Source organism: Paenibacillus sp. N3/727 (genome assembly GCF_022637315.1).
Taxonomy (GTDB): domain Bacteria; phylum Bacillota; class Bacilli; order Paenibacillales; family Paenibacillaceae; genus Paenibacillus_AQ; species Paenibacillus_AQ uliginis.
On sequence record NZ_CP093336.1, the window covers coordinates 4,782,401 to 4,840,071 of the forward strand.

Sequence of the window (57,671 nt, forward strand, 5' to 3'; positions counted from 1 at the left end):
ATCCTTTGTACTCATTACTCAAATAAAACCGGGGTGCCGAATACGGGCAGGTGGATTCCACCTTGCAATCCATACAGCGGTCAGTCGATCCTTCGGGCGCCTGCTCCTCACGGAAATGCATCAATGAGCCAAAGGAGGCGACCTGTGTGCATGGGCGTTCCATCAGCCAAGACAGCACATCCATGTCATGACAGGATTTGGCCAGAATCATCGGACTGGCCTTGTCGGAATTATTCCAGTTCCCCCTTACAAAGCTGTGTGCAATATGCCAATACCCCACATTCTCGTTCAGCTGGATCGAAGCGATCTCTCCAATAGTTCCCTGCTGAATCACCCGTTTGATGGTACTCCAAAAAGGGGTGTACCTCAGAACATGGCATATGGTCAGCAGCCGGTCGTTATCAACAGCTGCCTGCTCCATCTCCAGACATTCCTTCGGATCCGGAGACATTGGTTTCTCCAGAAGCACGTGGTACTTTTTCTCTAAAGCCTGCATCGTGGGACCATAATGCATACGGTCCTGCGTGCAAATTACCGCGATATCGGCCATCCGAGACTCTGCCAACAGCGGCTCCCAAGATTCATAGCACCGTTCAGGGGGGATCCCGTGCTTCTCGGCAAACCGGATTCTCCGCGCCGGATCGGCCTCGGCAACAGCTACAAAGGTCAGTTCATGCGGGTAATCCAGGGCATAGGGGGCATAGCCCCCGGCGCCGCGTGCTCCTGCCCCGATCAATACGGCATTGATTTGAGTCATGTCGTGTCGCTCCTTTATGTTCAAATACACATCATTATTTGGTGTATCGGTCTGCCGCGGACTGGTAAATGGCCAGGTAGCGGTCCAGCCCCATTTTTTGCAGAGTAGCTACATATTGGTCCCAGTTATCAAAGGACTCATTGCCAGATATAAATTTATCACTCATCTCCTCCACGTACGTGTTAATGTCTGCCTGGATGCCTGTAAGCTCAGACTGTTCATCAGCTGTAAAGTTAAACGGCGGCCAGATCTTGTCTTGAGGTATGACGTATGGCTCGGCTTTTTTCGCATTTTCTACGGACGTCGGCAACCCTTCCGCTCCTTTAAAATACTTCTGCGATACAAAACCAGGATAGTATCCGCCAGGCCAAATTAGGTACTGCCCTACCGCCTGGTCCAGATTAAGTCCGCCCGGATTATTCTTGATATCGTCCACGTAATCCACATTACCGTCTGCATCTTCCGTATACGTCTCGTCTTTCCAGCCCATAAAGAACATTCGGATACCTTCATCACTGTAGAAGTAATCCATCCAGCGGATCAACGCCTCCGGATTCTTCGCTTTATCTGTCAAGACAAACATCCCGATATTCCCAAGTGGTGAGCCTGTGGCACTGAACATCTGATCTCCGTGCGGCCCCTTCAGTACCGGCAGTCCGACATAGCCCTCCTGGTTGTAAATGGCGACCGGGTCCACGTTATCTACAACCCCGAGGAGCCCTTCCATCCCTTTTGCGTCCACTTCAGTGCTTTTAACGGACATGATATCCTGCTCCAACAGGCCGTCCTTGTACAGCTTGTTCACGAACTGAAGCAGTTCTTTGTATCGTGGGTCAGACGGTATGAAACGGACCTTTCCGCTCTCCGGATCGGTATCAACGTTAATATTCGAGGTTCCATGATAATTGAGGCCAAACGAACCGCGCAAATAGTTCACGATGCCGGTAGTTTTGACACCACCCCAGGCATATTCATCCTTCTGGCCGTTTCCGTTCGGATCGTTCTCCTTAAATGCCTTCAGCATGTTATAAAAGTCATCCAGCGTCTGCGGCTCCGCAATACCGAGCTTCGTGAGCCACTCCGACTTCACCCAAGGCGTTCCGTACAGCACCGATCTGAACTCCGGATCGAATAGTGTCGGCAGCCCGTAAATATTACCGTCCGGCATCGTAATCCCCTTCTCGATGACAGGGTACTTCTCCATCAACGCTTTAAAATTCGGCGCGTATTTATCTATCAGATCATTCATCGGTATAAATGCTCCCTGTTTGCCGTACTTCAGCAGGTCAGCTCTTGGGAATGCGGAAGCGTAGAATATTTCCGGATAATCACCGCCGGCGAGCAGTAGATTACGCTTTTCTGCCAAATTGTCTTTCTGCACCGTTTCCCACTGCACATGAACGTTCGTCATTTTTTCATATTCCTGCCACAACTTAATGTTGTTCCAGTCGGCATTGGCAAAGAACTTTCCGGCAAAACCTGTCACCGTAATCTTGTCATTTACAATCGGAAATCCCGTCTCGTTAATCTTGGCCGCGGCTTCCCCCGTTGAATCCGGTTCTTTCGTTCCTCCTGAACCATTGGAACTGCAGCCCACCACCAATGATACTGACAACATGCAGCTCAACAGAAGATTTACCCATTGCTTAAGCTTCATTCGATTTCCTCCCCTTTTTTATGTTCCAACACTATATCCATACAAGGAATTATCCTTTGATGGCCCCGATCATAACGCCTTTGACAAAATACCGCTGAAGGAACGGATAGAGCGCCAGCATCGGGATATTCGCAACGACCAGCACGGCGTATTTAATACCCTCCACTTCCCTTTGCTGCTTAATCGCCGATTCCGTCGACATTTTGACCATATCATTCGTTTGTCCCTGTATCAGGATTTCACGAAGGATCAGCTGCAGCGGGAATTTATCTTTATCTGACAAATACAACAGTGCATTGAAAAAAGCATTCCAATGACCGACCGCATAGAACAAAATAGTCACCGCGATAATCGGCATGGAGAGCGGCAGGATAATCCGGGTCAAAATTTTGATGTTCGAGCATCCATCGATAGTCGCTGCCTCCTGCAGTTCGCCTGGTATGGACTGCTGGAAGAAGGTCCTCATAATGATGATGTTCCAGATGGATACCGCATTCGGAATAATCATAACCCAGAGCGAATTCAGCATGCCGAGGTTCTTGATAAGCAAATATGTCGGAATCAGACCACCGCTGAAAAACATCGTAAAGACAAGTAGAGCCATGATGGCATTTCGCCCGACAAAGTCTTTCCGGGACAGCGGATAGGCCGCTAGGATAGTCATCGTGAGGTTAATCAGCGTGCCAAGCGATGTATAAACAAGCGTGTTGGTAAATCCGCTAATAATATCCTTGTTCTGAAATATTTTCTCGTATGAGTTCAGATTGATCCCCTTTGGCCACAGCATCATTTCGCCCCGGAGAACCGCCTGCGGATCGCTAAACGATGCACTGAGCACAAAGACCAGCGGGTACATGACGATGATGGTGACCAAGATCAGAATCGAATAGTTGATAACATTAAAAATGCGGTCCCCTCTGGATTCAATTTGCATGGTTCAACTCTCCCCTCTTTACCAAAGACTTGTCTCGCTCACGCGCTTCGAAATAAAGTTCACAACAACCAGCAGGACAAAATTGATGATGGAATTGAACAATCCGATCGCTGCCGAGAAGCTGTATTCGGCATTCTGAATCCCCATTCGGTAGACATAGGTGGCAATAATATCGGAGCTCTCCATGTTCAGATTGTTTTGCATCAGGAGCACCTTCTCGAAACCGATACCCATGATACTCCCCATGTTCAAAATCAGAAGAATGATAATCGTTGGCATAATACCGGGTATGTTAATATGCCATATGCGCTGAAGCCGTGTCGCACCATCTACACGCGCAGCTTCATGCAGTTGGTTATCAATTCCGGCAAGGGCTGCCAAATAAATAATGGAGCTCCAGCCCATGGTCTGCCACACATCTGACAGAACGTATAATGACTTGAACCAGGATGGCTCGGTCATGAAATTGATCGGCTGGCCTCCAAACATTTCAATAAAATGATTGATGATGCCGTAACGGGGTGACAGAAAGATCATCATCATCCCGACAACTACCACAGTGGACAGAAAATGCGGAGCATAAGTTATCGTCTGCACGAATTTTTTGAATCTTTCAGCTCGGATCTCATTCATGAGCAAAGCCAAAATAATAGGAATCGGAAATCCAACAGCAAGGCTGTATAAGCCAATACCGAGCGTATTTTTGATCAGACGCCAGAAATAATAACTGTTGAAAAACCGATCAAAGTGCTCAAATCCGACCCACGGACTGCCCCAAATTCCTTGAGTTGCTATGAAATCCTTAAAGGCGATCTGGATCCCATACATCGGAACATACTGGAACAGGATGTAGTAGGCAATGACGGGAGAAATAAGCACATAAAGCTGCCAATTACGTAAAATACGATTCCTCTTAAAGCGCTTACATTTTGTTTCGGGTACCGCATTTACTGCGGGCTGTACGGTCGTATTAGCCAATGAGCATCACCTCGGGTATGTATTTGTGGACATCGATTCAGCCAGGAGATGTCAACATTGCATACATTCCCAGCCTCTTGTAGCGGAAGACCTTCTCTTCCCTGCAGCGTTTAAGCATGTTATGTCTCGTTAATGCCCCCCTTATTTTTTTGGCATCTGTCATGCTCTTCGGCTACCGCTAAGTCACAGGTTGGTGGATTGCGGTATTTCCGACGCATTGTATGTAAGATATAATAACGCGAAATCAATCTATAAATAAAACCCGAAGGATTCGGATGTTATTATACAATTTTGGATTTATTTCAGACAAATCACGAGATAAAATTGGATTGTATTTGGAGTATAGTTGGTATACGGAACACAAATCCCCTGCAATACAAGGACTTATATCTTCAATATGAGGAATGGCATCTATTCTGAAATACCCTTTTATAAAAGGAATGAAAGCGAAATTATAATAAGAGTTAATTTGAACGAAGGGTAGTATATATCGATTCCAAATCTAAAAAGACTTACCAAATGTCTCTTTGATTTTCACTCATAATAATATAGCCAAAATGTATTGTCAAACACTTTTTTGGATTGTTTTGGCGCAACACACTCCTGATTTTTGGTTGAGAATGCAAAAAGCAGCCGCCGGTTTTCACACCGACAGCTGCTTTTTGATCATATAATTATCATTATATGTAATATAAATGTACATGTAATGTAAATTTTAAATTCTGGAGAAGCTGGAGGATTCCCGGATAATAAGGGAGCACGGCAGCAATATTTTGGTCGCCATCGGGTAATGTCCATCCAAATAATCCACGATGGATTTTGCAGCTACCCTGCCGATTTCGTACTTGGGAACGGAAACGGAGGTTAGCGGCGGAGTCGTATACTGGGCTACATCAATATTGTCCATACCTACAATCGCGATATCCTCCGGTATGCTGCCATGATTCTCAATAACGGCACGCATGGCCGGAATGGCCAGCATATCACTGGCACAAAAAACAGCGGTCGGCCATTCCGCTTTTGGAAGCCGTCCAAGAAGCTCGGACATCTTACTAAAGCTTCGATCCACATTCCAGCCGCTATTCATCAGCCACTCCTCCCGCAGTTGCAGGTTGGCTTCCAGCATCGCAAATTTATAACCGACAAACCGTTCTTCGCTCTCCATCTGCTTGGAATATGCGGGGCCCCCGATATAAGCGATCCGCGTATGTCCTTGGTCAATCAAGTGGCGTACCGCTGCCCTCGCCGAAAGGATGCGGTCACAGTCTACGACAGGTACCGTCAGCCGCTCATCATTCAGGCTCACCCCCATGATCGCAACACCGTCCTGCTGTATCTGTTCAAACAGCTCCTCGTCGTACCAACTGATAGCAACAATCCCCTGAGCCCCTGTCTCCCTCAGCATCAGCCGTATTTTTTCCGCATCACCAACTTCCTCGCATGTACGAACAATGGCTGGAGGCTGCCCGAGCTCCTCCATTTTTTTATGAAAACCTGCTAAAACCTTGGAGAAATAAGGATGGTCGTCCATCAGGAGTTGGGGAACGATACAAGCGATCCGCTTGATCGCTACTGCGTTGTTATCATTTCCGTTTCTGGATGGTTCATGTAGTTTATATCCAATTTCAAGTGCCGCTTCCCGGATTTTTTGCTTAGTTTCTTCGCTGACCGGACGGCTTGCATCGTTACTGATTGCCCGCGAAACCGTAGATATGGATACCCCGACCCGCTCGGCGATATCTTTAAGTTTAGCCAATCGCATCTCCTCCTTCGCAAAATTTGGAACCAAATTTTCCGCCCATCCATTGATCATAGCATAAACTTTGTCATTTTGGAGCGTCAAATTGATGTCCAAACCGTTGCACAACGAGTCTCCACACCCACCGGTGTTTCCGCTCCATTATGGAGCCTTTGACAAGAGGGGGCGGTTCCATCCATTTCCCATCAATTAACATGTACTTTCTTCAGATCGCATGTGTTTCCTAAGCTAAGCGTTACTTCTATCTGATCCAAAATACAAAAAAAACGGCACCGCGGCCGTCTATAGTTCACTTCAAAGAATGGATTAGAGGGGATACCCGATCCAGCCTAATCCGAATGCTGATGAACAAAAGCAAGTATCCTTGCATTCACCTCTTCAGGGAACTCGCCATTGATGGCATGGGAGGCGTCCGGCCAGTTCTCGATTTGGATATTCGGCACATGGGTTTTGCCTTGCAACACCGCTCTTCGCGAATTATGCATCGTGCTTTTTTCCGCCATTAGAGCCAATACGGGGATATTGATTTTCTTCAAATCCTCCGCGCTCATCAAATCCGGCGGCGGCAGGCTGATTTTGAAATTCGCCATGCCCAACTCTATCAGCCTTGCAATCGGATCGCTCTCGTCTGCCTTAACCCCGCCGGAAATGTAGCTTAGCATTTTCTCTCTGATAAACCTGGGAACCATCGGGACGGATGCAGGTATTGAAGCTGCAATCATTTTGAGTGACAGAGGCGCAAAGACAAAGACCGGATCCAATAAACTGATCGTCGCCACTTTCGAAGGGGCATGTCTTCCGAGATTCATGGCCGTCCAGCCTCCGATGGATACACCTATTAGATGCACCGTTTCTACATCCAATTCGGCCAATACTTCACTCAACCAACTGGCTTGATCCTCGGCATTACGGATCAGCTTTGTTTGACAACTCATTCCCGGTTCTCCCAACAGATCGAGGGTATAGACCGGCCGTTCCTTCATGAGCCCACGCAGGTTCGGCTCCCACATCGGGGTGGAAGACGAGCGTCCCGGCAAGAGCAGGAGCGGTTCTTTCCCCTTGTGTTCTTCTCTGGTAAAGAGATAGATCCGTACACGGCCAAAGGCGGTCTCGATATCCTTCGTTTCAAGCGGTAAGGGAAGAAACTTCATGGCATCTCCATAGGCCGCCTCAAACTCCGCCTTTCCCGTCTCAGTAAGGTAGCACCCGGTCTTATAGTTGTTATTTTTCACGATCGGTCCCTCCTTTCTTCAAATAAAACTGATGAGCTGCTTCGATAAAAGAATCGCAATATTCCATGAGATAACGGTCTTCCTGCGGCCAGGTTTTCTTTAACGCATAACCTTCACTATAGGCGTCTATCATCTTCTGGCTATCCTGCGTGGCATTTTGAACAAAAGAGTGCCACTTCTCACCGAAGGCATAACCGGCTTCGCTGCCGGGGTCAATCCCATTATCAATCAGCAGGAAAACTTCAAAAACCAGTTTTTTCCATCTCCAATACACTTGGACTGCGGTACCGTAATCCGGAATATGTTGTTCAAAAGTTTGAGTTGCCTCAGGGGAAAGTTTCATATCCAGGTACTCCAATATAATGTGTTTCCTCCTATTCACAGTCAATTTCAGCATCGTCTCCAGGTTTATATGATGATTCGTTTCCAGACTCGCAACCATCGCATCTATAAAGGCCCGATCACTTCTGAATTCCATCTCTTTCTTGAACAGAACGTCGCTCTGTCGCTGTAATATCCGCTTTAGATCCCTCTCATCCCCGTAGGACAAGCATAGCTCTTGTATTTCTTTTAAGGTGAATCCCAGATTTTTGTAAAATAGAATTTGCTGGAGTTTTACCATGTCTTGTTCGCTATAATATCTGCTGTTCTTATCTCCGCTGCGAGTCGCCACAAACAATCCGATTTTATCGTAATGCTGCAGGGTTCTTACCGTCGTGCCGCAAATCTCTGCCACCTGGCCTACCGTATACACTGCTTCTTCCAACTGCCTCACCTCCTGAATCCTATTCTTGCAAATGACGCAACGTCATGTGCAAGCAGGAGCCACAATTTCTTCAAATAAAAAAAACGGCATTCCTGCCGTTTGGTTGTGGAGCCTTTTTCAAATGATTTTTAATCCATTCGTGCGATTACAAACAGCAATTAATCTCGCCGCTGCCCATACCGTTCCATATCGAAAGAGATCTTCGTCGACGAAGGTCACAATTTGCTCCAAATGCCCGACCGGAGCTACGCCTCCAATGACAAAGCCCGTCTTCGCCCGCACAAAATCCGCGTCCGCTTTCTTTAATTTTTCGCCCAGCGGCTTCCTCCGCAGTGCGGGTGCTATCCGGCAGCTCCATAACTCGATTGCGATATCTCATGCTCTCGAGAATATTCTGCACACGTTGCGCGCTTTCTTTTAAAGCTGCCATATTCATCCGCTCCCATTCCTTATCCAATGTTGCTCATAGTCATCATGACCCTATAGCAGCGAGACTACAGGGTGGTGTGCTTCTTTGGCATCAAGCCTGTGTGTCTTGGCCGGCATCAAGCAATACGGCGTTAATTCCGTTTAGGAACGCCAACGCGCTTGCCTTAATAATATCCGTATCCATCGCACGCCCGGAATAGATTTTGCCCTGGTATTCGATGCGAATGTTCACCCGACCGATGGCCTCTTTTCCCCTGGACAGACTGTTGATTTTGTAATCCTTTAACTGAACATCCAAACCGACCAACGTTTTAATGGCACTGTACAGCGCATCAATCGGACCATCACCCACCATGCTGTCCCTGTACGTCTTGCTGCCTTTTTTCAGCTTCACAGTTGCGGTAGGATACAGATCATTGGTCACGACCTGGAAAGAATCCAGCTCATACAGATGACTGCTGACTTCTTCATGGGTACGGTGCTGGGTCACCAGATAAAAGACGTCATGGTCATACACTTCCTTCTTGGCATCGGCAAGCAGCAGGAATTTCTCGAACAGCGCTTCGAAGTCTTCGCCTTCGCCTGTTTCAAAACCTAATTTCTCCACCGCATTCTTGAACGCGTGCCTTCCGGAACGGGCGGTCAAGATCAGCTCCATACTATCAGCACCGACTTCCTCCGGCGACATAATCTCATAGACCTGCTTATCCTTGAGAAGTCCATCCTGATGAATACCGGAGGAGTGCGCAAATGCGTTTTCACCCGTAATCGCCTTATTCACCTGTACATCAAGGCCCGTCAAATGAGTCAGCAACCGGGAGGTTCTGATCAGCTCTTTCAACTGAATATTGGTGTGAGCGTTAAAGTGATTTGCCCTGACTTTTAGTCCCATTACCACTTCTTCAAGCGAAGTGTTACCAGCACGCTCTCCTAAACCGTTGATGGTGCATTCCACTTTCTCGGCACCGTTCCTCACAGCGCTGAGTGTATTGGCCGTGGCCAGCCCGAGATCGTTATGGCAATGCACGCTGAGGATTACTTTATCGTCCAGGTTTTTCAGGCGCTCGTTAATTTTACGGATCAGCTCACCGAATTCATCCGGAACAGCGTAACCGACCGTATCCGGGACATTAATCATCGTTGCTCCAGCTTTAACAACGGCTTCGATCGTTGTCCACAGATATTCAAAATCGGATCTGGATGCATCCTCCGTCGAATACTGCACATGAGGCAGCAGCGTTTTGGCGTACTTCACCGCATCAACACCCATCTGGAGCACCGCATCCTTGGAGCGGTTGAATTTCTTCTCGACATGGATGTTCGAGGTGCCGAGCACAATATGAATTAGCGGATTTTGCGCAAGCTTAATACTTTCATACACGGCGTCGATATCGCCCTTCACGGCCCGTGCGAGTGCGGTAATCGAGACACTGTCGCCTACGGTTCTTGCAATTTCCTGAACCGATTGAAAATCCCCTGCAGAAGACGCAGGAAAACCTGCTTCAATAATATCGACGTTCAACCGTTTCAACTGCTGTGCGAATTCAACCTTCTGTTGTACATTCAGTTTGGCGCCCGGAACTTGTTCTCCGTCGCGCAAAGTAGTGTCCAATACAATAATGTTGCGGTCCATTTGCAATTCCTCCTTGAAGATCTTAGTTAATCTATATCAAGCGGGGTTGATTAAACCCGGAATTTAATCAACAAAAAAAACCCCGCCTCTACGTATAGAGGCGAGGTTGAACCCGCGGTACCACTCTAATTCATTTTATACAAAATGATCTTCTTCGATGGCCATCACCATCTATCCCTATAACGGTGGAACTCCGGCTGACCCTACATGATCAGGCAGCTGTTCATAGACGAGTTCAAAGGGAACGACATTACCGTTTCGCACCTGCCAACGGCTCTCTGGAAAGTCATTTCACTTCTACTATTTCTAATCAAAACATTTGAATATGAAATTGATTACTATCTTAGGGAATTGACAGCGTTTTGTCAACCCTTAATCTTCCAGAATTGACACACCTGCACGATTTTATAACAATCCCGATTTCTTCACATTCGCAAGGAAGTCTTGGAACTCAGGAATGTTCAATTGTTGTGCCGCATCAGATAACGCCGTGGCTGGGTCAGGATGGACTTCAACCATAACACCGTCTGCACCAGCGGCCAGAGCCGCCTTCGCACAAGGTGCCAGAATATCCTTGCGTCCCGTTGAATGTGTCACATCGACCAGTACCGGAAGGTGAGTTTCTTGTTTCAGAATAGGTACAGCAGAGATGTCCAATGTATTTCTTGTCGCCTTCTCATACGTACGAATACCACGTTCAATCAGCATGACTTGTGTATTTCCTCGAGATACGATGTACTCCGCAGCATGAACAAATTCATCAATCGTGGCTGCCAGACCACGTTTGAGAAGAATCGGAGTTTTCACATCCCCCGCAGCTTTCAGGAGTTCGAAGTTTTGCATGTTTCTGGCGCCGATTTGAATAACATCGATGTATTCACAAGCGATCTCAACATGAGCAGGATCTACAATCTCACTGATTGTCTTAAGTCCGAACTCGGACGCAACCTCTTTTAGAATTTTTAGTCCCTCAATCCCGAGTCCTTGGAAATCATAAGGAGAAGTTCTCGGTTTGAACGCGCCTCCCCGCATTACGGTAATGCCGGCTTCCTTAAGAGCTGCTGCAACGGTACGTACCTGCTCATAACTCTCGACAGAACACGGTCCTGCAATCATTACTGGTTTACCACCGCCCACGGTTGTATTACCCAGATGAATAATCGTATCCTCTTTCTTCTTTTTACGGCTGACCAGCAAATGTTTTTTTAGATCGATCTGTTGGAGTTTTAACGACGCTTGAAAAATTTGCTTAAATAAATGCCGAACCGTTTCATTATCAAAAGGGCCATTGTTATTTTCAATAATTACGTCCAACATTTTCTTCTCTCTTACCGGATCGAAATCAGGAACTCCCTGCTTTTGTTTCTCCTGCCCGATCTCCTGGGAAATACGTGCCCGCTCCGACAACAGTTCCAACATCTGAAGATTTACTGAATCCAATTGTAATCTTAACTGCTCTAAACTTCCTTGACTCATACCGACTCTCTCCTTTTTTTATCTATTGAAAACAAAAAAACTCCCGTCCGTAAAGGGACGTGGAGTTCGTGGTACCACCCTTATTAGATATGCTAAGAAGAAACAACTTTGTCGTCTTTTTCAAAAAGCGACAGCGTTTCTTCGAGAAATATAAGCCAAGTATAAAACTTATACTTTCTTATATTTCAAAATAGCCGCATATCTCACTTGAACCTTTTAACGCAAGGGGACGGGTACTCCTACCGCCTGCCATAACGCAAGCTATCAGAATACCGGCTCAGGAATGAACTTCGGCGGGAACGTTCGCTCGGATGCTTTCAGTCGGGTGGCATACCGTCCCTGTCAGGAATTTTCTCCGCTTACTCTTTCCTTCATCGCTTGTATTGGATTTACGTGGGAATATAAATTATATGCATTGTATTACAATAGTTATTGTCGTTGCAAGGCATTGTTTTAACGCGTTAATGCATTTTAGTTTTGCGGAAATGACTATCTTACTGCTATCAGGCCACAATATTCCAACAGACCCTTGACATATTTTATGTCACCAGTACAATTGACGTATATTATGTCTGACGTATTTTATGTCAACAGGAGATGAGGATGAACATGGAACCCGCACAATCCATTACAGTATTACAATACCTGGCATTGATTCATCAGGTTTCGTACACAAAAGTATGTAAAGAGGTCGGATTAACGCCGCAGCAATTTTCCGACTGGGTCAAGAAGAGACGCCCTGTTCCCAAGGAGCGACTTCAATCCCTGGCAGATTATTTCAATATGGATGCCAGTTTATTGATTGATGAACACCATTATTTACAAGACTTAACGGGAGAAAAGAAGATAGATATTCAAATTCTTTTTCTTAAACAAAGTTTAGAGCATTCAGACGAAAAAGCGGCAGATAAGGATGAGTATCGAGAGAAATTAGTACGTCTTCAAAACGAGAAAGAGCTTCAAATCCTGATCGACAGATTTTCTGCAATGGTTAAGGAAGCCGATACGCAAACCCTTCGCCTATGCAATGCTTTTTTAGATCAAGTTAAAAGCCGTGATTTAGACACTCTCCTAACCATTTTGAATATTAAGGAGGCTGAGTGATGAGTACCGCATTTCAAATGAAACAGGATGAAAAAATTGTTATCTGTAAAAATCAAGATGTGATTTACGATGGTGTCTACCTGTTTACAAACCAAAGAGGTGTTCACAAAACATCACTCATGATGCCACCGGCGGTTCCTGCATCGTGGGTATCTCGCTATGGCAGCATAACGATTTCCCAGAACGGTAAAGAGAACCCCAACGGCGGAATGAATGAGCTGGGTCTCGTCGTAGAGCAGACGACGTTATGGTCAACGGAACACCTACCTGCGGATGATAAGCCGACGGTTAATGAATTGCAGTGGATTCAATACATGCTGGATACTTGCGGTACTGTGCAGGAAGTACTGCAAGCAGTAACAACAATTCGAATCGACCAGAGCACATCCAAATTGCATTATCTGATTACTGATCGAAGTGGAGAATGTGCGATTATAGAGTTATTAGACGGACAAATGCACATTTATACCGATCATCTGTCGACTCCAGTTATAGCAAATACGGCTTATCTACAAGCTGTTGAGGAAATGATATCTGGAGATCGGAATTGGACGGACCGTGACGAATATGAGAAAAACTCAATGGAACGCTTTTTGACGGTATGGGAACGAACAAAGAAATCTACACTCGACATGAACATGATCGATTTTGGATTTGAGTACGATCCTGGCGAAATGGAGATTCACGCGAAAACCAGTCAAAACGATGAAACAAGAATAATCCGTCTGGCCGATTTCGATTACTCTAATGAATCGCTCGCTGTGGCAGCCGACCTTCAATTGCTCCGAGCTTCACATGTTCAGGAAGATTTCGTCACCTATACTACTGAATTCAATCATAACGTCGTATATTCTTTTTTTAGAGACCCTACGTTGACGTCAATCTTCCATTGGGAAATTTCAGATGAAGTGATCCAGTATTTGGCCCAATATCCTGAATCATTTCGTTAATTACACATTCAGACGATAAATGGACTTATTTTCTAGTCCTCTAATCATGGGTGTCCATGGTTCGGTTTCAGCTGTCGTGTCTAAGGCGTCTTCCACCATCTGCAACTTGGCATCGAGCATATCAATATAATGCAGTGCAACGGCTTCGGCTGTTTGAGGCTGAACCGGACTCCCCCACTCTCCCAAGTTATGATGAGATAACACCAGATGTTGTAAACCGAGTACCATCTCGGAATCGAGAGGTATGTTGAATGTAACGGCAGCCTCCACAATCCAATTGGATGCCATGACGATATGCCCAAGAAGTCTTCCTTGGTTGCTGTATTCGGTAACGATGCCCATCTGAGCAATCATCTCTTCCGGTTTCGCGATATCATGCAGAATAATTCCCGCCTTTAATAAATCCGGATTCAGAAATGGCCGTTGTTTACATACAAAATCCCCTATTTCAAGCATGCGTACAATGTGATAGGCTAGCCCGGCAAAATAGGCATGATGATAGGTTTTGGCAGCGGGATAGTGCATTAGCTTCTCTTCAACCCTGTCCACACAAAACTGAACAATATTTCGGATCTTATGATCGGTAATCTCATGGATGGTAAGCTTTATGGTATGTAATAAATCCACTGGGCGTATGGGGGCAGACCTTACAAAGTCGGTTAATGAAACCCCGTCGTCCTCTCTGGCTTTGCGGATTTTACTTATTTTCACTTGAGGCTGATCTCGATAGCTTTGAACGGTACCCTGAATCTTCACTAATTGCATTGGAAAAAATGTTTCTTTATCTTGTATGGTGACATCCCAATACTTAGCTGAGACTTGACCACTCGAATCCGAGAGCACAATGTCGAAATAATCTTTCGGAGGAGTGCCGCTCGTCTGTCTAACATTAAGTTCTTTTAGCAAGTAAAAGCCGATGAATTCATCCTGAATGATCAACTTATTAATAGGCTTCATATGTTCCTCCCTGAAGTCAATATGATGCTCCCTCTCACGATCAACTATTGATCATTATTTGACTGCTGTAATATAACAATAGATACGTTAAATTCATTAATCGATGGATGATTAAGTCTTTACCTGTAACTTATATACTATTTACGACATTTTATTCACATTTCCTGCTTCTGGGAGAACCTAGTTACGAGAGAAGACTAGAGGGTAAACCAATACATTCATCACCGGACCACATTCAGTACAAGCTCGATTGAGCTTCATGTATTGCTTAATACTAAAATCACCTTTAACATATGTGTCACTTGTAATCTCAACTTGACGAAAACGACTCAATCGAAACGTGCGAATGTCCTCAGCAAGATGACAATATCCAATTTGATAGAATCGCTGGTCGCGCGGAATCAAATAATATGGATCAATTTTTTGCTCTGTTAATTCATTTCGCCACTAAGGACCGGATGCACCAACACGGCTTCAATGCCTAATATCTGGCCATAGAATGACAAAAAGCTCTCCATGCGATGGAGAGCTTTTTCATTTTATCGACTAATTATAATTGAAATTAATGATTTAATCATTAATACAGTTTCTCAGAGATTGATTTTGCCGTTATCTCGCGGTATTTCAGAGCTTCATCCTTTATTTTTAAAGAAACCCCGACATTCAAAATATCAATAACAGCTAGCTGGGATATCTTTGCAGCAAGTGAGCTACCTTGTAATGGATTTTCTCTAGCAACCATTAACAGTTCGATATCTGCCAGTTTGGTTATAGGGGAACGCGCATTACTGGTAATAACGACTATTTTGGCGCCCGCTTTCTTGGCTAGGCTTAAGTTCTCCAGCGTATCTTTGGTGCTTCCCGAAATGGATATCCCAACTGCTACATCTCCTGGATGCATTAATGCAGCTGTCATGGCCTGAAAGTGCGTATCTGTCTTAGCGAAGCTTTGCTTGCCAATCCTGGAGAAGCTATGCGCGGCCTGTAACGCCGTCAATCCTGAAGATCCTACTCCAAAAAAGTGAATATGATTAGCTGCAGTCAATAGATCAATGGTCTTCTCCAACTGATCTGAACTAATAAGTTCCGAAGTTTGTTCCAGCGTCTCAATATGCATAGATATAACCTTACGGTTTAAAGTCGCTGCATCATCCTCTTCAGTAACTTCATTATACAAGCGATCGGAAGGCTTAACCAAATCTTGTGCCAGAGATAATTTAAAATCCTGAAAACCATGGAATTTCAGTTTCCGGCAGAAGCGAATCACCGTCGTCTCACCGACGTCCGCTCTCTCTGCAAGTTCGGTCACCGAATGATAAATGATATCCTGAGCGTTTTCCAGAATAAAATTTGCAACTTTTTGTTCTGTTTTGGTTAATCCATTAATATGACTTCTTATGGATAACAACGTCTTTCCCATTCCCTGCTCGTTAGACAAATCCATTCTCCTTTCAGGTTGCCTAACAAATAATGATACTGTAGACTAACCTATATTTATGTTATACACAAATTCCTTTAAAAGGCAAACTAGTATGCTATAACAAGTTACATTATAATAAATTTAATTTCAAATAAAATAACCTGCTACAGCCCCTACTACACCTCCATTATCTCCTAAAGAAGCCGAAACTACCTCAATTTCCCGAACCCTCTCTCTAAAAACAGGAAGCAGCTGGCGCGACAGACTTTCACGAACCGGATTAAGTAAAAAATCGCCTTGCCGAGTAATGGCCCCTCCAATGACAATCCCCTCTGGATTAAATGTATGGACCATATTAGCCAGACCAGCAGCAATATACTGAGTATATCTTCTCAGCACGTGAATAGATGCTTCGTTTCCTTCCTGCGCAGATGCGAATATACTTTCCGCGGTACTAATCCCTTTTAGCTCTGCCCCAGCTTCTTCTACCATTCTCATCAATCCTGTAACAGAAGCATACTGTTCCCAACAGCCTGTTCTTCCGCAATTGCATGGATAACCACTGTACTCAATAACATGATGGCCTATTTCTCCCGCAAACCCATCCCGTCCTTGATACGGCCTATGATTAATGATCAGGCAACCGCCTACTCCCGTTCCCAAGGTAACACAGATGAAATCGTTCCATTGTCTTCCAGACCCTACCCACGCTTCGCCGAATGCCATGGCATTCGCATCGTTATCGATCAACACAGACAAACCTGTCATGGAATGGAGCCGATTTCCAAGCTCCATTCCGGCCCATCCCGGCAAATTAGCTGTGGCCCCCATTACAACGCCTGTCCGACTATTAACTTGACCAGCAGTCCCTATGCCGACACCTTTTACCTTCCATCCTTGACTGCTTGAATACCTTTCTAATTCCTTCGTAATTTCGGCAATTCGATTTAACAGTGCTTCCCCACCTTCATTTGCCTTCGTCGGACAATTCAAATGGTGAATGACCACTCCCTCCGCATTTACAATCCCCGACTTAATGTTTGTTCCACCGATATCCAGACCTATAGCTACTTCCCCAGTATGTCCCATCCATAGAACCTCCTCGTTTAAAGGCTACTGCAAATAAATTAATAAAGACTAAATTTCAGGAACGTTATGATATTGAAGTATAGCATCAGTATATTTCTTAGTAATCAATTGCGGCCTGGTAATGGCTCCGCCAATTACAACTGCGTAAGCTCCGGCCCGAAGACACTCAACAGTCTGTTCAGGACTATGAATTCTCCCCTCAGCTAATACGGGAATGCTAACCATTTGACTTAAATCAGCAACTAATTGAATATCTGGTTCCTCACTCTGCGGGCTGTAGGCTGTATAACCAGATAGCGTAGTAGAAATAAGATCAAAACCCAATCTCTCCGCCTCTACTCCTTCTGCTACAGAAGATACATCTGCCATTAATAGTACTTGGTGCTTCTCCCTTATTTCTTTAACCAAATCCGCAAGACAAACATTCCCCGGCCTATTGCGTAATGTAGCATCCGTAGCGACAATATCGGCTCCAGCAGCGATTATACCTTCAACCTCTGTTAAGGTAGGAGTTATGTAAACGTCAGAACCGGTATACTCCTTCTTCCATAAGCCGATAACCGGCAAATTCGTCACCTTTTTTATCGCTCTAATATCTTGAGGCGTATTCGCCCTGATCCCTACCGCCTTGCCCATTTCAGCCGCTAGAGCAAAGCGGGCCATATAATCACTTCCGTAGAATGGTTCTACCTCAAGAGCTTGACAGGAAACAATAAGTCCGCCTTTTAAAGTTTGAATAATTGAATGTAACATAGTGCAAACCTCCATATAACAAGAAATGGTATTCATTGTGTAATATGTAGTACATTTTGCGTGGATATTATCTCCACATTTCATTTTAATGATGGTTATTTTCTTCGATTATAGCAGATACATGTTCTTTGTAAACACCCTTTGAGCAGATAATCTAGATCGAATCAAAAAAAGGATCAAAAGGCCTGTCCCCTGACTCGTCAGAGATAATAAGGCATGGGTACGTACTCTTCCATTTCCTTAGAATCAGCAAACAGCCACCCCTTATTATCAATAGAGTGGCTGTCTGCTGATTTATTCTACTCTATCGGTGTTAAAGAACCAGATCGTCCGGCCAGTGGATTTGGACCCCTTGCCTTTGAATCAGCGCTTGATAGGCCTGAAGATGCTCCGAATTGGCATGTACCTCATGCGGCGTCACTTGATTCTGTAGCGCATAGGCCGCTAAATAACCGACCGATTCCCCAATATTCCATTCTGTCGGGTGGAGGCGGTAGCATCCGTTCGTGATTTGAGTGGTGCCGATATTTTTACAAGCGGGAAGCAAATTCTTGACCCGGATCGGCAGTAACGCACCAAGCGGAATCTCGTACGGATAGTTCGGAATATAGAATGTCCGGTTCGTGACGGTCGTCAGATGAACATCTAGATGGTAGCTGCCTACTCCGACGCTATCATCGTAACGGCAAATCCCTTGTTCACCGCGGATTTCCTTACTGACATCCTGCTCAGTAATGGTATACATCGCTTTAATCCGGCGCGACTCGCGAATATACGGATATTTCGCCAGTCCGTCCTCCGTACCCAGTACGTCCGTGCGCAGCCGGATGCCCGGATACCCTCTTCCTCCGTCTGGGCGAGGCGTCTCGGTCTGGAGCCAGTAGATCAATGAGAGGCTTAATTGTCTAGCACTCGCCAGATGCTCCTCCCGTTCCGCTTCAGGAACGTCAATAATTGAACCCAAGAAATAATCGTTCTGCGGCCAGTTAATCAAGGTGATATCACCTTCATATAGCCCAGGCTCAAATAAAGCCGGATCGATGATACGACGATACGTCCACAGCGACAGCAACTCCCGCCCGGAAGCGTCCGTGCTGCCTGGAAATAGGGCGAACTCCTTCATTTTCTCCGCGTCATCCGTATCGTTCGCGTACCAGCTTAACAGCGGAATATTCGTATGCTTCGGTACGAACTTGCGCCAGAAATCATATTGCTCAGGCTTCTCAATTGTGAAATCGCCACCCTCTACATAATCGAGTGCAAACACATGGGTAATCGACTGCATATCGAGCGGATTTGCCTCTTCAAGCGCATGCGGCTCCCCTGTCTCATGCTTGGACTCCGCACCTATCACATATTCAACCCCAGCTAATGGCAGCACATCTCCGCATTCCGTAGCATCGAGGAAGTATGATCCCCTTAGTACAACTTCTTCACCTGAGCTTATATGTGTAACGGTTACACTCTCTATCTGATCCTCGTCCACTGAGGCTGCAGTTGGTCTGAAATGATACAATACCGTGATACGGCCGCTGTTCACATACGGGGCCAACATATCCTCGATGACGCGCAACGCCACCTTCGGCTCATGGCATAAGCGGCTTACCCAACCGTTGCCGGGATTAAGCAGTTCATTATTCTTCGCTTCCTCTGACATCGGATAGTTCTCTCGATAATAAGCACGCACCCGGTCTCGAAACTCGCGATACGTCTCTGTGCAGCCGAATTCCTCGATCCACTGATGTTCATCCGGCGGAACCGCCTGACTTGTCAGCTGACCGCCGAGCCAATCCGTCTCCTCTGTCATGATCACACGCACGCCCATTTTGGCTGCAGCCAATGCGGCCATGCATCCGCCCAACCCGCCGCCTAGGACGACGACGTCTGTCATTCGCTCGTTATTCATCTCTCGCTGGCTCCTTCTCCGGCGCTTCCAGCATCCACCTGAGCTGTTCATGCACCTTTTCTGTTATTTGCAAAATTTGTAGACCCTCGCAGCATTAGCGAAGCTCGAACCCTCGTCGTACTTTATTGTCCTTGCTTAGTATCACGGACATGGGTCTTCAATCCGACCTCAAACATCCGACTCCAAGGCATATAGCAATCGTCGATCACGATCTCATAATTATTCTCTGGATCATGCAAATGCTGCTCGATGAACCGAGTCAATTCAGCTCTGACCCGCTCGGCGATTTGTCCCCGCTGTCCGTCGATCGAGAAATAATTGTATCCCGTACCAGGCAGCACCCGATCACTTACATCCCTACGCACGGAGGCACAATAGCCCCCATCCTCGACATAGCGTAGTGACAGGAAATCGCGATGCTGCGGCGTATTGCCATACACGGCATAGATCATGCCTTGTGCAATGCAAGTTCCGAGCGTGTTGCCACTTGTATTCCAGCCTGCATAACCGGCCAATTCGAACAATAGCTTCTTATCGCGAAGCAGCTGCAGCAGTTCAAGATCTGCTCCGTTGGCATAAGCTACATCGGCGATAACACAAGGCTTGCCGAGACGGTGAACAATATCATCAGCCACCTCGATCAGTTCGACTAGATTCCGGTATACCTGATACCCTATAAAGGGCCGTCCTTGATCATTCGACTCCATCATGCTCTCGCCGGGTGTATTGATGCATAGGGCCATATCGGCTTCTGCCAGGGAAGGCGACATTAGTCCTCCGGCCGCCATAATCTGATATTTGACCGATTCATATAGTACGCGGTCTTCATATAAAGGTATCACTACCGGCCCTTGCACACTGGCAAAATGAACATGCACCCGTGGCTTACGACGCTCAAAATGATTGATCATGCGGGCAAGTAGCGTACATCCCACTTCGTCGGCCCCGGGATACATATAGACGGAAAGCTGCTGCTGACACTTCTTGACATGCTCGCGAACGTGCTGCTGATCCACCGCAGTCAGACCATAAGGAGCCGAGTCATCCTGTGGGATGATCATGAAATCGACGGCCCCGTCCTGCACCAGTTCGATTGCTCTCTTATTCGCTGTTAAATTAACAGCACGGCGCTCCGTGTAGTCCTGCCACATGGATTCAGGCAAAACGCCCTCAATCTGCTGCAATTCATTCTGCTCTTCTTCTGTCGCGATGCCCAGCTCCAACCGGTGGCGGATATATCCGCGCCGGAAAATCTCCCTGCCCCAATTCTCGTAATAATCCGGTTCTTCATCACTGCTGGAATAGCGCGGGCAACGCATAATGAGCTGATAAGCAAATACATGCAAAGCCGGGTTGATCCGCTTCAATTGACGGAGCTTCTCCAATTGCTCCCCACATTGTTCCTCCGTCATCTCATGCAGCCGCGAGGGGATTATTCCTCCGTATAGTAATGTGTCCAAGGCCACAATCGCTCCGTCTGCATCACGCGCCTGCTCGAATAGCCAGGCCCATAGCTGTTCGATGTCTCCAGGGCGCTTCTTCAGCCCCATGATGCTCAAATCCGGACGGACGACATGATAATCCGTTCCCGCGGCAAGAAGTGCCGGAAATTCGTAATTGCACGGACGTTCGTCCAGCGGAATATATATAATTTTTCTCATGTGAGTAGTGTCCTCCTATCCTTTAACTGCTCCGGATACACCTTCCATGTAATATTTCTGGGTGCACAGGAACACGATGATAATCGGTATAACCGAAATGACGGTCCCGGCGGCAATCCAGCCAAAATTATAGGAAAATTGGCCATTTAAAAAGCTAAGCGCGGACGCGATAGGATACTGCTTCGTATCATTAAGCACAATCATCGGCCAGAGGAAGCTATTCCACATCCCCATGAACTCCAATAGTCCGATAACGGCGATCGCTGGCTTCACAATCGGCAGCGCCAATTGCAGCCAAATACGAAATTCGCTGGCACCGTCCACTTTGCCGGAATCGCGCAGCTCATGTGGCATGCCCATAAACGCCTGTCTCATTAGGAATACGTTGAACACGGTAACCGCTGAAGGAAGCACGACTGCAAGAAACCCGCCCATCAAGCCTAGTGCCTTCACCGTTAAGTAGTTGACGACCATCCCGGCTGCAGCTGGGATAATCATCGTCGCCACCAATAAGGCAAAGATAAGATCCCGTCCTTTGAACCGAAATACGGCGAGCGGGTAGGCCGTTAGACAGGAGAAAAAGATGTTCATAACGACGCCCATCAGAGCAATGATAACGGTATTCATTAAATATCTTGGAAAGTCCATGTAATTCCACACTTGGACGTAATTATCGAAGTCGATAAAAGTCGGGAAGATCGCCGGCGGAAAGCTGAACACATTCTTGCCGGGCATAAGCGATACACTGAAGATCCATAGGAACGGTCCCATCATAAAAATGGCAAACAGAATCAAAGCTCCATACAACAATAATGATTTCACCAATCGAAGTGGTTTTCTTCTCATATCATGCATCCATTAATATGGATTGACACCGCCCTTCCGGTTGAATCTGAAGATGATAATACTAAGCGCGGCAATCATGACGCTGACAATTAAGCCAAGTGCCGAGGAGTAGCCAAAATTAAATTGTTGGAAGCCTTGCTGATAAATATACAAGCTCGATGTTAAAGTTGCATCCCCCGGTCCACCTTTCGTCAGGATGAACACTTCATCGAACACACGGATTGCCGCCATTAGTGAAATAAGCGTGCAGAAAAAGACATACGGCTTCAACAGCGGAATTGTAATTTTACGAATCGTCTGCGCCCGGTTCGCGCCATCAATCGTCGCAGCCTCTGTCAGATCCTTCGGAATGGATTGCAATCCGGCCAAATAAATCATCATATAGTAGCCAAGGCCCTTCCACATCGTAATGAACATCAGTGTCCACAGTGCTGTATCTTTGTTGGACAGCCAGGTAATTCGCTCTTTCATTAACCCTACATTGGACAGCACATAGTTTATGACCCCATTCTGGTTGAGCAGCCAGCCCCAAATAAGCGCTACTGCAACCATAGAAGTAACGACGGGGATGTAATAAGCAGTACGGAAGATTTTAATTCCTTTGACATTGCTATTTACTAAAATCGCCATAAGAATAGAGAAAATCTGAATAAACGGCACAACAATTACATATAGCAACGAGTTGACCAGCGATGTGATGAAGCTCTTATCCTGCAGTGCTTTGACGAAATTATCCAAACCGACAAATTCGGTCTTGCCTATAACGGAGTAATTCGTCAGAGCCAGCGGTACGCTGTAAATAATCGGCCAGAAGACAAATAGGGCCAGTAGAATCAAACCCGGTGTCATGAAGAGCCAAGCCACTGACGCTTCCGACTTGCCGAATCTAGTAAAGAAAGATGTTTTTTTCATGATAGTACTCCTCCACCACCTTAATAAGAGGTAGTTCAAAAAGTCCACTTTTGATCCCGAAGTAACTCAGGAAGTGATATCGGCATCGAATCTTGAATTCAGCCGGGCCTAAGCAGATGCTTACGAAGTCATGTTTCCTACGGAAACATCTCAAGTGCTCACGTACAAACTACAAGCAAATGCTTACGAAGTCGTTTTCTACGAAAACGTTTAGCTCCGTTCCTCAGGCCCTAGCTTCATCCAACCTTCTCGGTGCTGAAAACTGGACTTTTTGAACATATTTCTATATCTAAAAGAATCGGGCAGGACAAGCCTGCCCACTCAGACGTATTTAGTTGCCTAAGATTTTGTTAACCTCGCCCTCGACCTCAGTCAATGTCTTCTTCGCATCAGCACCGTTCAAATAAATTTCCTGCAATGCTTTAGTAATTTTCTCATTAACGTCTTTAGCACTCTCAACGCCGATGTAGAAATCCTCGGCTTTATCAAGGCTGACTGCAGATACGGCCTTAGCCATTCCTTCCAGAGTTCCGTCATTTTCCGAGAAGAACGGATCTTTGGCGCTCTCTACTGTGGAAGGCAATGTATTAGCGAGCTTGGAGAATTCCAGTTGATTGGCCGCATTCGTTACGAATACAGCGAAGTCGACCGCTTCTTTCTTATGAGATGTCGCCGTAGGCACGACGATGTTCATCGTGTTGGAATAGCGGATGCCCGCTTTGCCAACCGGACTTGGAACGGCGAGCATTTTGTTGTATACATCCGGCGCGGCTGTCTTGATCTTGTTAATGAATGGCGAGCTGGATAAGGACATGGCCACTTGCTCACCCGCGAAGTATTGCACTTGTTTATCGTAGTCGATAATGTCTTTTGGAATGACGCCGTCTTTTAACAGCTGTACATTCTCATTGACATATTCTTCCACTTCCGGTGTATTAAAAGCTGCCTTCTTATAATCCTCAGTCAGGAACGGCAGGTTCTCTTCTAACAGAGTACGCGCTTCCATCGTGAAGATGTAGCCGTAGGCGCCGGTCTTCTCTTTGATCTGACGACCCCATTCGTTCAATTCCTGCTTCGTCTTCGGCGGATTATCTGGATTCAGTCCAGCTTTCTCCACCAGATCCTTATTCATGAATAGGACAGGTAATCCGGTGTACCAAGGGAGTGCGAACGCTTTGTCGTTCATTTCCGTTGAGGAGTAGATCCCCGGGAAATAAGCTGCCTTCTGGTCCGCTGTCAGCTCTTGGTTGAAGTCAACCAATGCGTCCTTGGTTCCCATCTGATTAGCCAACTCCGTATTAAGGTTCACCACGTCTGGCGCTTCACTGCCAGCAATATTCGTCATGAGCTTGTTCAGTACAGCATCGTAAGGGTAGTCCTTCCAATCGATCTTGACATTCGGATTCTGCGCTTCATAATCTGCAATCAATTTGTTGAAGTACTCATCGAAGGTCGGCTGCAATGAGATTGTCCAGAACTCTACCGTGACTTGTTCCGCGGGCTTCTCGCTATCGTTGTTCCCACTTGAAGCAGCCTCCTTGTTGCCCGATGAATCCGAACCACACGCCGCCAATAGCCCCACCATCATAATTGATGCCAATAGTAATGAAATCAACCTTCTACCTTTGAAACTCATGCCACAACACCCTCTCTTCTTTATAAATTACCTCTCAAAGCTAGGAGAAGAAATAACTGTAAGTCCGAAAACGGCAGCGCTTACAAAAAAGCCTTATTATTCTACGCTATATCTGTAATTGCTCAATCCATGAATTATTTCGGAATAAGAGTCGTTCCTGCAACCTTCTCCCTTCTTGCATGTTCATTGTAACACGTATCAAACAAATTCTCCACTATTTTTTAAATAATAGGAGATTATTTTCTTCACATGTATTAACTCCTATTCACCTTGGCTTTGAATCGATCGAAATACGGCGTAGCTTCGTTCTGCACATGCTGATATAGTAACCCGCCATCATTCGCCCCTCACTTCAAGATTTCACAGATAATATAGAATCCAGCTGCTCCCACCAGCTATAGTCGTTCAAGTGGCTCACATCGAACAACATGACACCGTGCGTACGTTCTCGGCACATCCGAACAGCTTTTTCAAATTGATCAACGTTTCCTTCATAATCCTTCAAATATAAGCTCGCGATGACTGGAATCTGCCCGTTAATTGCCTCTAGGCTCATTTGGATCGCGCCTTCTACGCTGTACCATTCCGCAGGTCTGCCATTCTGTACGGCTTCTTCAATTCGCACTTCGGGATAATAACAACCTGTCATAATGAAATCCAATTCATCGGCATACGCGGAAATATGATATTCTTCAGATGCCCATGGCAAGTTCGAACGATATGTTTCACTGGCCCAATTGACACCTTCGTTGTAATATAACGGATACCACGATCCGACATAAATGCTGAAGGACAGACTTGGATTTGTGGATTTAACCACTTGCTTAGCAGATTGCACGAAATGTTTAATGTTCAGCGCACGCCATTCCGTCCATTTCGCGAACCAGTGCCCATACTCGATTTGTTTTGTACCTGCTTGTAAGGTGAAAATGTCCTGTGGCCATTGTGCTACCGGCTGCCCAATATATTGTTCGAATGCTCTCCTGCTTAATTCACTAAAATCACCATAGACATTTGGATAGCGGCAGCGGTCTAGCACAATACCACTAATTTTATAGTTCGAGGCAATCTCCTTCAGAATCCCAAGCTCGTGCTGTTGAACTTCTTCATGAATCGGATTCACAAAGATCGTATCATCATCCGCGTTTTCAGCTGCAACCGATTCCGAAGCAAGACTCGGATTATACAGCATGACCTGCCAATCCTTCTTGTCATAAGCAATACCGTCTCTTGAACGCGTCGTACCTTCAGCGAATACATCCATATTGGCAATGACTTGAAGCCCGACAACACTCGCTTCCTCTATCATTTCCGCAAGAAAGTCTCTTCCTTCCCATACGTGATAACGTCCGTCCGACCAGCAACTTACATGATAAGCATAAGAACTTGGGAATGTCGTATGTCCATAGGGGATTTTGGCATCCACCACCAAGTGGGTTACTCCAGCTTGCTTCGCATTGTTAACAAAGCGCTGCCTCTCTGCACGATCCGCTAGTCGAACCCCATTCGCGATAAAATCAACCCACAACACATTTGCACCTTTTTCCATGGATATACTCATATTGGGTCACCTCAACTATATAAATTTTAAAAATTCGGGGTGCCAAATTGATATGCGGCACCCCGTGAATTCATTAGGAATTGATAAAGCCTATCGTCATTCTTCGTGGTTCTCTTTCTCATTTCCAGCGCGGTGAATCGTCACCGTGTAGTTCTTCGTTAATCCATCTTCGGACTTCACTTGTAACGTAACTAGATTCGATCCCACTTTAAGTTGTACGGGAATGACCGAATCATTTTCAACATGCTTGCCACCCACGGAAATAACTGAATTCTGATTACTTGTACTCGCCGTAATATTTAGCTCCGTAACCGAATGCCCGACCTTTACCTTGTAATCATACGTCGATGGTGTGAAGGAAGGCGTTAACTTCATTAACTTCTTCCCCGAGCTCACCGTCAATTTACTTAATTGCGTTTTCGCTGTTTTGGAGAAATAGACGTCTATCATTTTACTGCCATAGTCCAAATCATGCTTCATTCGATTGTTTACTTCTGTATTAATCGAGTTGCTTGCAAGAAGTTTGCTTATGCTGTCGATCTTCTGTTTCACGTCACTTGCAGTCTCATCCGTCATATTGGGATTCACATGTAGATCTTTTACAGCAGATTCAAGTTTCTGTATTAGTTTCTCGCCGTCCTTACGGCTCATCCCTTGGAAAGGAACGTAAATCTCATTGATTTTACGGATCATTTCTTCCATCACGGTCGCTAGCGGCTTGGTCGTATCATATTGAGGCAAAATTGCCTCATTACGAAACACCCCAATCTTCAGCACCTTGTCATACTTATAATTGAAAAGTCCTTCGAACTCGAATAATCCGGATCCAGCTCCATCATTCTTTGTCGCTTCGTTAATTTGATCCACAACAGCCGATGTAGGATTGCCTTGGAACGTGTCTAGACCCGATGAGACGAACGCATTGTCCCCTGCTAATGCCATGGAGTTTCTCAAGTCAGTTACTGTTAATTCCGAACCCGGAGCATAAGACATATGGAACAAGTGATCGATTAAATTATGATCTAACCAGTATTTTGCTTCTTGTGCGTGCGATTTCGGTGCTTCATCATAGTTCGGCCATACCGCAGTTGTAATTTGTAGCTTGGGTTTGATTTGATGCGCCTCGTTAACTACCCGAACGACCCAGGTATTGATAATGTCCGCACGGAATTGTAGCCATTCATCCCAGTAGCGATCTCCTGGATGAAGGTCAAGCGGATCAACGCCATATTTCTCGCTGAACAAATTGCGGGTATACGTGTCGTAACCAAAATCATTCGTGTAATCTCCGGACCCTGGATACCTCGCATAATCCAAATGCAGTGAAGCTATGTCATATTTCGTGACGAGTTCATCGTATACAGAAGCAACGAAATCTCTAGCTTGCGGGAGTGCTGGATTTAGCCAATACCACTTGGCATTGTTAATGCCCACTTCATAATCAATACCTTGTCTGCTTATCAAACGCCAATCGGGATGATTCACCACAACCGGTCCGCCGACAAAGAAGTTCTCCACCCAGGCATGAATTTCAATCCCCTGTTTCTTGCCTTCCTCAATAAATGCTCCAAGTACATCAAAGCCTTCATACAAAGGATTTAATTCGGTATCTGGTAAAGACGTTGGCCAAGTGGTATATCCATCCCACCACGTTTCTAGATAGATGGCATTGATACCGGTCTCTTTGATTTTCTTCACATGATCTCGAACCTGCTCTAAGTTCTTCTCCTTCGGCCGCATCCAGAGACCTCGAGTTTGTACTTTCGGAGACTCAAAATTCATATAGCTTGCATCCGTAACTTTCTGATCCAAGTCATTCAGTAAATCCATTAATCCGTTGGTACCGCTTTCATTTAGTCGCTGTTTAGCCAATTCATAAACGCCCTTTGCCTCTACGATCTTCTGTTCAATTTCGGCATAAGGAACATCCATAAATTGATTCTTGGATAACTGGAGCGCCTTCTCTGCGCTATCGATACTTATCGATGCTTTATCTAAGTAAGATTCCGGCGTAAAAATAACCAACACTTGTTTTTTAGCAAAATCTAGACTCAATTTGGCTCCGACCAGTGCGTTATTCTTTAACCATGTGTTTTTAACCCCATGACCGGATAATACATAGCCGCCTTCAGGAATTTTACTGTTGTTCCCGCCATTGTTCGTCACATATCCGTCCGCATTAACAATCACTTCATTGCCCCATGGGTTCGTGCCAGTCTCCTCGCCATAATTATGATCATAGACGATCAACTGATCCAATCCACGAAATCCTGGATAAGGCACATTGTCAACATTGTCCCAGCCTCCGGGATTATCTTCTTTTACTTTCGGATTAAATGCATCAAACGAGGTTCTAGCCGCTTGGTAAATTAAACTATCCGTCACGAGCTCAACCTCTGCACCAATACGCACTTGACCCGCTAGTTGGTTATAGAATGGACTTGCCGATTGAATCGACAGTACATATCCATCCGATGGAATGGAGGAGTTGTTATCAAGATAAGCCCCTGTGTTGGGATCGTATGCAATCGCCACAACGTTGGTTACCTTATTGCCAACAACTGTAAGCTCCATTCCCCAAGCATTCTGATTGGTGGTTGCGCCATAAGTAGGCTGGTACAACACCACTTCTCCTGCTCCACGCGGTCCATTTATTTTATCAATGCCTACCGCAATACCATTCACTTTCAAATACTTGCTAGGCAGAATAGGAATATCTAAGTTAATCGCTTGTACGGACTGCCCCACCTCCAAATTCAAGGATGACGCAGCATTGCCAGAAGCCGAAATGACATAACCATTCGCAGGAATGTAGGTTCCACTCTGACCATGAACATCATATGTGCTTTTCACGACCGACACATCATTGGTGATGATATATTGAACGGTATCTTCAGAGAATGGTCTTGTCATCTCACCAAAATGACGTGTATAGACTGCGATGGTGTTGGTCGGTTGATCCTGATCTACAACGTCGATCGGTATGGTGCCCTGTTCTGTAATGAGCTGTGGACCTCCGACTACCGGTACAGGTAGCGTGTAGCCAACAATCTCAACCGGGTCCCCCGGACTCATATTGTCTTTAATCCACTGTTCACTCGATCCGTGACCAAACAGTACAAAACCATTCGTCGGTATTTGTACAGCACCTTCACGATAAGTGACATCCGTAACGCTGTAAGTACCTTCATGGTAGTCCACGACTGCGGCAGCCGCGTAAGGGTTCGAATCTGTGAGCTTACTACTGTTTTCTCGCGTAAACAAAATCATTTCATCTGAAGCTCCGATGGCTCGATTCACTGCTGTAATGCTGATGGTATTGCCATTTGAAGCTTTCGCCGTGATGGCTTCATCGGCCGACACACTCAACGTCATTCCTGAAAAAATGAGAACAAAACATAAGATGAAAGACAGCGTATTCTTTAATCTCATTATCGTACCTCCCCATATTGATCATGAAAAAACAGCTTCCCAAGCACTCCCTCTTATATACAACTTATCTCATCTATGATTCTATTTTTTTGCCGAATTTCTTATAAGCATCACCTCCAACAATAATTATGGGGTATTCCTCTTATGCTATGATTTGTGAATCATGTTGAATTTCCACGTTTAACCCTAAAGCCCGGCAAAATCGAATAACAGACGTTTCTCCTACACCTGCTCGTTCCGCTAAATCTGTCACTATAGCCAGCACCGCTTCCTCAGAATTGCTCTGTACAGCATCGGCAACTTTCTTCTCCGCCTTCGTCAAGGAAGAATAAATACTAGAGATCAGTAATAACATGTTGGTGGAATTAATTAGTTTCTGTGTGTGCTTCATACAACCTACCTACTCCCAAAAATGTGAATGAATCGTTATATTCACCATAACATACAACTCACATTTAAGGAAGAATATTTCCTCTTATTTTATCATTAAAATTAAATTTATTCTCCATTTTTCCATAAAAAATAGCGCGCCTTTCTGAGTAACTGTTTATACCAAGTGCAGTGAGAAAATTTCCTCCCCCTGCTGCCTTGAGTCTTTCTGTCATATCTAGAGGTAAACTATGCTCCAATACAAATCTGCAATGTGACTTGGTTATCATTAAACATTGCGGTTATGTTAACTAGGGAGAAGAGTGCATTCAAGTATTATCTGAATATCCGCTTTGCTACTCATAACCATATTTCCTTATGAGAAGATATTCCTCAGCCGTATAACAGCGATTAAATCTAGAGTAAAGGGTACGTTGGACGATTTTGTAGAAGAAGAAAATCCTGTTCGAGTTATCGATGCTTACATCGATAGTTTGAACTTGGTAGAATTGGAGTTTCAGGTGTATTCAGGCATCAGAGCGGGGCAAAAACCTTATCACCGGGAAGATCTTCTTAAGCTCTATCTTTACTTTATATGAACGGCATCCGTTCCTCCCGTAAAATTGAGATCTTCTAACCAAATTGAAAGGGCAGTTTGATAAAAAACACTTAAATACTTTATTAGGAAGGAGTTTTAATTTGAATACTTTTGATCTTATTTCTGAAACAGAAAGATTAGTGATAAGACCATATCGGAATGATGACTATAAAAATTGGCTTTATCAATATGAAAGCAGGATGCCATCTCAACATAAGTACGATGAAGGTATAATTGATATGAGTATTTGTACTGAAGATTGGTTTATTCAACTGGTAGAGAAACAACAACAATTAGCAAAAAACGATACTGCTTATGTCTTTGGGGTATTTAGGAAAGAAGACAATAGTCATATCGGAGTGATAGACTTCACTACGCTTATGAGAGATGATTTCCATTGGGCAAGATTTGGTTATACAATCCACAATCAGTTTTGGAAAAAGGGTTATGGCAAAGAGTCTGTAAAGGAAACAATAAAACTTGCATTTGAGAAGTTAGATTATCATCGTATTGAGGCTCATATTAATATGGATAACAATCCTTCTATAAAATTGGCAGAGAGTGTTGGAATGGTATATGAATGTGTAAGAAAAGGGTTTATCTATGAATTTGATGAATGGTCTGACAATACGGTTTATTACATAAACTCAAAATAGAAAAAATTCGAATTCGCATTGACCTCCAAAGAAATTGGAGGTCTTCTGTTTAATTAATATCAACAATAATCTAACAGAGCCAAAAAAAAGAAGCCCGCTGCGGGCTTTACTGGGACTCGTTCTGTTTTAAACGGAGCATTTGTTGCAGCAACTGTTCTACCTTTTGTTCAGGAAAGGCTGCTAACAAAACTTCTTTAAACGTTACTTGTGCCCTATCAAGCGTATCTTGACCTATTGGTGTAAGTGAGGTATAAATACTTCTGCGATCATCGCCGCAGACATGTCTTTTTAAAGCTCCACAACCCTTGGCTTCGAATCGGCTAACAAGTCTGGAAACGGCACTTTGACTTAAACCAACCATTGATTCTAGTTGTTGTAGTTTTAATTTCTTCTCTGGAGCCTCAGACAAAAACAATAGTAAATAAAATTCTTTTAAAGACAATTGATATTTCTCTTGCAAATTCGCTTCCAATTCATTGGCTACGTTCATTTGTATATGTGTTAAAGTCAACCAATTATTTATAAAGTCATTGTTAAGAACGTTGTCCATCTCACAATTCCTCTCCTGAGAGTAATGCTACTGATCAAAATAATTAATTTATCCTTACAATTTTAACATTGTAACATTAATCGTCAAGTAGACGAGGTTGCGCCATCCTTACAGGAACGGTATCCATAATCGAGCAAACGTTCTTGTTTTGTGTAAAAAAAAGAGACCCGCTTAGGCTAATCAGGCCGGTCTCCTACAAATAATCGTCATATTTAGCGGTGCTCTTTATCTGTTCTTTCTAGGAAATCCGTATCTATACTGTTCGGGAACGTCAGTCTCCTTATTAAGTTGGGCAGCAGCCTCCAACGTCCAGTATGGATTTCTCAGCATGCCTCGTCCTACCGCAACAAGATCAGCCTCTTCATTGCCGATTACGGCATCGGCAAGCGCTGGCTCATCCAACCTTCCAACCGCAATAACTGGAACAGCCAAACTCTGCTTGATTGCACTCGCGAACGGTACTTGATAAGCTGCATGTGCACCCGGTTTGTCTTTCGTTGCCATTGGACCAAGTCCAATAGGTCCTTCACCACCGGTACTGACATGGAAAATATCTGCTCCCGCTGCTTTATACGCCTTACTAAACTCTATGCTCTCATTAATTCCATATCCGCCATCTACATATTCCTTAGCAGAAATACGCATGATTAAAGGCATCCCTGCTGGCATTTCGCTTTTGGCTGCACGAATAACTTCTGTACCGAACAGGGTCAGATCCTGTCCATACTCATCCGTTCTATGGTTTGTTAACGGTGAATGGAACTGATGAATAAGGTAACCATGTGCGCCATGAAGCTCGATGACATCAAATCCGGCTTTTACAGCCCGGGCCACGGCCTGCCGGAATTTCTCGACCATTGCTTTCACTTCTGCAGTCGTTAATTCTCTTGGAGTTGTAGACTCCGCATTAAACGGAATTGCTGATGGCGCTACTGGAACCACTGCATCTTCCGCCTTGCGACCTGCGTGGCCAATTTGAATACCTACCTTGGCACCATAAGCATGACAAGCCTCAACAATTCTGGCCAACGGGGCAATCTGTTCATCAGACCATATTCCAAGATCAAAATCGCTAATCCGGCCATCAGGCTCAACATCGGTCATCTCAATAATAATCAATCCAGCTCCACCAATCGCTCGACTCACATAATGTGTATAATGCCAATCAGTAGCAATTCCGTCTTTATTACTGACTGAATATTGACACATTGGAGGCATAACTACACGGTTTTTCAACTTCAAATCCATAACTTCATAAGGGGCAAATAAATCTTTCATGATCTCTCTCCTCTTTGTATAACAACTGGATTTAGCATGCACAAATCATAAATACAATAAGAATATAATAAATGCATGCACATGCATATAATATAATGAATGCATCAAGTTCTGTCAACTGTTTAATTGAAATAAATATTCTCATCGCTGATGATGCCCTGCCTTAAGTTTAGTGTTATTCCCTTCTTAATCACTCAGGTATCTACCTTAAATCAAGACCGTATAATATATCGTCCAATCACTCCCCCCTTGTACAACATACTATGAAAATATCAAACAAGAGGAGATGATGTAATGGCACGTATTCTCGATAAAGCTACCTCTCAACCACGACGTAGATTCAACTTAGCAACGGCATTTACGATCAGACGTTCACCAGCAAGGTCTCGCCTTGCAACAATTCGAATAACAATACCTGTTTTAAACGCTCAACCTAATCGGGTTGAATTAGTAGCAACTGTCGGTGTCCGGGGGGTTACCGGCATCGCTCAAATCCTCTTTAGAATCTTCCGTGACGGAATAGAGATTTTCAATACTCAACAAGGTATTGAGTCAACGGGTTCTGAAGAAAACTATGCTGTCACATTTCAGGCGATCGATAGAAATGTAAGATCAGGTAGTCATGTTTACACAGTAACTGCTGAAAACCGAACCGCAAATACTAGAGCTGATGTTGTTGGTCCGATTTCATTTAGTGGGCTAGCCGTTAAAACGAGAACCTAATTTAGAATTATCTGCACCTGAGTAAGCTTTTTTTTTGTTTCCCCGCGGCCGAAGGTACGAAAATCCTCCTTGCAGAGCAGCTCAGCACTTAGACATTATACTAATTAACGCCAAAGGCTGCCGATCCATTGCTATCGGCAGCCTTCTCCTGATGTTTATGTCCCTGGTGTAATAAACAAAGTTGGTGATGACACGGCTCATATGGACTTGGTTCATCTTGACAAGAAGTGGTTCTTCCGGGCTATATTCACGGGCTTCACCGATACTTTCGATAGTGAACCAGTACCGCTTAGTAAGCCAGTTACTACGGTGAAGGTCAGTGCAATGGCCGTCACACGCTTTGAAAATATGTTCATTCTCTGCTCTCTCCTCTATGTCATTTCCCTTGCATCATTAGAGTAAATGAGCAAACTTAATCTAGATTCTATATAATCTTAATGTAATGTGAAATTTGCAAAGCTGCATCATCTTTTGCTGAATACATCCGTCCACTCGGACTGAACTCCGGGGTTCACCCCCTAACGGTAGATTTCAACACCGTACTCCACTAACGAAAAAGACCCTACCAGCGTATAGTATAGCCGGCAGGGCCTTCGTATTGTCAAACGATTGACTAAGCAAACATTGTACCCGGATAATCTCAAGTGCTATTTATTAGTAGCTAATAAAATATTTACAATAGTGTCAAGTTGAAGCTCCATCGAGTAAGGATCTTCCATTACAAATTCATCGCCTTTATCTCCAAATCCACCGTACATATATACCTGACCTTTTTTGACAGCAGGAAGTCCCTTCCACAAGTTGCTGTTTAACACTTCATTGGCCCCTTCATCTTCTGCACCATATACAAATATATGATCTCCCATATATTCAGGCAACACTTCGAGGGAAATATTCTCAAACCCTTCTTCCATATTCAAGGCTTTTTCCGTAGGCGGCAACTTCAGCATCCCATATATGGTCGAACTCCCATAATTGCCGCCTTTCGCCGCAAGCACATACAGTGATTTATTCGCAACTTGCACGATGGAGACCGTCTCACCTTCTTTGATTATACCGTCAATTTTCTTTTTAGCCTCTTCGACTTTCCTTTCATATTCGGCTATCCATTGCTCCGCTTCCTGCTGCTTTCCGAAGATTTCACTAATTCTCCGGAATTTCTCCAATGGCCCCGCTGTTGATAAGCCTTCCCAATATGGCAGAAACACCGTAGTTCCAATTTTTTGGTAGTCTTCGATGTTCTTTTCGATCGAACCAATAATTAAATCTGGCTCCAGATAAGTCAACTTCTCTAAATTCATTGGGAATTCGCCGAGATCCTCGATTCCGGCAATAACATCTTTGGAAATACCCGCTTTCTCGATCCAGGCCTCACTAAGCATAAAGCTTCTCACCCCAACTGGAATGATACCAAGTTTCAAAAGATGCCCCATATACTGGTCTGAAGCTACCCGTTTCGGATTCGCCGGTACTTCTACATCGCCTTTCAACGTCGTTACCGTTCTCGTCTTTGTTTGCTCTCCTGTTTGCCCGTCTCCAGTCGGCTGATCGCTTTTAGTTTGGGTTGTTGTCGGGTTGGTCTCCGTTTGCGAACCTACTTGTGTATTTGCCTGATTTGAACAGGCTCCCAGCAACATCGATAAACAGATCAGCATCGTCATCGCTGTAATTTTGATCCTTCCTTGCATCAAAAAATCCCCTCTCGTACCATGTTGATATTGATAATCAATCTCATTATAGCGTGGGGGTTGTTTCTCTTGAACGGCATATTTTAGCATCGTTATGGGCAAATCCTGATCCCAATGTTGCTGCCGCCGCTCTTTTTTGAAACGGACAGGAGATACTCCCTTGTATTTTTTGAAGCTACGGCTTAACGAATGGGCGTCCGGATACCCTACGCTCTCCGCAATTTCCTGTAAAGTAGCATCCGTCTGCAGTAACAACTGCATCGCTCTATCCACCCGTACTTGACCGAGATAATGAATAGGACTGGTGTGCATCTGTTTCTTGAACAGCCTGGACAGGTGCCCGGTGCTGCATTCCAGTTCTTCCGCTATCAATTCTAATGTGATGGGCTGGTTAAAATACTCTCGGATATACACGACAGCCTGCGCCATCAGATCCGGTTTAAGCGGCTGAATCCCTTGCTGGTGCAGCTGCGACAACAGCTCATACACAAACTGATAAAGTAAAGCTTTAACATGCAGTTTACCGAGTCCCGATGCCTGACGCCACTCCTGTTCCAGCAATTCAACTTTATCGTACAGGGACAGCGGATGATGCGGTGCAAAAGCATATTGATACAGAAAGGGATTTTCCCTCTCCAGTAGTTGTTGAATTTCCTGGCGGCATGGTAAGGCCAGAATTGCCCTATAAAGAATAATGTAGTATTCAAGCTCATCCTCCGAGACGATATTCAGGCACATCCCCTTTCCGCCATGCAGCACATGGAATCTTTCGACCCTATGGACGCTCTGATCCAGCCACACCCGAGCGCTTCCGCGCACGGTATATAGAAATGCGCTGGCCGGTAGCCGATAGGTTCGCAACTCCTCCCCCTTATCCATTGTCTGAAAACGGACATCCATTACTTTTATAAAAACATGGTTCCAAAGCAGGATGTGATCATCCAAATTCATAGCTATTGTTCTCCCCCGATCAAATCATCACCCATACCTAGCTTGATTCTGTATTTCAACTAACACTCATTATAATTGATAATCATTCTCATTGGCAATGGAGTTCATAATCGGGGGGATAGTATTATCCATTGTGTTATCTCTCCGTATCGTTTGATTTGTAAACAATTCATACTCCAGTAATATTTTTTTTGAATCAAAACGCATAGAAAAGAATATTTCACCTATTTATAGAGGTTTGCTACTATCGAATTGTTATCAAAAGGGGGTAAACAAGATGATCTATCGAAAATTAGGTTCCAGCGGCTTAAAAGTAAGTGAAATTGCTTTAGGTAACTGGATTACCCACGGCGCTCAAGTAAATAATGAGACGGCCTATGCCTGTGTTCATGCTGCACTGGATGCGGGGATTACTACATTTGACACTGCGGATGCGTACTCGGAAACGAGGGCGGAAACGGTACTAGGTCAAGCTTTGAAAGGAATGCGTCGAGAGAGCATAGAGTTATGCTCCAAGGTTTACCATCCGACAGGAACAGGACACAACGACAGAGGTCTTTCCCGTAAACATATTATGGAAGCCTGCCACGCTTCACTGAACAGATTGCAAACGGAGTACATCGATGTTTATTACGCCCACCGCTTTGATTCGACGGTATCCCTTGAAGAAACCTTTCTAGCCTTTTCGGATCTGGTTCGCCAAGGGAAAATTCTATATGTCGGGATAAGCGAGTGGACGGCAGACCAGATTGCCAAGGGTGCTGCACTATCGAGGGAGTTGAGGGTTCCTCTAGTGGCCAGTCAACCCCAATACTCGATGTTATGGCGTGTAATCGAATCGGAAGTCATTCACGTTTGTGAGCGGGAAGGTATCGGGCAGGTGGTCTGGTCACCTCTTGCACAAGGAATTCTTTCCGGAAAATATGCGCCAAACGAACCGTTGCCGCAAGGGTCTCGTGCTTCAACTTCGGCGGGAGCTCCATTTTTCGAGCGATTAGCAGGTCAATGGCTGCGTAGCGAAGTATTGCTAGCTGTTTCTAAGCTCTCCTCTATCGCACGTGAAGCCGGGTTGACATTGCCGCAGCTTGCTATAGCATGGGTACTGCAAAATCCTCAGGTGTCATCCGCTATTATTGGGGCATCTAAACCAGAGCAAGTACAAGAAAACGTCAAGGCTGCTGGGACTCGCCTTGACTCTGAGATGATGAAACAAATCGATACTATATTAGATGGGCTAGTTGAGCGCGATCCAGCAAAAACCGGTTGAATACCCCGTTATCTACTATCAATTGCTATTGAACTTACTTCTTCAACTGTCCTAATAAATGCTGATAGGACGGCCTTATTCACGTCGGTTCTCCAAGCAGTGTAGAGGGGAACCGGCGGCACACTTTCCTCAAATGGCCGAAATACGACACCGCTACGCTGAAAAACGGAAACTGAAGAAGGTACAATGGAAACGCCCAGATTCGCAGCTACCAAGTTTACAATGGTATACATCTGAATGGCTTCCTGTACAACATTCGGATAAACGCCATGTTGTGCACAGAAACCATTGATGAGATCATGAAAAGAAACTCCGAGATAACGTGGAGACAAAATGAACGGTTCAAATTCCAAAGAGCGGACAGAAATTGCAGACAGTCTGGCTAACGGATGCTGTTCGGGCAGTACGGCAACAAGTGATTCGTTTGTAATGGTGCAATAGTCGATATGCTTTGCCGATTCGATGAAACGCAGAAACCCAACATGAATGGTTCCGTCATGTAAAGCCTGCCATTGCTGGGCGGAAGTCATCTCGCATAAAGTAAGCTGTATTTGCGGGAATCGTTCCCGAAATACTCTCAAAATATCAACCATTATATCTCCCGCTGCTGAATCCACAAATCCAACGACTAAATGTCCGATTATTCCTTGGCTGGTCAGTTGCGTAGTTTTAATGGACCGCTCCAATTGGGATAAAATCATTTTGGCTTCCTCAAAAAAAACGACCCCCGCAGGTGTGAGACGAACTTGTCTCTTGTTGCGTTCCAACAGTTTCACGCCAAGTTCTTTTTCCAAGTCTTGAATTTGCTGACTTAAAGGTGGCTGTGTCATATTCAATTTTTCCGCAGCACGGCTGAAATGGAGTTCTTCCGCTACTGCAATAAAGTAATGTAATTTACGTATATCCATCCTCTTTTTCTTCCTTCGCTCATTTTAATCCCCTACAGTTTAGTTTCACTTATTAATTACGATAGATAACTTATAATTAGCGTGTTTGTTTAATTCGGTTAAAAATAGGTTCAATTCATTGTTAGTTGGAAATCTACACTCCAGGAGATAACAACCTTCACCACTAATTTTGTAATTGTTCATTATGAATTTTTGTTGTTTTTCTATAAATGCTAAATAGGGTCTATGATCCATACTATGTGTATAAATATGTAGAAATGAGAGGATAGAGTATCCTGCTTTTATTTGATTTAGATGAATCGTGTATCCCTCTATTACACCTTGTTCCTCTAATTTGCTCACTCTAGATGCAGTTGCCTGACCCGTCAAATGAACTTTCTCACCTAATTCCTTCATTGTGATACGACCATTCTTTGATAATTCTTCAAGGATTTTTTTATCCGTGTTATCTAACATAAGTGACAGCCTCTTTCATAATTCAAGTATTATATAGAATACTCTTGATTTAATTTATGTACAGCATTCTCCCTTAAATATTATCCTATAGAAGAGGGTTATTAAAGGAGGAATACAGCATGAATATTAGACAAATACGTAATGCAACAATTATTTTGAACTATGCAGACAAGAAATTTTTAATTGATCCCTTCTTATCAAAAAAGGGAACTTATCCACCATTTCCAAACACTCCGAATCAGGACAAGTTTAATCCAACAATAGATTTACCAATCCCTGTTGAAGAAATAATTGAGGTTGACATCGTTATTGTTACTCACTTACATCCAGATCATTTTGATTCTGCTGCGATAGAAATATTGCCTAAAAATATTAGAATTATTGCACAGTCTGAAAAAGATGTAGAAGTCATTAAAAAAGAAGGTTTTCAAAATGTAGAATCTTTAGCTAGTGCTTTGAGTATTGGGGGCATTAGCTTAACTAGAACAAGTGGAAAACATGGAACAGGCGATATAGGAAAATTAATGGGTGAGGTTTCAGGCGTTGTCTTTAACCATCCCGATGAAAAAACGCTATATATTGCAGGAGATACAGTATGGTGCAGTGATGTTGAGGATGCCATTAAGCATCATAATCCCGAAGTGATTATTGTAAATGGAGGTGCAGCACAATTTCTTCAAGGTGATCCTATTACGATGACGAAAGAAGACATCTATCAAACCTATATGGAATCTCAACAATCTACTATTATCGTTTCACATATGGAGGCTGTCAATCACTGCTTATTAACAAGACAAGATTTAAAAGCTTTTATCGATGAAAAAGGTCTTTCCAACAACATATTAGTACCTAATGATGGTGAATCAATCACTTTTTAATATAATCAAAATCCCTGACATCAATGTGAGTCAGGGATTTTGATTATTATCTCTTCCAAGTGATTCATTGCATTTAGATTTATTTATCCGTAAAGGTTATGGTTCTACTAAAATTGCGGATATTGCAAAAAAAGCCAATATGAGCATGGGGCTGCTGTTCCATTATTTTGAATCTAAAGAAAAGCTTTATGAGGAACTTATCAAGATAGGATGTGCAGGAGCAGAATTAAAGTTGGAAGATATAGATGGAAGTCCTATTCATATATTTAAGGCAGCAGCAGCAGAAATTCTAAATAATATTAAACAAAATCCCATGTCTGCAAAAATGTTTGTGTTAATGGAACATGCGCAAAACAATGACTCTATACCGGATGTCACAAAAGAAATGGTTGCTCGAATAGACATCATAAAAAGAAGTATCTCTCTGATTGAAGAAGGCCAAAAAATAGGCGAAATTAGAAATGGCAACGCATGGGCATTGTCTACAGCTTTTTGGTGTTCGATCCAAGGAATAGCGGAAGAAATAGCACTGCATCCCGACACGCCATGCCCTGAGCCAGATTGGCTCGTAGACATCTTAAAATCCAAAGAATAGAGCGAGGGATATAATATGGTAAAAAGAAAGACGAAAAAGACAATTTACTTCATATTGATCCTATGTGTATTCGCAATTGCTGTTGGAACAGTAATAACTCAAAGCATTTGGAGAGGAAAAAGCACGAATGAAAAACTAGATATTATTTTTAATAGAACCGTTAATAATAAACAGGTATTTGATATGGCGATTAATATCGAATCTGCCGATGGAAAATTCTCTTATAAAAATTCAGCGGGCAATATGAAAGAAAACAGTCCGTTTGCCATTGCCAGTATTACAAAAATGTTTACAGCTGCAGTTGTTTTTAATCTAATGGATTCAGGACAACTGTCATTAGACGATACGATTGAACAATTTTTTGATAAAAGCGATATCGATCAATTACACATGTATAAAGGGATTGATTATACCGGGACGATAACTGTAGGTCAACTATTATCCCAAACCTCTGGCCTTCCGGACTATTACACCGAAAAGACCGGGGATGGAACATCTTTCGAAGAAGAATTAGTAAAGAAGGATACGGCGATTACCTTTGAAGAAATTTTGGAACGTAGCAAAAAGTTAGAAGCCCATTTCGTCAATGGGACCGAGGGAGAAGCATATTATTCAGATCTTAATTTTGATTTGCTAGGAAAAATTGCTGAAAAGGTATCCGGCGAAAAATTAGAGATCTTATATGACAAATATATAATAAAGCCGCTAACGCTTGAATCTACTTATTTAAGTCAAACGGACAGCAGTTTCGCTCCGATCTATATGGGAAAAGAAAAGGTATCCCGGCACCAGAAATACTTGGTCATTCCGGGTCTACAGGCAGTTTTGCATTTTACTGTCCGTCAAAGCAGATTTTCATCGTCGGAACCATAAATCAAACCGAAAAAAATCCATTTCAAACCATTTACACGATGTTGAATTGTATTGATTAATTACCTTTCTTAACTATAAGCATACTTTGCTAATTTACGCAGAATGTTAAAAAATACATAGTTTGTGCTTTTGGATTGATAAGCGGTTTGATTGAAACTCCCCATTATATATACATCCAAGTTGGGGAAGTAAAGCATGGAGGCACCACTCGCGCCAAGATGCCCCCACCCGATATATTTCCGAGTGAAAGGAAGAAAATGCATCCTCATCAACCCATAGCCATAATCCATTCCTATCCACATTTTGTTCCATTGTTGCATGATGTCCAAGGTTTCTTTTTGAATAATCTGATTGTTAACAAGAGCTTTCATAAAGATCAGCAGATCTTCTGAAGTACATACGGTTTGCCCCCCAGCATAAAAACTGCTAAAGCTTCGGTACTCATCTACGTTTATTCTTAACTCATCTATATATAGATTCGCTACGGGATGCTCGCTTTTTATGGCAGGATTAGAGTACTGGGATAAATAAGAGTGGTTCATATGCAGAGGGGTAAATATGTAGTCATGAAGCACTTCATGATAGGGCTTTGATGTAATCGTTTCAATGATGAGGCCTAAGAGATTGTACCCTGTATCCGTATAATGAACCCTCTTCCCGGGAGGAAAGCGGGGTTGTAAGTGCTCTTTAGACCAATGTATGGTTTCTTGCGGTGTCCAAAAACGAGAGGGGTTCTTAAGTATTTCTTCCATTAACCCTTTACCCTGTCTAGGCTTATCCTCAAAATAATCGGGTATACCCGAAGTATTGCTTAACAAATGTTTAATCTGTATATCGTATGTATACTCTTTTCCTTTAAAGAGGTGAAGATCTTTAAGGATATCTGAAGGTAAGTAATTGGCGATAGGATCATCAAATTTGACGAGTCCTTTTTCTATTAATATAGCGAGCATTACAGAAGTAAAGGTCTTACCCACGCTAGCCACATGATAAGGCTGCTTAGGATTGGCGGGGAATCCGCCTGTTTCCCCCGCAGCCATAGGCCAATGGATATCCAGCTTATCCGAATGTACTAACAAATAAACATTATGAAGCTTTAGATCAGAAGTAACTTTTTTCTCCAGTTTCATTTCAATCTCTCTTCTTACAGCTTCTTTGTTCATTCAGTTCCCCTCTTTTCGTTTCCGATAAATATAAAAATGAGTCACCGTACATCTTATATGCACTATAACGCCGTATATTCCGGAATTCACCAGGCAACCTCCAATACGAACATATCATTGTTATCTTCATTAGGAACCCGTAACTCATAATAAAAAACGGCATTCCGCCGTTTTTTATATCAGGTTTTGTGGAATCTAAGGATAACTCAAGCCAAAATCTCTCGGGTAACTCGTATTTAATCTTACGGGCAATTTGCCCATCGGCTTCGAACCAAATATGACCTGAATGGCAGCATCCCACGAAACCGGAATGGGCGTTAACCAATACCAATTATCCAAAGCATATGCTGACACATACGCCTTAACATCCAAGTAGCCCAAGAGGTCGCCGGGATTGCCGAGAGAAACAGCTACAACAGGCTTGCCTGTTGCAACTAACTTGTTTACCAAATCAATTTGCCCTTGCGGTATTTCCCGATCAGATTGAGTAAATACAATAATACGATCCGCTTTCTTAGCCTGTTCAAGGGCCTTCTCAACAGCTTCTTTTGTTGCATCCAATCGTTCGCCAGTAGCTGGAGCTGCCTGATAAGCAATCACTTCCCCCTTGCTTACCCTCTTTACTGTCTCTGCAATCCGATTCGCATAAGCCACACTCACGACAAGGGTTGTTTCATTCGTTTGAGGATCAAAAGGAAGTACGTTGTCATTCTTAACTAGTGTTATGGAATCCAATGCAATACGCTCTGCGATCTTCCAATGCTCTTCGTTCCCTACCACTTCGGTGGCTTTCTCAACGTCTACAAAGCGATTATGAAACATGTTCAACTTTAATTTATATGTAACAATCCGTTCTACAGACTCATCTACTCGGCTTCTCTCAATTTTTCCAGCCTGAAGTGCTTCATACAGAGAGTCCAGTGTATCGATTTGATCGTCTACAGAGCCATTGGCCATCACAATATCTGCTCCTGCATTAACGGCCATAACTGCTGCTTCACCCGCTCCCCAATTTTTCGATATAGCTTCCATAATCATTGCGTCAGTAATAATAATTCCTCTGAAGTCTAGATCATCTCGCAATAGTCCTGTTAGAACCTTTTTTGATAATGTGGCGGGCAGTTCAGGATCAATGGCTTCGATAATAATATGTGATGTCATAACAGATTCAATGCCTTGCTCAATTACCGCTTGAAACGGAGGAAGATGCACTTGCCGCAGTACGTCTTCGCTGTAGGATATTTTGGATAGAGTTGAATGGGTGTCGAACCCGGTATCCCCATGCCCCGGAAAATGCTTAGCACTGGATAACACTCCTTCGCTTTGATAGCCTTTCACTTGGGCTACAGCCATATCGCTAACCAGCTTTGTATTTTCACCAAAAGATCGGACACCAATAACCGGGTTTTGGAGATTGGAGTTTACATCCACTACAGGAGAGTAGCTCCAATGAAAGCCCATTGCTTTAGCTTCAATAGCCGTCACCCGTGCTGCTTGTTCAGCATACTTGACATTACCTGTGGCCCCAATTGCCATCTGTCTTGGCAGGATTGTAGCTTCTCCAGGAACTCTTTGCGCGGCCCCATATTCCATATCACCAGAAATAAATAAAGGTATACCTAATCGGGATTCAGATGCCCATTGCTGTAAATTGGTTCGTAAACTGAGCAGTCTCTGCGGCACTGCTCATCTGTCCATTTAAAAGAGCACTGCCCACATCATATTCCTTGATCATTTTACTTGAAAACGAATCAGCTTGAACGGTAGGCGTATACATCACTAGTTGGCCTATCTTTTCCTTGTCGTTCATTAGCGCTACAAGCTTCTTTGCCTTATCTTCAATGGATATTTCATCACCGACAATTTCAGTCACCGTCGCACTTTGCACAGGCTTCGTTTCCTTATTCTTTACTTGGGAGTTACTCTGATCCCATATAAACATGACAGTTGCCGCGATTACTAAGATGGAAGTGAACATAAGAGCGACTTTCTTTTTCATCGTCACCTTCTCCTTCTCCTTCTCCTTCATTTTGACCGCATTACAAGTATACTGTTTACTATTGTTTCCTATTACGGACGAACGTAGAGTGAGCCTATCCCGGAAGTCCCACCTTTCAATTTTGTTCATATTTTCCATATCTAGAAATTTCGATACATAGCGTAAAATTCCTTTTGGATTAAAATAAAAAAACACGCCTCAATTGGCGTGTCTACAATTTATGTATGGCGGAGCAGTTTCGATGTTCTTAAACTGCAGTGTACCCTCCATCTACCAGCAAACTTGTTCCAGTTATGAAGGAAGCGTCCTCGTTGGCTAAAAATAAAACGCTTTAGCAACTTCTTCTGATGTCCCTAATCTGCCGATAGGATGCCGTCCTTTTAAATCCTCTTGACGCATAAGCTACTGCTAAGGGGATCCAAGCCCTGATCTCTTCGCTGCCAGCGATGCGCTCTCCCGTATTGATTTGTACAAAGCTTATTTAGTCGGCTAACAGAAAAGGCAAAATACTATGAGTCAAATTAATGAGAACATGGCCATAATCAGGGAGAAGATTGACGTTTGCATCAGGCAACAATCTGGAAAGTCTCTCTACTGACTTTTTTGAATGAAGCATCACATCTTTCTCACCAGCAATTAACATTACAGGCATGGTTAAACGACTCAGTTCACTATCTGTAAAAATGGGCACTGATTCAGTACGAAATTTATAATGACGTGAGATTAATTTTTGATTTTTTAATGCCTCTTCCGGAATAGACTGGTTACCATTTACGAGACGAGTAACCATGTCTCTTCCTTTTTCGCCCAATAACATAAGTGGTATCGCCTTTAACATGAATGAAATTTTCTGAGGACCGATACCAGAAGGAGATATTAACACAATCTTATCAACCTTCGCTGGGTGCTTTACAGCAAAATTAATGATCATCCAAGCTCCCAGAGAAATACCTATAAAAGATGCTTTTTGAAGTTGCAGAGAACGTAGAACATCGTCCATCCATTCGGAATAGGCAGAGCTTTTCAGAGAATACTGCTTTTCTTCACTCTTTCCAGGATCGCCAGGTATATCTACGGCAAATACCCTGTAATTCTTGGAATAGTTAGCAATATCTCCAATCCACATAGACGAGTTTGAACCGGATCCATGTAAAAGAATTAACGGCGGTAATGATTTATCTCCACATGCAACGATGTATGTTTTTCCATAACGCGTATTCATATTCAATTCTTCATAAGGAACGGAGCATTTTGCAAGCAGTTGATTATAACTATTTAGAAAAGCAGCTTTCCCATCTTCTGTTTTGAATAATGATGATTTATCATTCATGATTTAAACTTCCTTGTATTATTATTTCAAAAGCCAACTCTCTGCATCTTCTCTAGTTTCAAAAACTCTAAAATGGTTACTATGATTTGATTCGAGTACCATTTCCTTAAACTTGCCTTTGTTAACCAACTCTTTTGGAATGACAGCTGCAGTTTTCACATGATAATTGATAAATTTTTGAATCATATTTCCTGCTACGCCAGTTCTAAGTTTGAAAAAATCTTCTGATAGAACATGGCTATGCAGCAAAAGAAGATTCGTCTCATTTTCTTTGCATAAAGCAACGAGATCAACAGCATCCTGTTCCGTGCAAAACGGGGTTGGGGTTGATATAAACTCGATATATTTTTGGTTTCCGTTCTCAATAATTTTATAGTTCATTATCATCCGCTCCTCAATCGATTCTTTTTCATAGAGTTCTTTACGAATTCCCTGGACCCAATTCAGTTCATTGTGGTAGAAGGAAAGCAGGTTTTCGGAAATCTTATTCCATAAAAATTCTTCACGTGAGTTTCTATCAGGTGAAATAACTCCGCGTTTAATTTTTTCCTGCTCGAATAAAATATGCATGTTTAACTTGTTTTCATATTGTATCAGCAATTCATTTAATTCCTCGTTACTTAGTTGTTCAGCCCACGCCAATTGAATTAGAAATGTGTTCTTGAACTCAGGAACTTCCGATTCTGAAAGAACCCATTCTCTTAATCTATCAAGTCCTTCATCCGTAATACTATATATTTTTTTTGATGGAGAACTCTCCTGATGTTGAATCTCGTTAGTCACCAGACCTTCACCCAGTAGCTTTACAAGAGATTTGTATATTTGATTGTTGTTACCAGACCAGTACATTGTTGAAGATTCTTCAATAATCTTTTTTAGTTCATACCCTGAAGAAGGCTTCCAACTAAGAAGACCTAGTATTGCATATTTGATAGACATGAATTCACCTCTAATTGTTATCAATAACGTATGTTAATAGTAACCTATGTTACTGTTAATGTAAACATAAAAAATCCAATATCCTGCAGGTTACCGAAGTCAGACGCCGAGCCTCACCAAACGAACCAAAAAAAACACGCCTCAATTGGCGTGTTTAATATTTGTAAAGCTAACAGATCCGCACAGCGGCAGGGGCCTCATTCACTTCATTAACTCGCTTCTTCCTCGCCCTCAGAGAACTGACTGTTGTACAGGCTTTCGTAGAAGCCGCCCTGTGCTAGCAGCTCATCATGCGTACCTTGCTCGATAATATCGCCATCCTTCATCACAAAGATGAGGTCGGCATCACGAATCGTTGACAGACGGTGAGCAATCACGAAGCTCGTGCGCCCCTTCATCAGATTCGCCATCGCTTTCTGAATCAGAACCTCGGTACGGGTATCAACCGAGCTGGTCGCTTCGTCCAAGATCAGAATCTGCGGATTGGACAAGATCGCACGTGCGATCGTTAGCAGTTGCTTCTGACCTTGTGACACATTGCTTGCTTCTTCGTTAAGTACCATGTCATAACCGTCAGGCAGCGTACGGATGAAGTGGTCAACCTGAGCGGCCTTAGCCGCAGCATAGAGCTCTTCATCGGTTGCATCGAGCTTACCGTAGCGGATATTTTCCTTAATGGTATTGTTATACAACCAAGTATCCTGCAGCACCATGCCAAACATCGAGCGCAAGTCTTTGCGAGTGAAGTCACGGATATCGTTGCCATCAATCATGATTGCACCATCTTGAATATCGTAGAAACGCATTAACAGCTTAATGATCGTTGTCTTACCCGCACCTGTAGGTCCAACGATAGCGACCTTCTGTCCAGGTTGAACACTCGCTGTAAAGTTATTAATAACTGTCTTCTCCGGATTGTATCCAAAGTGAACATTTTCAAAGCGAACGGCACCTTGTACATGAGAAGCATCTGCTGGCGTTGTCGTATCTGCAGGCTCTTCTTCTTCGGCCAAGAATTCAAATACGCGTTCAGCAGCCGCAACCGTCTGCTGCAGGACGTTCGAGATATTCGCAACCTGCGCAATGGGCTGCGTAAACTGGCGCATATATTGGATAAAGGCTTGGATATCACCGACAGAGATTCGGCCATTTGCAGCCAAGTATCCACCAAGAATACAGATCGCTACGTACCCAATATTGCCGATAAACATCATAATAGGCATCATCATTCCAGAGAGGAATTGCGATTTCCATGCGGAATTGTACAACTTCTCGTTGTGTTCATCAAACTTCTTAAGCGACTCTTCCTCGCCATTGAACGCCTTCATCACCGTATGGCTACCATACATCTCTTCAATGTGTCCATTGACATGTCCGAGAGACTCTTGTTGTGCAACGAAGTGCTTCTGAGACTTCTTCACTACCAGCATAATGAAGATAAAAGACATCGGCAGAACGCAGAGCGCGACTAACGCCATCTGCCAGCTGATCGTAAACATCATGATCATAATCCCGATAATGCTCGTTACCGAGGTGATGATCTGAGTCAAGCTTTGGTTCAAGCTCTGGCTGATCGCATCAACGTCATTCGTGATATGCGACAATACTTCACCATAATTACGTTTATCAAAGTACTTCAATGGCAGCTTATGAATCTTCTCCGAGATATCGCGTCTCAGATTATAAGTCACCTTCATCGAAACATGAGACATGATATAACCTTGAATGTAAGCAAACAGTGCACTGATGATGTAGAGCACGACTAGGATAAACATAATTTGACTTATATAGCTAAAGTCAATGCCGTTACCTGTACCCGAGATCATATTCATGATACCTTCGAATACTTTGGTTGTCGCTTGACCAAGTATTTTAGGCCCTAATATATTGAATATCGTAGATCCGATAGCAAACAGGATAACGAATGCTACTGCAATCTTATATTGACCCAAGTAACCAATCAGCTTCTTAAAGGTTCCTTTAAAGTCCTTCGCCTTCTCACCAGGCATCATCATCCCCGGTCCACCAGGTCCGCCGCCCATCGGCCCTCTGTTTTTCGGTTTTCTAAACTTGGAGGCTTTCTCACTCATTGCAATTCCTCCTTCGAAAGCTGGGATGAAGCAATCTCCAAGTATGTCGGACAGTTCTGAAGCAGTTCTTCATGCGTACCTATTCCGACGATCTTACCTTCATCCAATACAATAATTTGTTCTGCATGGCGAATCGTACTAACGCGCTGTGCGACGATAAGAACTGTGCTGTCTCCTGTATATTTCTTCAAGGCTTGTCTGAGAGCAATATCGGTCTTATAGTCAAGCGCGGAAAAGCTGTCATCAAAGATATAGATTGGAGGTTTCTTCACAAGTGCACGTGCAATCGATAGACGCTGCTTCTGACCGCCGGACACATTCGCGCCGCCTTCTGATATCTTTTTCTCAAAACCGTCCTCATCCTTGAGAATAAAGTCTGTGGCTTGAGCAATTTCAGCAGCTAGATGCACTTCCTCATCGGAAGCTTCTTTCTTTCCGTAGCGCAGATTGCTCGCAATCGAGCCTGACATCAGCACACCCTTCTGAGGTACATAACCAATCTGGTCGTGAAGATCATGCTGTGTTACATCTTTTACATTAACACCGTTAACAATAATTTCACCTGATGTGACATCATAGAAGCGAGAAATTAAGTTAATCAGCGTGGATTTGCCTGAACCTGTAGAACCAATAAATGCTGTTGTTTCACCAGGCTTGGCTGTGAATGTAATATTAGTCAGCACATCTTCCGGCGCATCCTGATAATGGAAGCTAACATCGCGGAACTCAACAACACCTGTCTTATCGGACTCAAACGGCTTCGTCTGAACAGGATCTTCAATAGAAGGCTCCGTTGACAGCACTTCTACGATACGCTGAGCAGATACCGAAGCACGCGGTACCATAATGAACATCATCGAGATCATTAAGAAGGACATAATGATTTGCATTGCATATTGCATAAAAGCCATCATATCCCCTACTTGCATCGCAGATTCAGCGACCTGATTAGCACCGACCCATACAATCAGTAAGGTAACAAGGTTCATTATGAGCATCATAGCTGGCATCATGAACACCATGACGCGGTTTACGAATAAGTTCGTTTTCGTCAAATCTTGGTTTGCATTGTCAAAACGTTTCTTCTCAAATTCCTGTGTGCTGAATGCACGTACAACAGTAAGTCCACTCAAATTTTCTCTCGCAACGAGATTCAATTTATCAATGAGCTTCTGAATCATCTTGAACTTCGGCATCGCGACATAGAATACAACTCCAATTAGCGCAATCAGTAGGGCAACAGCCAAACCGATAATCCAGGTCATGGAGCTATTCTCCCTCAGCACCATGATGACGCCGCCTACTCCTAAGATCGGAGCGTAGAACAAGATACGGATACCCATGATAATGAGCATCTGAATCTGGGTAATATCGTTTGTCGTACGTGTAATAAGTGATGAAGTCGAGAACTTGTCAAACTCATTATTCGAGAAACTTTCAATCTTGCTGAACACATCGCGACGAAGCTTCTTGGCTACTCCAGCTGCAACTCGTGCAGATAGATATCCGACACCAATCGCAGCAATGGCTCCACCTAAGGCGATAAGAAGCATGATTGATCCTGTCTTCATAATATACATGCTCTGAATCTTGCCTACATCCATTCCCAGTTCGCCATACATTAGCTTAACGAAAGCTGTTCCCGTCTGAACCTGCATGGCAGGATCCATCTGATTAGCAGATGCGATTGCCTCATCCAGCTTCTCGGCAGGAAGCTGCTGGAATACTGGTGTCAATGCGTACAGTTCATTGAAATCAATATTGCTCATATCCATCTCTTTAGCAGGAGCGGCTTGATCACCTGAGGATGCAGCCAACTGCTTCGAGATTTCGATGAAGGTTGAAGCAGCTCTGCCAAAGATTGGATTCAATTCGTCAATGCTACTAATATCCGCATCCTTTAAAAGGTATACATTATGACTTTCTAGCAGAGGATATTTATCGAGATATTTCTCATCTCCTGCGTTGACCAGCGAGTAATGCTGCTCAACAATCGTTTTATCCTGCTCCTTCATTAAGGAGGTCATCAGCGCGAAGCCGTCCTCGCTGATCGCTTCAGGTACAGCACTCTCAATACCGTTCTGCTGAATGCCCGTATTGACGATGTCGGACATGAAATTCGGCAGATTCAGGTCTGACAGCGCCTGTCCGAACAACAGCGCAATGGCTACAATGAGCGACACGGTGAATGGTTTCAAATACTTTGCAAGTTTAACCATGACATGTTCCTTTCCTTTCTAATCGTTAAGTAAAGATCGAGAATGATAATCCGATAAGTTTCTTACAGACTGGCATGATTAGGATTGACGACTCTTGATGTCACCAATAATCTCGTAAAGGCGATTGCATAGGGTGATAAGCTGCTCTGTTTCTTCATGTCCAAGCCGAGTTACAATTTCATCGGTAAAAGATAAGAAGGTTTTTTTGGCTTTTTTTAATGCAGCCTCTCCTTCAACATCGAGCGTTATATACACAACTCGCCGGTCATTTTTAGTAGTGACGCGCTTCACATAACCTTTCTGCTCTAAACCATTAATCATCTGTGAGACTGAAGGCATTGTAATGTGCAATATCTCGCTCAATTCAGATACTTTAATACCTAGCGGAGCATGCTGATCCTGTTCATCGGAGTTATTGCACTGCATTCGACTATTAATAATTTCCATTACATAAAATTCGCGTTGAGGCAAAATGTCATCAAATTGATGCTTAGATGACACACGTTTTATTTTGGCCATAGCCTCAATCAATCGTTTACCTTGACTACGCTCCCGATCCATGTTCTCCCTCCATTCGACATTACCATTCTCGGCTTAATAATTAGACAACCAATTAATTAGATTAACTATTAGTTAGTTTACCTAAATATATATTCAGAGTAAATACGTTTCAGCAATTTTTAGTGATTGTAATTATTTCCTGCTGGTTGCAACCAAAACCTAACCAAGTTCAGATCTAATGGGTGACGGCCTATGATATGGCTCCATCAAACAACAAAAAAACACCGGGAAACCCCGATGTTATGCGGTATTCTTATGGAAAATCAGGTGAATATAGATGCGATAATTTCATGCTTATGTTGCTTATTCATCCATGTTGAGAGCTTTTTTAATTTGCGGGATAGACAATCCGCCTGTTTTCAGTTCTTTAATCAAAAGAATTACTTTGTCAAGAATTAGGTAACTCTCGGTATATATTCCAACAAAGGACGGAAAGGATTCGTCAGTTCGCATCAAAAATTTTAAAAAAAATCCTTAGTGTGACCACAGCCCATCATCGTCATCGTTCGAACATAGAAAAAAGCCACTAAACACTCGGAAATCTTTGTGTTTAGCGGCTTCTTTAGTTATGGAGCCTCCTTGAATTGTAACATTGAGCTTCTGGACCTCGATCTGATTCCGCTTCAAAGAAAAATTCAATAGAATTCTTCGAATCTAACGTTTGTTGACTATAGTATCAAGTTTGTTATCTGGAAGCATCGAATCCTCCTCTTATACAATGAAAATTAACAAGTGAGATAACACCGTAAGGAGTGACAGACATGAGCTCTAAAGCCGAACCAAAGGATAAACGAAAGCGCTTACAGATTCGCTGGCACAAGCAGGATACGGAACTAACCCTCTTGGCATTGCCGACCACGATTTGGTACATCCTGTTTAGTTTCTTACCGATGTTCGGGATCATTATCGCCTTCATAAATTTCAGGATTAGCGGCGGCTTCTTGAGCAATGTGTTCAACAGTCCATGGGTAGGCTTCAAAAACTTCGAGTTCCTATTCAAATCGAATGACGCTTGGATCATTATTCGAAACACCATCGGATACAATATTGTTTTTATCGTACTAGGCATTGTTCTGCCCGTTCTATTCGCTATTATGATCGGACTCCTCCACAACCGCAAAGCAAGTAAAGTCTATCAGACAATGATGTTCCTGCCCTATTTCCTATCTTGGGTTGTCGTTTCTGCCGTAGGCTGGGCGTTCCTAAGCTTCGATAAAGGGATTGTCAATCAAATGCTCGTCAGTATGGGCAGCGATCCTATTAACTGGTATATGGAGCCGAAATATTGGCCGTACTTTCTGATTCTCTTAAATGTCTGGAAAGGCTTGGGCTATGGTATGGTCATTTATCTGGCAACCATCACGAGTATTGACAGCACCTATTATGAAGCAGCTGTTATGGATGGCGCTTCCATTTGGCAGCAGACGAGATTTATTACATTGCCCATGCTCAAGCTAGTTATCGTCATGATGTTCATTTTAGCCGTTGGACGTATATTTTACACCGATTTTGGCTTGTTCTATCAGGTCACGCGAGATTCCAATTCTCTGTTCAACGTGTCTACCACCATCGATGTCATGGTGTATAAACAACTGAAATCCGCCACAGTAGGAATGGCCTCTGCTGCCGCATTCGTGCAGTCTGTTCTGGGGTGTGCTACTATTCTGGTCGCTAACTGGATTGTTCGCAGAATTGATCCGGATAGCGCGATGATGTAAGGAGGCAAGACGATGACACCGAAAACCACTTACGAGACGGGCCTTGAGAAGTTTAACCGTACAAACAAAGTCGTGAACATTTTTTTCAATCTGATTTTTATTATCTTGGCGCTGCTCTGTATCATACCCGTAGTTGTTGTTCTATCCATTTCCTTTTCCAGTGAAGAGTCAATCCGTGAGACAGGATATCATCTGCTGCCGGTTGCTTTGTCAGCCGAGGCTTACGTCTATATTGTCAAGCAAGGAACGATGATTCTGCGAGCGCTCGGCGTATCCGCACTTGTTACCGTGGTTGGTACCGTGCTTGGTGTATTGCTGACCACCTCCATGGGTTATGTACTTTCTCGCCCAACCTACAAGCTGAGGGGCTTTTTGACCTGGGTGGTATTCATCCCCATGGTATTCAATGGAGGTTTGGTATCCAGCTACTTCATTAATACGAATTTATTAGGACTCAAGGATAGCATCTGGGCACTTATTCTACCGCTGGCTGTTTCATCGTTCAACGTGATCATTTGTAAAACCTTCTTCAAAAGTACGATTCCCGATGGGCTGATTGAATCAGCTGAAATTGATGGCGCGAGCCAGCTGCGAATTTTTTTCTCGATCATCCTACCGATCTCTTTGCCGGTCATAGCAACCATCGGACTGTTTCTCTGCTTTGCTTACTGGAATGACTGGTTCCAATCGATGCTGTATATCGACAACCAGAACCTGTATTCTCTGCAAGCGCTGTTAAACAGCCTAATGAGCAATGTGGATGCACTTGCCAAGAATGCCGCAAGCATGGGCGTTAGCTATGCTCTGCTCGTCGCAACGATGCCGAAGGAATCTGCCCGCATGGCTGTAGCCATTCTCATTGTTTTGCCTGTAGCATTCGCTTACCCTTTTTTCCAGAAGTATTTTATATCCGGACTAACGGTCGGCGCTGTCAAAGGATAATGACGAAATAAGCCAAGAAAAGCTTGGTTTATGATAGATCACGCTGTACGACTCTTAGGTGATTTAACTTCAAAAAAGGGGGAAATGGAATGAAGAAATCTTTGAAATTCATCTCTACACTGTGCGTACTGACACTCATGTTGACTGCTTTAGCAGCCTGCGGCGGCTCGAAGCCTGCATCTACAACAGATGGATCTGGGGCGACACCAGACACATCAAAGGACACCGAAACAACAAGCAAGGATATTCCGACGTTGACCTGGTGGACCATCGGCGGCCAAGTACCTAATAATTTCAGCAAAGCGATTGATGCCATGAATGCATACACGGCCGAGAAGATTGGCGTGAAAATTGACATCAAGGTAGCCAGCTGGGGGGAATGGGACACAAAAATGAACACCATCGTGAATACCGGCGAGCCATTCGACATCATGTTCACGAACAGCGGTAAATACAGCAAGCAAGTGGCTATGGGCGCATTTGCCGATATCACGGATCTGGTTCAGAGTGAAACGTCTGACTTGTACAAATTGATTCCTGAAAAGGTATGGGAAGGTACCAAAATCAGCGGCAAATATTATTCCGTTCCGACTTACAAGGATTCAGCACTAACGCAGTACTGGGTACTCGATGATAAGTATGTGCAAAAGTACAATATTGATATCAATAATATCAAGACACTGCAGGATCTTGATAAGCCTCTTCATGACATGAAGGCTGGCGAAGGCAAAAGCTTCTATCCGCTGCCAATGACGCAAAGCGAAGGCTTAAATGGCTTCTTTAACGATTATGACGATTTAACATTGGGCTTCCCTCCCATCGGCGTAAAAGCTGACGATGCATCACGCAAGGTTGTCTCTGTACTCGAGCAGACTGATATCATGGCAAACCTGAAGCTCTTGCATGGGTGGTACCAGGATGGCATCATCAACCCGGATGCTCCAACGAAAACGGAGAACGACAAAGGCAGACCATTCTTTGCAGCCCAGGCATTCCCGGGAGCAGAGGTCAGCTGGCAAATCAATGACGCCATTGAAAAGTATGATATGTTTCAGCATTACGGACCTATTTATACTACCAGTACGATACAAGGCTCACTAAACGCGATTTCGGCGAATTCGAAATATAAGAAGGAAGCATTGAAATACCTCGAATTAGTTAATACGGATCCCAAACTTCGTAATATGCTGGCATTCGGTGAGTTAGGCGTGGACTACAATAATGTCGATGGTGAGAAGGTTATTGAGCGTACATCCGATACTTGGCCGCTGGCTGCTTACACGCAAGGTACATTCTTTAATTTAGCGGTTACGAAAGGCGCTCCTGAAGATCAATGGGAACAGGTTAAAAAGCTGAACGATGCAGCAACCTCTTCTACGGTCCTAGGCTTTGCGCTGGACATCACCGATCTTCAGACCGAAGTGGCGAATTGCCAAGCTGTGTGGGATAAATACAAATATGAACTCATTACAGGTGCATCCGATCCGGAGAAAACGGTGCCGAAGATCACGGCTGAATTAAAGTCGGCCGGCATGGACGCGATTATGCAAGCTGCTCAAGAGCAAATTAACAATTACTTCAAGTAAGTTTGAATTCATACGCATCCCTTAATGAGTCACTCTTAAGGGATGCTTTTTCCTTACTATCTATGACGCTTGGTGTTAATCGTGTTAAATTGAGATATAGCAACGCTTATTTCGGGCGACCTGCTGCAATTGAGGTGTCGTATGGGCTCTTTTTTACAAATCAAAATCTATCGTCACAAGTTTATTGCCTATGTCATCTTCGTCGTGGCCATTGGGCTCACGCTTGGCACGCTGACCTGTGCCATGCTGCTTAATCAATGGGTCGGCAATGCCCGTATAGAGGCGGCTAATGCCTTCTCACGCGTAGAGAATGAGCTGCAGTATGATGCCGACCGGATCGAGGCTTACATGCAGCGTATTTACTCCAATACTGGTCTGATGGATGATGCTCGCAGCTTTTTAAGCAGCAGTGCTGAGGGCTACTTAACCAGCAGGCTGAAGAACAGCCAATTTTCACAGCCGCTGGTTTCCTTTCCGGAGGATGTTAAGACCTATCTGTACAGCTGGGCGCAAGGTGAAATAACGCAGATTAGTTTGCATACCGACCAGTATGGTAATGTTGTTCGTTTTAATGATAACGGAATTGCAAGCTTTGCATTCGGGCTTCCGAATACGGATGATGCCTTTCACGATACCATTATGAAGGGATTCGTATATCGTAAGAAACTGTCAGATCCAACGCTTGGCTCCCAGGAACTCGGAGAGCTGCGCTTCTTGGTCAGCAGTGAGCAAATCTTTAAATCCGTTCAAAGTTTTCGATTGGGTAATGCTGCTGCAGTCAGTGCTTCCGGTGATATATACCTCATCGGTAACGAAGAGGACCAAGACCTGGAGGAACTATCCCGTCTGGCTGCGGCGAATGGACGCAGTCACGGTTTTATTTCGAGAGGTGTTTTGAAACATATCTTTTTCGTTTCCTTTCCATCTACCAAGTTTAATTTCAAATTCGTTAACATCATTGATTTATACATGCTGATTCGTCAGCATGCCGCGATGTTGATCACGATCTTTCTGATCGTATTAGCGGCCATGATTAGTGTCCTTCTTCTCATTGCATACAATATGCGGGATGATGCCCTCTTTCTGCGTCGTATCATTCAATCGATCGGACGTGTGAAAATGGCCAATTTTACACCTAACCGCCCTGCCCGTTACCGTCGAAATGAATACGGCATGATCGCCCGGGAATTGGACGATATGATTCAGCAGTTAGATAAGCATATCCGTAATGAATATTTGCTAAAGATCAAACAGCAGGAAACCGAAATGAAAGCGCTTCAACATCAAATTAACCCTCATTTTTTATACAATACGTTAGAGGTTATCCGCTCCACTGCTCTTGTTAATCAGGACATGGACACCGCTGACGCCATTGCTACGTTAGGGACGCTCTATCGTGAAATTGTCAAACAGGAGAATATCATTTCGATTGCAAGCGAACTGGAATTGCTGCAGAAGTATTTAGAGATTATGGAGTTTAAGTATC

Annotated in this window: 49 protein-coding genes, 2 pseudogenes and 1 other annotated feature (2 of these 52 running past the window's edge); of the genes and pseudogenes, 13 read left to right on the forward strand and 38 right to left on the reverse strand. The window is 43.9% G+C overall.

Annotated features, from left to right (window positions below; genetic code table 11):
• From MNQ98_RS22290 to MNQ98_RS22335, 10 genes are all read right to left on the reverse strand, one after another.
• Positions 1-757, reverse strand: partial view of a Gfo/Idh/MocA family protein gene (locus MNQ98_RS22290; protein WP_241930204.1) — the 5' portion only. It extends 515 nt beyond the left edge of the window; 757 of the gene's 1,272 nt are visible here — the first part of the coding sequence; its start codon is at positions 755-757; its stop codon lies off the left edge, out of view.
• Positions 758-791: 34 nt separating this feature from the next.
• Positions 792-2,414, reverse strand: coding sequence for an extracellular solute-binding protein (locus MNQ98_RS22295; protein ID WP_241930205.1), 1,623 nt, complete (start codon positions 2,412-2,414; stop codon positions 792-794).
• Positions 2,415-2,463: 49 nt separating this feature from the next.
• Positions 2,464-3,348 (reverse strand): carbohydrate ABC transporter permease, encoded by an 885-nt coding sequence (locus MNQ98_RS22300; protein WP_241930206.1) that lies wholly within the window; start codon positions 3,346-3,348, stop codon positions 2,464-2,466.
• A gap of 18 nt (positions 3,349-3,366) precedes the next feature.
• A complete protein-coding gene (locus MNQ98_RS22305) occupies positions 3,367-4,326 on the reverse strand; it encodes an ABC transporter permease (RefSeq protein ID WP_241930207.1) in 960 nt (319 codons plus the stop codon).
• Between the two features lie 715 nt (positions 4,327-5,041).
• A complete protein-coding gene (locus MNQ98_RS22310) occupies positions 5,042-6,082 on the reverse strand; it encodes a LacI family DNA-binding transcriptional regulator (RefSeq protein WP_241930208.1) in 1,041 nt (346 codons plus the stop codon).
• Between the two features lie 332 nt (positions 6,083-6,414).
• Entirely contained in the window at positions 6,415-7,317 is a 903-nt protein-coding gene (locus tag MNQ98_RS22315) for an alpha/beta fold hydrolase (RefSeq protein ID WP_241930209.1), read from the reverse strand.
• Positions 7,307-8,083 (reverse strand): MerR family transcriptional regulator, encoded by a 777-nt coding sequence (locus MNQ98_RS22320; protein ID WP_241930210.1) that lies wholly within the window; start codon positions 8,081-8,083, stop codon positions 7,307-7,309. The genes MNQ98_RS22315 and MNQ98_RS22320 overlap by 11 nt, the downstream gene beginning before the upstream one ends.
• 117 nt (positions 8,084-8,200) lie before the next feature.
• On the reverse strand, positions 8,201-8,365 hold the full coding sequence (locus MNQ98_RS22325; protein WP_241930211.1) for a YbaK/EbsC family protein: 165 nt from the start codon (positions 8,363-8,365) through the stop codon (positions 8,201-8,203).
• Positions 8,366-8,603: 238 nt separating this feature from the next.
• Positions 8,604-10,145: a 2-isopropylmalate synthase gene (locus MNQ98_RS22330; RefSeq protein WP_241930212.1), complete on the reverse strand. Its 1,542-nt coding sequence runs from the start codon at positions 10,143-10,145 to the stop codon at positions 8,604-8,606.
• 93 nt (positions 10,146-10,238) lie between these two features.
• Positions 10,239-10,468: a binding site (T-box leader), on the reverse strand.
• Between the two features lie 82 nt (positions 10,469-10,550).
• A complete protein-coding gene (locus MNQ98_RS22335; RefSeq protein ID WP_241930213.1) occupies positions 10,551-11,621 on the reverse strand; it encodes a bifunctional 3-deoxy-7-phosphoheptulonate synthase/chorismate mutase in 1,071 nt (356 codons plus the stop codon).
• Positions 11,622-12,230: 609 nt separating this feature from the next.
• On the opposite strand from MNQ98_RS22335, the gene MNQ98_RS22340 reads away from it, so the two are divergent.
• Together MNQ98_RS22340 and MNQ98_RS22345 are read left to right on the forward strand one after the other, a co-directional pair.
• The gene (locus tag MNQ98_RS22340; protein WP_241930214.1) at positions 12,231-12,725 is read left to right on the forward strand and encodes a helix-turn-helix domain-containing protein; all 495 of its coding nucleotides are present in this window, start codon (positions 12,231-12,233) and stop codon (positions 12,723-12,725) included.
• Complete coding sequence (locus tag MNQ98_RS22345) at positions 12,725-13,675, forward strand: linear amide C-N hydrolase (protein WP_241930215.1); 951 nt, start codon at positions 12,725-12,727, stop codon at positions 13,673-13,675. The genes MNQ98_RS22340 and MNQ98_RS22345 overlap by 1 nt, the downstream gene beginning before the upstream one ends.
• Here the strand turns inward: MNQ98_RS22345 and MNQ98_RS22350 are convergent, their stop codons facing one another.
• The 13 genes and pseudogenes from MNQ98_RS22350 to MNQ98_RS22410 form a co-directional block, all read right to left on the reverse strand.
• Entirely contained in the window at positions 13,676-14,632 is a 957-nt protein-coding gene (locus MNQ98_RS22350) for a 3'-5' exoribonuclease YhaM family protein (protein ID WP_241930216.1), read from the reverse strand. It abuts the gene before it with no gap.
• A gap of 180 nt (positions 14,633-14,812) precedes the next feature.
• Positions 14,813-15,037, reverse strand: a complete 225-nt coding sequence (locus tag MNQ98_RS22355) for a WYL domain-containing protein (RefSeq protein WP_241930217.1) — start codon at positions 15,035-15,037, stop codon at positions 14,813-14,815.
• 172 nt (positions 15,038-15,209) lie between these two features.
• Positions 15,210-16,076, reverse strand: coding sequence for a MurR/RpiR family transcriptional regulator (locus MNQ98_RS22360; protein ID WP_481856662.1), 867 nt, complete (start codon positions 16,074-16,076; stop codon positions 15,210-15,212).
• Between the two features lie 123 nt (positions 16,077-16,199).
• A complete protein-coding gene (locus tag MNQ98_RS22365) occupies positions 16,200-17,141 on the reverse strand; it encodes an ROK family protein (protein ID WP_241930218.1) in 942 nt (313 codons plus the stop codon).
• A 48-nt stretch (positions 17,142-17,189) separates the two neighbouring features.
• Positions 17,190-17,894, reverse strand: a complete 705-nt coding sequence (locus MNQ98_RS22370) for an N-acetylmannosamine-6-phosphate 2-epimerase (RefSeq protein ID WP_241930219.1) — start codon at positions 17,892-17,894, stop codon at positions 17,190-17,192.
• A gap of 313 nt (positions 17,895-18,207) precedes the next feature.
• Positions 18,208-19,800, reverse strand: a complete 1,593-nt coding sequence (locus MNQ98_RS22375; RefSeq protein ID WP_241930220.1) for an FAD-dependent oxidoreductase — start codon at positions 19,798-19,800, stop codon at positions 18,208-18,210.
• 122 nt (positions 19,801-19,922) lie between these two features.
• Complete coding sequence (locus MNQ98_RS22380; protein ID WP_241930221.1) at positions 19,923-21,461, reverse strand: DUF4127 family protein; 1,539 nt, start codon at positions 21,459-21,461, stop codon at positions 19,923-19,925.
• 15 nt (positions 21,462-21,476) lie between these two features.
• Positions 21,477-22,307, reverse strand: coding sequence for a carbohydrate ABC transporter permease (locus MNQ98_RS22385; RefSeq protein ID WP_241930222.1), 831 nt, complete (start codon positions 22,305-22,307; stop codon positions 21,477-21,479).
• Positions 22,308-22,319: 12 nt separating this feature from the next.
• Positions 22,320-23,219 carry a carbohydrate ABC transporter permease gene (locus MNQ98_RS22390; protein WP_241930223.1) on the reverse strand — a complete coding sequence of 300 codons (900 nt, stop codon included), beginning with the start codon at positions 23,217-23,219 and terminating at the stop codon, positions 22,320-22,322.
• A gap of 331 nt (positions 23,220-23,550) precedes the next feature.
• A complete protein-coding gene (locus MNQ98_RS22395) occupies positions 23,551-24,855 on the reverse strand; it encodes an ABC transporter substrate-binding protein (protein WP_241930224.1) in 1,305 nt (434 codons plus the stop codon).
• A 352-nt stretch (positions 24,856-25,207) separates the two neighbouring features.
• Complete coding sequence (locus tag MNQ98_RS22400; RefSeq protein ID WP_241930225.1) at positions 25,208-26,416, reverse strand: alpha amylase family protein; 1,209 nt, start codon at positions 26,414-26,416, stop codon at positions 25,208-25,210.
• A 96-nt stretch (positions 26,417-26,512) separates the two neighbouring features.
• Positions 26,513-29,848 carry a family 10 glycosylhydrolase gene (locus MNQ98_RS22405; protein ID WP_241930226.1) on the reverse strand — a complete coding sequence of 1,112 codons (3,336 nt, stop codon included), beginning with the start codon at positions 29,846-29,848 and terminating at the stop codon, positions 26,513-26,515.
• A gap of 184 nt (positions 29,849-30,032) precedes the next feature.
• A pseudogene (locus MNQ98_RS22410) lies at positions 30,033-30,239 on the reverse strand (MurR/RpiR family transcriptional regulator); the annotation flags it as partial.
• A gap of 472 nt (positions 30,240-30,711) precedes the next feature.
• On the opposite strand from MNQ98_RS22410, the gene MNQ98_RS29935 reads away from it, so the two are divergent.
• Positions 30,712-30,816, forward strand: a complete 105-nt coding sequence (locus MNQ98_RS29935; RefSeq protein ID WP_481856784.1) for a hypothetical protein — start codon at positions 30,712-30,714, stop codon at positions 30,814-30,816.
• A 100-nt stretch (positions 30,817-30,916) separates the two neighbouring features.
• Positions 30,917-31,471, forward strand: coding sequence for a GNAT family N-acetyltransferase (locus tag MNQ98_RS22415; RefSeq protein WP_241930227.1), 555 nt, complete (start codon positions 30,917-30,919; stop codon positions 31,469-31,471).
• A gap of 106 nt (positions 31,472-31,577) precedes the next feature.
• On the opposite strand, the gene MNQ98_RS22420 is transcribed toward MNQ98_RS22415, so the two are convergent.
• Positions 31,578-32,021: a MarR family winged helix-turn-helix transcriptional regulator gene (locus MNQ98_RS22420; protein ID WP_241930228.1), complete on the reverse strand. Its 444-nt coding sequence runs from the start codon at positions 32,019-32,021 to the stop codon at positions 31,578-31,580.
• Between the two features lie 225 nt (positions 32,022-32,246).
• Positions 32,247-33,299 carry an NADH:flavin oxidoreductase/NADH oxidase gene (locus MNQ98_RS22425; RefSeq protein WP_241930229.1) on the reverse strand — a complete coding sequence of 351 codons (1,053 nt, stop codon included), beginning with the start codon at positions 33,297-33,299 and terminating at the stop codon, positions 32,247-32,249.
• Positions 33,300-33,593: 294 nt separating this feature from the next.
• Between MNQ98_RS22425 and MNQ98_RS22430 the strand changes: the two genes are divergently transcribed.
• Positions 33,594-34,022 carry an exosporium protein C gene (locus tag MNQ98_RS22430; RefSeq protein WP_241930230.1) on the forward strand — a complete coding sequence of 143 codons (429 nt, stop codon included), beginning with the start codon at positions 33,594-33,596 and terminating at the stop codon, positions 34,020-34,022.
• Between the two features lie 212 nt (positions 34,023-34,234).
• On the opposite strand, the gene MNQ98_RS22435 is transcribed toward MNQ98_RS22430, so the two are convergent.
• Both MNQ98_RS22435 and MNQ98_RS22440 read right to left on the reverse strand, forming a co-directional pair.
• Positions 34,235-34,378 (reverse strand): hypothetical protein, encoded by a 144-nt coding sequence (locus tag MNQ98_RS22435; RefSeq protein WP_241930231.1) that lies wholly within the window; start codon positions 34,376-34,378, stop codon positions 34,235-34,237.
• A gap of 291 nt (positions 34,379-34,669) precedes the next feature.
• Positions 34,670-36,661 (reverse strand): AraC family transcriptional regulator, encoded by a 1,992-nt coding sequence (locus MNQ98_RS22440; RefSeq protein ID WP_241930232.1) that lies wholly within the window; start codon positions 36,659-36,661, stop codon positions 34,670-34,672.
• 277 nt (positions 36,662-36,938) lie between these two features.
• On the opposite strand from MNQ98_RS22440, the gene MNQ98_RS22445 reads away from it, so the two are divergent.
• Entirely contained in the window at positions 36,939-37,928 is a 990-nt protein-coding gene (locus MNQ98_RS22445) for an aldo/keto reductase family protein (RefSeq protein ID WP_241930233.1), read from the forward strand.
• Between the two features lie 8 nt (positions 37,929-37,936).
• Here the strand turns inward: MNQ98_RS22445 and MNQ98_RS22450 are convergent, their stop codons facing one another.
• Together MNQ98_RS22450 and MNQ98_RS22455 are read right to left on the reverse strand one after the other, a co-directional pair.
• Positions 37,937-38,836 (reverse strand): LysR substrate-binding domain-containing protein, encoded by a 900-nt coding sequence (locus MNQ98_RS22450; protein WP_241930234.1) that lies wholly within the window; start codon positions 38,834-38,836, stop codon positions 37,937-37,939.
• Positions 38,837-38,881: 45 nt separating this feature from the next.
• The gene (locus MNQ98_RS22455; protein WP_241930235.1) at positions 38,882-39,292 is read right to left on the reverse strand and encodes an Lrp/AsnC family transcriptional regulator; all 411 of its coding nucleotides are present in this window, start codon (positions 39,290-39,292) and stop codon (positions 38,882-38,884) included.
• A 119-nt stretch (positions 39,293-39,411) separates the two neighbouring features.
• On the opposite strand from MNQ98_RS22455, the gene MNQ98_RS22460 reads away from it, so the two are divergent.
• From MNQ98_RS22460 to MNQ98_RS22470, 3 genes are all read left to right on the forward strand, one after another.
• On the forward strand, positions 39,412-40,170 hold the full coding sequence (locus MNQ98_RS22460; RefSeq protein WP_241930236.1) for an MBL fold metallo-hydrolase: 759 nt from the start codon (positions 39,412-39,414) through the stop codon (positions 40,168-40,170).
• Positions 40,171-40,237: 67 nt separating this feature from the next.
• Positions 40,238-40,765, forward strand: coding sequence for a TetR/AcrR family transcriptional regulator (locus tag MNQ98_RS22465; protein ID WP_241930237.1), 528 nt, complete (start codon positions 40,238-40,240; stop codon positions 40,763-40,765).
• 15 nt (positions 40,766-40,780) lie between these two features.
• Entirely contained in the window at positions 40,781-41,638 is an 858-nt protein-coding gene (locus tag MNQ98_RS22470) for a serine hydrolase domain-containing protein (protein ID WP_241930238.1), read from the forward strand.
• 68 nt (positions 41,639-41,706) lie between these two features.
• On the opposite strand, the gene MNQ98_RS22475 is transcribed toward MNQ98_RS22470, so the two are convergent.
• The 9 genes and pseudogenes from MNQ98_RS22475 to MNQ98_RS22515 form a co-directional block, all read right to left on the reverse strand.
• The gene (locus MNQ98_RS22475) at positions 41,707-42,801 is read right to left on the reverse strand and encodes a serine hydrolase domain-containing protein (RefSeq protein WP_241930239.1); all 1,095 of its coding nucleotides are present in this window, start codon (positions 42,799-42,801) and stop codon (positions 41,707-41,709) included.
• A gap of 195 nt (positions 42,802-42,996) precedes the next feature.
• Entirely contained in the window at positions 42,997-44,484 is a 1,488-nt protein-coding gene (locus tag MNQ98_RS22480) for a glycoside hydrolase family 3 protein (protein WP_241930240.1), read from the reverse strand.
• On the reverse strand, positions 44,432-44,800 hold the full coding sequence (locus MNQ98_RS22485; protein ID WP_241930241.1) for a hypothetical protein: 369 nt from the start codon (positions 44,798-44,800) through the stop codon (positions 44,432-44,434). Before MNQ98_RS22485 ends, MNQ98_RS22480 begins: the two co-directional genes overlap by 53 nt.
• A gap of 247 nt (positions 44,801-45,047) precedes the next feature.
• Positions 45,048-45,184 (reverse strand): annotated as a pseudogene (locus tag MNQ98_RS22490) (SDR family oxidoreductase); the annotation flags it as partial.
• Between the two features lie 97 nt (positions 45,185-45,281).
• Entirely contained in the window at positions 45,282-46,130 is an 849-nt protein-coding gene (locus MNQ98_RS22495) for an alpha/beta fold hydrolase (protein ID WP_241930242.1), read from the reverse strand.
• Between the two features lie 21 nt (positions 46,131-46,151).
• Positions 46,152-47,069: a PadR family transcriptional regulator gene (locus MNQ98_RS22500; protein ID WP_241930243.1), complete on the reverse strand. Its 918-nt coding sequence runs from the start codon at positions 47,067-47,069 to the stop codon at positions 46,152-46,154.
• A 209-nt stretch (positions 47,070-47,278) separates the two neighbouring features.
• A complete protein-coding gene (locus tag MNQ98_RS22505) occupies positions 47,279-49,159 on the reverse strand; it encodes an ABC transporter ATP-binding protein (protein ID WP_241930244.1) in 1,881 nt (626 codons plus the stop codon).
• On the reverse strand, positions 49,156-51,378 hold the full coding sequence (locus MNQ98_RS22510) for an ABC transporter ATP-binding protein (protein ID WP_241930245.1): 2,223 nt from the start codon (positions 51,376-51,378) through the stop codon (positions 49,156-49,158). Before MNQ98_RS22510 ends, MNQ98_RS22505 begins: the two co-directional genes overlap by 4 nt.
• Positions 51,379-51,456: 78 nt before the next feature.
• Positions 51,457-51,939 (reverse strand): MarR family winged helix-turn-helix transcriptional regulator, encoded by a 483-nt coding sequence (locus MNQ98_RS22515; protein ID WP_241930246.1) that lies wholly within the window; start codon positions 51,937-51,939, stop codon positions 51,457-51,459.
• A 761-nt stretch (positions 51,940-52,700) separates the two neighbouring features.
• On the opposite strand from MNQ98_RS22515, the gene MNQ98_RS22520 reads away from it, so the two are divergent.
• The 4 genes from MNQ98_RS22520 to MNQ98_RS22535 all read left to right on the forward strand — a co-directional run.
• Positions 52,701-53,657, forward strand: a complete 957-nt coding sequence (locus MNQ98_RS22520; protein ID WP_241930247.1) for an ABC transporter permease — start codon at positions 52,701-52,703, stop codon at positions 53,655-53,657.
• A 12-nt stretch (positions 53,658-53,669) separates the two neighbouring features.
• The gene (locus MNQ98_RS22525; protein ID WP_241930248.1) at positions 53,670-54,599 is read left to right on the forward strand and encodes a carbohydrate ABC transporter permease; all 930 of its coding nucleotides are present in this window, start codon (positions 53,670-53,672) and stop codon (positions 54,597-54,599) included.
• 89 nt (positions 54,600-54,688) lie between these two features.
• Positions 54,689-56,185 (forward strand): ABC transporter substrate-binding protein, encoded by a 1,497-nt coding sequence (locus MNQ98_RS22530; RefSeq protein WP_241930249.1) that lies wholly within the window; start codon positions 54,689-54,691, stop codon positions 56,183-56,185.
• A gap of 141 nt (positions 56,186-56,326) precedes the next feature.
• A protein-coding gene (locus MNQ98_RS22535) for a sensor histidine kinase (RefSeq protein WP_241930250.1) crosses the window boundary here: on the forward strand, positions 56,327-57,671 show its 5' portion. It continues 419 nt past the right edge of the window; only the first 1,345 of its 1,764 coding nucleotides appear in the window; it begins with the start codon at positions 56,327-56,329; its stop codon lies beyond the right edge, outside the window.

Bases quoted from the DNA above. Each gene is read 5' to 3' on its own strand.
- MNQ98_RS22295 (WP_241930205.1), bottom strand. From the start codon at position 2,414: ATGAAGCTTAAGCAATGGGTAAATCTTCTGTTGAGCTGCATGTTGTCA.
- MNQ98_RS22300 (WP_241930206.1), bottom strand. From the start codon at position 3,348: ATGCAAATTGAATCCAGAGGGGACCGCATTTTTAATGTTATCAACTAT.
- MNQ98_RS22330 (WP_241930212.1), bottom strand. From the start codon at position 10,145: ATGGACCGCAACATTATTGTATTGGACACTACTTTGCGCGACGGAGAA.
- MNQ98_RS22335 (WP_241930213.1), bottom strand. From the start codon at position 11,621: ATGAGTCAAGGAAGTTTAGAGCAGTTAAGATTACAATTGGATTCAGTA.
- MNQ98_RS22340 (WP_241930214.1), top strand. From the start codon at position 12,231: ATGGAACCCGCACAATCCATTACAGTATTACAATACCTGGCATTGATT.
- MNQ98_RS22345 (WP_241930215.1), top strand. From the start codon at position 12,725: ATGAGTACCGCATTTCAAATGAAACAGGATGAAAAAATTGTTATCTGT.
- MNQ98_RS22350 (WP_241930216.1), bottom strand. From the start codon at position 14,632: ATGAAGCCTATTAATAAGTTGATCATTCAGGATGAATTCATCGGCTTT.
- MNQ98_RS22360 (WP_481856662.1), bottom strand. From the start codon at position 16,076: ATGGATTTGTCTAACGAGCAGGGAATGGGAAAGACGTTGTTATCCATA.
- MNQ98_RS22365 (WP_241930218.1), bottom strand. From the start codon at position 17,141: ATGGGACATACTGGGGAAGTAGCTATAGGTCTGGATATCGGTGGAACA.
- MNQ98_RS22370 (WP_241930219.1), bottom strand. From the start codon at position 17,894: ATGTTACATTCAATTATTCAAACTTTAAAAGGCGGACTTATTGTTTCC.
- MNQ98_RS22375 (WP_241930220.1), bottom strand. From the start codon at position 19,800: ATGAATAACGAGCGAATGACAGACGTCGTCGTCCTAGGCGGCGGGTTG.
- MNQ98_RS22380 (WP_241930221.1), bottom strand. From the start codon at position 21,461: ATGAGAAAAATTATATATATTCCGCTGGACGAACGTCCGTGCAATTAC.
- MNQ98_RS22385 (WP_241930222.1), bottom strand. From the start codon at position 22,307: ATGAGAAGAAAACCACTTCGATTGGTGAAATCATTATTGTTGTATGGA.
- MNQ98_RS22390 (WP_241930223.1), bottom strand. From the start codon at position 23,219: ATGAAAAAAACATCTTTCTTTACTAGATTCGGCAAGTCGGAAGCGTCA.
- MNQ98_RS22395 (WP_241930224.1), bottom strand. From the start codon at position 24,855: ATGAGTTTCAAAGGTAGAAGGTTGATTTCATTACTATTGGCATCAATT.
- MNQ98_RS22400 (WP_241930225.1), bottom strand. From the start codon at position 26,416: ATGAGTATATCCATGGAAAAAGGTGCAAATGTGTTGTGGGTTGATTTT.
- MNQ98_RS22405 (WP_241930226.1), bottom strand. From the start codon at position 29,848: ATGAGATTAAAGAATACGCTGTCTTTCATCTTATGTTTTGTTCTCATT.
- MNQ98_RS22420 (WP_241930228.1), bottom strand. From the start codon at position 32,021: ATGGACAACGTTCTTAACAATGACTTTATAAATAATTGGTTGACTTTA.
- MNQ98_RS22425 (WP_241930229.1), bottom strand. From the start codon at position 33,299: ATGAAAGATTTATTTGCCCCTTATGAAGTTATGGATTTGAAGTTGAAA.
- MNQ98_RS22430 (WP_241930230.1), top strand. From the start codon at position 33,594: ATGGCACGTATTCTCGATAAAGCTACCTCTCAACCACGACGTAGATTC.
- MNQ98_RS22435 (WP_241930231.1), bottom strand. From the start codon at position 34,378: ATGAACATATTTTCAAAGCGTGTGACGGCCATTGCACTGACCTTCACC.
- MNQ98_RS22440 (WP_241930232.1), bottom strand. From the start codon at position 36,661: ATGAATTTGGATGATCACATCCTGCTTTGGAACCATGTTTTTATAAAA.
- MNQ98_RS22445 (WP_241930233.1), top strand. From the start codon at position 36,939: ATGATCTATCGAAAATTAGGTTCCAGCGGCTTAAAAGTAAGTGAAATT.
- MNQ98_RS22450 (WP_241930234.1), bottom strand. From the start codon at position 38,836: ATGGATATACGTAAATTACATTACTTTATTGCAGTAGCGGAAGAACTC.
- MNQ98_RS22455 (WP_241930235.1), bottom strand. From the start codon at position 39,292: ATGTTAGATAACACGGATAAAAAAATCCTTGAAGAATTATCAAAGAAT.
- MNQ98_RS22460 (WP_241930236.1), top strand. From the start codon at position 39,412: ATGAATATTAGACAAATACGTAATGCAACAATTATTTTGAACTATGCA.
- MNQ98_RS22470 (WP_241930238.1), top strand. From the start codon at position 40,781: ATGGTAAAAAGAAAGACGAAAAAGACAATTTACTTCATATTGATCCTA.
- MNQ98_RS22475 (WP_241930239.1), bottom strand. From the start codon at position 42,801: ATGAACAAAGAAGCTGTAAGAAGAGAGATTGAAATGAAACTGGAGAAA.
- MNQ98_RS22485 (WP_241930241.1), bottom strand. From the start codon at position 44,800: ATGAAAAAGAAAGTCGCTCTTATGTTCACTTCCATCTTAGTAATCGCG.
- MNQ98_RS22495 (WP_241930242.1), bottom strand. From the start codon at position 46,130: ATGAATGATAAATCATCATTATTCAAAACAGAAGATGGGAAAGCTGCT.
- MNQ98_RS22500 (WP_241930243.1), bottom strand. From the start codon at position 47,069: ATGTCTATCAAATATGCAATACTAGGTCTTCTTAGTTGGAAGCCTTCT.
- MNQ98_RS22505 (WP_241930244.1), bottom strand. From the start codon at position 49,159: ATGAGTGAGAAAGCCTCCAAGTTTAGAAAACCGAAAAACAGAGGGCCG.
- MNQ98_RS22510 (WP_241930245.1), bottom strand. From the start codon at position 51,378: ATGGTTAAACTTGCAAAGTATTTGAAACCATTCACCGTGTCGCTCATT.
- MNQ98_RS22515 (WP_241930246.1), bottom strand. From the start codon at position 51,939: ATGGATCGGGAGCGTAGTCAAGGTAAACGATTGATTGAGGCTATGGCC.
- MNQ98_RS22520 (WP_241930247.1), top strand. From the start codon at position 52,701: ATGAGCTCTAAAGCCGAACCAAAGGATAAACGAAAGCGCTTACAGATT.
- MNQ98_RS22525 (WP_241930248.1), top strand. From the start codon at position 53,670: ATGACACCGAAAACCACTTACGAGACGGGCCTTGAGAAGTTTAACCGT.
- MNQ98_RS22530 (WP_241930249.1), top strand. From the start codon at position 54,689: ATGAAGAAATCTTTGAAATTCATCTCTACACTGTGCGTACTGACACTC.